Genomic DNA, 53754 nt, shown 5'->3' with positions numbered 1-53754 from the left:
CGCAACCTCAGGAATGGTGCGTTCCTGTCCAGCGAGATCAAGGCCCTGGAATCCCTCGCACCGGTGATCAGCGCCTTGCTGGAGTTGCACTGCCGGCTCCGGCACAGCGATTTCTACTCCAACACCGAGAGCACCGACGCACGCTCCGAGGACGCCTTCGTGCATATCCTCCAGGGCCAACTCACCGAGACCCAACGCTACATCGCCAAGCTGATCCTGCAAGGCCACAGCAGCACCTCCATCGCGGCGGTGCTGAATATTTCCGAAGGCACCGTGAAGGTGCACAAACACAACATCTACCAACGCCTCGACATCTCCACCAATGCCGAGCTATTCCGCTTGTTCATCGGTTACCTCACCGGGCCCTTGTAGGCGCGCATCGGCGCTGACGACTGTTGCGAGCCAGCTTGCGCCTGCAGGGTGGCTGCGGCCGCTTTGTCGTTTCCAATGCAACGATTGGCCCCCATGCCCCTCATATGTCTACGAACACCATTTCAAGACGACAGGGACTGGGCTTATGACGGCGGCTGAAAACAACCATGTGAGCTGGCTGGTGGAACAATCGATGCTGCACGCAGCACGCCAGCGCGCCAAGCTGTATTCGGGCCAGGGCCGGTTGTGGCAGCAGCCGTATGCCCAGACGCGGCCTCGGGATGCGACCGCGCTGTCGTCGGTGTGGTTTACCGCGTACCCGGCGTCCATCGTCACCCGTGACGGCGGCACGGTACTGGAGGCCTTGGGCGATGAAAGCCTGTGGCATGCGCTGTCGAAGATTGGCATCCAGGGCATTCACAACGGCCCGCTGAAAAAATCCGGCGGCCTCAGTGGCACGCGCCACACGCCGACCATCGATGGCAATTTCGACCGCATCAGCTTCGACATCGACCCCCAACTGGGCACCGAAGCCCAGTTGCAGGCCATGACGCGCATGGCGGCGGCGCACAACGCGGTGATCATTGACGACGTGATCCCGTCCCATACCGGCAAGGGCGCGGACTTTCGCCTGGCCGAGATGGCGTATGAGGATTACCCCGGCCTCTACCACATGGTGGAAATCCGCGAGGAAGACTGGCCGCTGCTGCCCGACGTCGCTGAAGGCCGCGATGCGCAGAACCTCAGCCCGGTCCAGGTGGATACGCTGCGGGACAAACACTACATCGTCGGGCAGTTGCAGCGCGTGATCTTTTTCGAACCCGGCGTCAAGGAAACCGACTGGAGCGCCACGCCCGTGGTGGTCGGGGTGGATGGCAAACCGCGCCGTTGGGTGTACCTGCATTATTTCAAGGAAGGCCAGCCGTCACTCAACTGGCTGGACCCGACGTTCGCCGCGCAGCAGATGATCATCGGCGATGCCCTGCATGCCATCGATGTGATGGGCGCGAAGATCCTGCGCCTGGACGCCAACGGTTTTCTTGGCGTCGAGCGCAAGCTCGAGGGCAATGCCTGGTCCGAAAGCCACCCGCTGTCGATCACCGGCAACCAGTTGATCGGCGGGGCGATCCGCAAGGCCGGCGGTTTCAGCTTCCAGGAGTTGAACCTTACGGTGGACGACATCGCTGCCATGTCCCACGGCGGCGCCGATCTGTCCTACGACTTCATCACCCGGCCGGCCTACCAGCATGCGTTGCTGATGGGCGATACCGAATTCCTGCGCCTGATGCTGCGCCAGATGCACAGCCTGGGCATCGACCCTGGTTCATTGATCCACGCCCTGCAGAACCACGATGAGCTGACCCTGGAACTGGTGCATTTCTGGACCCTGCACGCCCACGACACGTTCCTCTATCAGGGCCAGACGTTCCCCGGCAATATCCTGCGCGAGCATATTCGCGAGCAGATGTATGAGCGCCTGGCCGGCGAGCATGCGCCGTACAACCTCAAGTTCGTGACCAACGGGGTGTCGTGCACCACCGCCAGTATCATTACCGCGGCGCTGGGCATTCGTGACCTGGACGCGATCACCCCAGCGGATATCGAGCAGATTCGCCAGATCCACCTGCTGCTGGTGATGTACAACGCCATGCAGCCGGGAGTGTTTGCGTTGTCCGGATGGGACTTGGTGGGCGCCTTGCCGTTGGCGCCTGAAGCGGTCGAGCATTTGATGCAGGATGGCGATACGCGCTGGATTCACCGCGGCGCCTATGACCTGGTGGACCTGAACCCGCACGCTGAGTTGTCGGCGGGGCAGATGCCGCGGTCAAAAACGCTGTATGGCAGCCTCAACAGCCAGTTGCAGGATCCGGAGTCCTTCGCCTCGCAGTTGCAGAAAATCCTCGCCGTCCGCCGCGCCTACGATATCGCCGCGAGTCGCCAGATCCTGGTGCCGGACGTGCAGCACCCGGGGCTGCTGGTGATGGTGCATGAATTGCCGGCCGGCAAGGGCACGCAAATCACCGCGTTGAATTTTGGCGCTACGCCGATTACCGAAACCCTGCACCTGCCAGACATCGCGGCCGGTTTGGTGGTGGACATCATCAACGAGCGTGTGGAAGGGGATTTGACCGCCGAGGGCGAATTCACTATTACCCTGGATGCCTATGAAGGCTTGGCACTGCGTGTCATCAGCAGCACGCCACTGTCTTGAGCCACCCAGGTCAAGCGTGGGAGGGAGCAAGTCCCTCCCACCATCGCCCGCTGGGGCAGTGGACAAAGTGGATCAGTAGCGTTGCGGCACGATCAGTTCCGGCGGAGTGGGGTTGCGGGAATAGTCCTCTTGCCGCACGCGCTGTGGCAACTCGACCACCGGCAGTTCCACTTCCTCGTAAGGCATCTGCCCCAGCAAGTGGTGGATGCAGTTGAGCCGGGCCTTCTTTTTATCGTCCGCCTGCACCACCCACCAAGGGGCCTCGGCGATATGGGTGCGCTCCAGCATGATTTCCTTGGCCTTGGTATAGGCCTCCCAGCGACGGCGCGACTCCAGGTCCATGGGGCTGAGTTTCCACTGCTTGAGTGGGTCATGGATGCGGCTCAGGAAGCGCACGTGCTGTTCCTGGTCGGAGATGGAAAACCAGTACTTGATCACCTGAATACCGGAGCGGGCCAACATGCGCTCGAACTCCGGCACGGTGCGGAAGAACTCTTCGTACTGGTCGTCATTGCAGAACCCCATGACCTGCTCGACGCCTGCTCGGTTGTACCAGCTGCGGTCGAACAGCACGATTTCGCCAGCGGCCGGCAGGTGTGACACATAACGCTGGAAATACCACTGGGTCTGCTCACGGTCATTCGGCGCGGGCAGGGCGGCGACGCGGCAGACGCGTGGGTTCAGGCGCTGGGTGATGCGCTTGATCACGCCACCCTTGCCGGCCGCATCCCGGCCTTCGAACAGAATCACCACTTTGTGGCCCGTCTTGACCACCCAACTCTGCAGTTTCACCAGCTCGCCTTGCAGGCGGAACAACTCGCTGAAGTAAACCCGCCGCGCGTCTTTTTCGGTGCCTTCCTGCACATGGTCGTCAAACAGTGCATTAAGGTCGTGGCCGTCTTCGGCAAGCTCCAGCTCCAGCTCTTCGTCACTGTGGTCGAGCAATTCGCGGTGGATGCGCTGGATCAGGGTGTCATCGGTGAAAGACATGGGCGGCCCTCGCGTTGTAGGAAAGTCGCCCAGTGTTAGTTGCAATTTGTTACCGGCGGATTACACAAAACGTTGATTTTTCTCACGCCCAGTCAGGAAAACGGGCGTTTTGCCACTGCACGTTCACAAAACCGTAACAAGACTGCTGCACTCTGCCTCAGCCCGTAATCACAACGAGTTTCTTAGATGAAAAGTTTGATGAAGTCTGCTGCACTCGCCGTCACGGTTTCGCTGTGCGGTTCCTCCCTGTCTTTTGCAGCAGAAAGCGTGCGCCTGACAGGCTCTGGCGCCAGCTTCCCGGCTCCGATCTACCTCACCTGGTTCAAGGATTTCAGCAAGAAATCCGACGGTGTGACCGTTGACTACCAGTCCAAAGGTAGCGGCGCAGGCGTGCAGGACTTCTTGAACAAGACCGTCGACTTCGCCGCCAGCGACTCGGCCATGAAAGACGAAGACATCGCCAAGGTTGCCGAAGGCGCGCAACTGCTGCCAATGACCGCCGGTGAAATCGTATTGGCCTACAACCTGCCGGGTAACCCGAAGGGCCTGAAGCTGCCGCGTGATGTGTACTCCAACATCTTCCTGGGCAAGATCACCAAGTGGAACGACCCGCAAATCGTCGCCGCCAACCCAGGCATCAAGCTGACCGATTCGCCAATCACCGTGGTGGTCCGTGCCGACTCCAGCGGCACCACCGCTGTGTTCACCAAGCACCTGGCAACCATCAACCCTGAGTTCAAGACGGCATTGGGTGAAGGCAACACCGTCAACTGGCCAGCCACTGACAAATTCATCAAGTCGCCTAAAAACGACGGCGTGACCGCCACTGTACGCCAGACCCCAGGCTCGATCGGCTACATCGAATACGGCTTCGCCAAGCTGGCCAAGGTCGATTTCGCCGAGCTGCAGAACAAGGCTGGCAAATACGTCGTGCCTAACGCCGAAAGCGGTGCCGAAGCACTGGCCGCCGTGAAGATGCCGGACAGCCTGGTGGCTTGGCTGCCGGACCCGGATGGCGCCAAGTCCTACCCGATCACGTCCTACACCTGGATGATCTTCCGCAAGGACAACGGCAACCCGGCCAAGGCCAAGGCCATGCGTGACATGGTCGAGTACAGCCTGACCGAAGGTCAGAAAATCGCTGACTCGATGGGCTACATCCCGCTGCCGCCGTCGGTTGTCGACCAGGTTCGCAAAGCATCCGCCAACATCCAGTAAGACTCGCGAGGCCTCTTCCGGCACGGGCAGTACGCCTGGCCGGAAGAGTTTTCCCCTCTGCTCCGGAACTCGCCAATGAACACACCTTTCGTCGTACCGGGTAACCCGGATTCTGCTTGCCAGCCACCGTCCACCAAGGACTTTTTGGTTGACCGCACCTTCCGTGCGCTTGCACGCATCGGCGTCGTGCTGGTGCTGGCGGTGGTTTTTGCGCTGGTTTTCGAAGTAGGGCGCAAGGCATTGCCAGGCATGGAAAAGCATGGTTTTGACGTGCTGTTCGGCAGCGTCTGGGATGTGAACCAAGGCAAGTACGGCATTCTGCCGGCTATTTGGGGCACGCTGTACAGCGCTTTCATCGCTCTGCTGATCGCCGGGGTTTTCGGCGTGAGCATGGCGATCTTCCTTACCCAAGATTTCTTGCCGGCCAAGTTGGCCGCTGTCTTTCGCACCATCGTCGAGTTGCTCGCCGCCATCCCCAGTGTGGTGTATGGCCTGTGGGGCATCTACGTGGTGATCCCGGCGATTCGTCCCCTGACGACCTGGCTGAACAGCGAACTGGGCTGGATCCCGTTTTTCGGCACCTCCCTCAGCGGCCCAGGCCTGCTGCCGGCGGCGCTGGTCCTGGCGATCATGATTCTGCCGACCATTGCCGCCGTGTCCCAGGACGCACTCACCGCCGTGCCGATGAAAACCAAACAGGCTGCCTACGGCATGGGTACCACCCACTGGGAAGCGATTCTCAAGGTCATGGTGCCGTCCGCCGCCACCGGTATCTTCGGCTCCCTGGTGCTAGGCCTTGGCCGGGCGCTGGGTGAAACGATGGCCCTGGCCATGCTGGTGGGCAACGCCAACAACATTTCGCTGTCGCTGTTTGCCCCGGCCAACACCCTGGCGGCCTTGCTGGCGCTGAACTTCCCGGAAGCCGGCCCCACCGAGATCGAAGTGTTGATGTATGCCGCGCTGGTGCTGATGTTCATCACCCTGGTGGTGAACATCCTCGGCTCGATGATCATGCTCTACGCCCAGCGGGGTCAAAAACAATGACTAACCTTTCGTCTCCCATCGCCGCGCTGCCGAGCCTGCAACGCCGCTTCGAAGGCCGTGCCCTGCGCAGCCTGGTACTGACCACCCTGGTCTGGGCGGGTGCCCTGGTGGCCAGCGTGCCGCTGATTTCAGTGTTGTACATGCTGATCACCCGTGGCGGCGCACGCCTGAGCCTGGAAGTGTTCACCGAGCTGCCGCCCACCGGTTTCGAGACGGGCGGCGGTTTCGGCAACGCCATGGCGGGTACCTTTGTGATGGTTGGCATCGCGGCGGCCATCGCCGTGCCGGTCGGCATCATGGCGGCAATCTTCCTGGCCGAACTGGGCCCGGACAGCAAGCTGGCGAACGCTGCGCGGTTTGCCGCGAAGATGCTCACCGGCCTGCCGTCGATCCTGGCCGGTGTGTTCGCTTACGCCCTGGTGGTGATGACCACTGGCACCTACTCGGCGCCTGCCGGTGGCGTGGCCCTGGCGGTGCTGATGCTGCCGATCGTGGTACTCACCGCCGAAGAATCGATGCGCATGGTGCCCAAGATCATGAAAGACGCCGCCTACGGCATGGGCTGCACCCGCTCTCAAGTGATCTGGAAGATCGTCCTGCCAACCGGCATGCCGGCGATCCTTACCGGCGTCATGCTCGCCGTGGCACGTGCCGCCGGCGAAACCGCGCCGCTGCTGTTTACTGCGTTGTTCAGCAACTACTGGATCTACCACAACGGCGACCTGGCGGTGATGAACCCGACTGCGTCCCTGGCGGTGCTGATCTACAACTTCTCCGGCATGCCGTTCGACAACCAGCTGGAACTCGCCTGGGCGGCTTCGTTGGTGCTGGTCATGATCGTGCTGGTCGTCAATGTCGTGAGCCGTATTTTCGGCAAGCCCAAGTATTGAGAAAGGGAGCACCTTAATTTTGAACGCCTCTACTGCGCAAATCGCCGCTCCAATGATTACCCAGGCGCCTGTGGTCATGGACTGCAAGCTGGACAAGATTTTCTACGGCAACTTCCTGGCGGTGCGTGACAGCCACGTGCCGATCGAAAAGAACAAGATCACTGGTTTCATCGGCCCGTCCGGCTGCGGTAAATCCACCGTGCTGCGCAGCCTCAACCGCATGAATGACCTGGTCAAGGGCTTCCGCTTCGAAGGCCACGTGCACTTCCTTGGTCAGGACGTTTACGGCAAGGGCGTCGACCCGGTGGTGGTGCGCCGCTACATCGGCATGGTGTTCCAGCAGCCCAACCCGTTCTCGATGAGCATCTTCGACAACGTCGCGTTCGGCCTGCGCCTGAACCGCTACAAGGGCGACCTGGGCGACCGCGTCAAGCACGCCCTGCAAGGCGCGGCATTGTGGGATGAGGTCAAGGACAAGCTCAAGGTCAGCGGCCTGTCGCTGTCCGGCGGCCAGCAACAGCGTCTGTGCATCGCCCGCGCCATTGCCACCGAGCCGGAAGTGCTGCTGCTGGACGAACCCTGCTCGGCACTCGACCCCATCGCTACCCGCCGTGTCGAGGAGCTGATGGTCGAGCTGAAAAAGGACTACACCATTGCCCTGGTGACCCACAACATGCAGCAGGCGATCCGTGTGGCGGATACCACCGCGTTTTTCTCGGTGGATATTTCCCAGGGCACGCGTACCGGCTACCTGGTGGAAATGGGCCCGACCGCGCAGATCTTCGAAAACCCGCGCGAACAAATGACCTCGGACTACATCAGCGGCAAGTTCAGCTGACCGACTCATCCACTGTTTTTCCAGGATTGCCAATGTCTGCACCACGTCGTCTTGATTTGCACGCGATTGAACGCGCACTGCGTGAAGTGCAGGGCCGTTTCGCCGCACTCAGCCGGGATTTCACCGAGCCGCGCGACCCGTTGACGGACGAAGTGCTGCAGAACGTGCTGGATGGCTATGCCCTGGTTGACGACTATGTCGCCCGTGGTGTCGATCTGTTCGACCTGCAACAGGTCAACCTGATGCTGGAGATCAACGCCACTGTGTTGTGCGGCAAGGACCCGGTTCGTCGCTTGGAATACGCCCAGCACCTGACGGCCACCGAAGCGCATTTTTTCAACAATGTGGAAGGCGGCATCAAGGATTTGCACTGCTGGTACGCCAAGCACCACAACGAATCGCCGTGGAAGCGCGCGGCCGGCGTCTACGTGCGCATCCTGAGCAAGCCGCAATTGTTCATCGAAGGCAACCACCGCAGCGGTTCGCTGATCGTTAGCTACCTGCTGATGCGCGCCGGGTTGCCGCCGTTCGTGCTGACCCTGGACAACGCGGAAGGCTACTTCAACCCGTCCTCGGTCATCCGCAACTCAGCCAAACATGGTGTGAAAGCGTTGTACGAATTGCCCAAGATCAAGAAAAAATACGCCGCGTTCCTGGAAGATAACGCCCCGGACCCCAGGGAATTCTTCCTCGACGACACCCCGGTGTCCGCATCACAGGGTGGCCTCTGATGGGAAGTATTGCAGTGCTCGACAGCCTCAACGACGTGTTCAAGCGTCAACGCGTGCGTATTTCGTTCGATATCGATGACACCCTGGCCTGTCAGCTGGATCACAGCGCGGTCGAAGCCAGCAAGCTGCCGGCATGCCTGCACCGCTGGTTCGGCGAACCGCTGCGCCAGGGCACGCGCGAGCTGATCCGCGAGCTGCGTCGCCAGGATTGCAGTGTGTGGGTATACACCTCTTCAGGCCGCACGCCGGCCTACATCCGGCGCTGGCTGATGCTGTATGGCATTCACGTCGACGGCGTGGTCAACAGCGTGCGCCACGCCGAGGCCTTGAGTGAGCGCGGAATGGTGAACTCGCCGTCGAAACTGCCGAGCGCCTTTGACATCGACCTGCATGTGGACGATTCCGAGGGCGTGAAGACCGAAGGTCAGCACCACGGGTTCCGCGTGGCGGTGGTGCGCCCGGACGATGCGCAATGGACCCATCGCGTGCTGGAGGCCGTGGCTCAGGTGCAGACGCAACTGGCCTGGCAGCAGCAACCGCGCAGGGTGCCGGTTCAGGGTGGGGAAGTGTTTTCTTCCTGAGGTGTAAATCAGGTCTTACTGACACATCCCATCTACCTGTTTGTTGACCACGCAGCCGGTCAACCCGCGTCGCTTTCGCGCAATTCCTTGAGGTACTTGTAGACCGTTGCCCGGCCCATGTTCAGCACATTGGCCAGGTAATCGGCGGCGCTGCGCCCATCGAACGCGCCCTCGGCATAGAGGGCTTCGATCAACGCGCGTTTTTCTTTCATGCGCAGGGTATTGAGTGAGAGTTGGCGTTCGTTGAGCCAGGTGTGCAGGAAGGTGTTGATACGCTCCTGCCAATCATCGCGGAACAGTGCGTCGGGCTGCGGGATCAGGCGGCTGACCTGGAAGAACGCATTGAGCGCATCCTTGGCCTGCTCGAGGACCGAGAAATTGATGTTGATGCACAGCAGCACTTCTGCAACACCGTGGTCATTGCGCAGAACAGCGGTGATGGAGCGGACCTTCTGGCCGTTCCAGTTGAGCTTCTCGTAGGGACCCAGGGTGGAGACGCTGTCGAAATCGCCCGGCAATTCGTCCAGTGCCGAGTCATCTCCGAGTTTGCGCTTGGAGAAATTGTTGGCGATATGCACCACAGTCTGGCTGTGCACCTCGTGCAGGATCACTTCGGCGTGGGGGAAAAGCAGCGTGGCGATGCAATCGGCAATCACCTTGTAGTTTTCGAATTTTTTCATGTCTGACGACAACGTCCCTGGTTTCATGGCCGGCATCATATCAGCTGTACCGCCCTGCAAAGCGCCGGCTCTGGTAGAGCCGGCGCGGGTTTGCAACGTCATGCACTCACAGTTCGGCGAGGAACTCCGAGACTTTCTGCAAACCTGCCTTCATCACCTCGGGGTTGTTCGCATAGCCGATGCGCACGTAGCCTTCGATATCCAGTGCGCTGCCAGGCGTGAACATCACGCCTTTGCCTTCCAGCAGTTTCACGCAAAAGTCCCTGGACGACAGCACCGTGTCGATTTTCAGCAGGGCAGTGGTACCCGACTTGGGCTTGACGTAGGAGACCTTCGGTTCAGCCGCAATCCACTGGTCGAGCATCGCCAGGTTGGTACGGGTGATGTGCTGGTTGCGAGCCAGGATCTTGTCTTTGTTTTCCAGGGCGATGGAGGCGAAATGGTCATCCAGCATGCCGACGCTGATGGTGTTGTAGTCGCGGTGGATGGACACCGCGTGAATCACCTCCACGGGCGCGACGATCCAGCCCAGGCGCAGGCCCGCGAGGGAGAACGCCTTGGACATGCTGGCAGTGCTGATGCCTTTTTCATACAAGTCGGCAATCGCTACGGTGAAGCCGTCACCTTCCTGGTCGATGCCGCGGTACACCTCGTCACACAGCAGGTAGGCGCCAACCGAACGCGCAATCTCGACGATCTGTTCCAGCAGCGCACGGTCCATCAGCGAACCGGTAGGATTGTTCGGGTTGTTGATGGCGATCAGTTTCGTGCCCGGGCGAGCCATGGCGCGCAGTTCTTCCAGGTCTGGCAGGAAGGCGTTCTCTTCACGCAGTCGCAGGATCGAGACCTCAGCGCCATAGCTCTCGGGTATCGAGTAATGCTGCTGGTAGGTCGGTGAGACCGAGATCACGTGGTCACCGGGCTCCACCAGGGTTTCGTGGATCAGCGCATTCGCGCCGATGGCGCCGTGGGTGATGATCACATTCTCCCTGGCTTGATCGGTGTAGAGCTGCGCCACGTTGTCGCGCAGGCGATCCGATCCTTCGATGGCGCCGTAGGTCATTTTCATCGGCAGCAATTCGCTGAGGATGGTGTCTTTCTTGCCGGCAAAGTCCAGTAATTGCTCGATCGTGATCGATTCGACACAGGTCTCGGCCAAGTTGTACCGGCACTTGGTTTCATAGGCGTTCATCCAGATTTCAACGCCGAATTCTTTTATTTTCATGAGCAATCCTGATCAGTGGTTTTGAGGGTCAGCCGCGCAGCAGCTTGTGCAGTTCCAGCGCAATGGCAACGTCTTCCAGGCCTAGGCCAATGGAACGGAAGAACACGTGGCGGCTGTAATTCGGGAGGGCAGCGGTGCCCGATTCAAGTTCGGCAAGGTCGCCCAGGATCGCCTTTTCGTTCCACACGCCACTTTCGGTGGCCAACACCATTTCACCCGCCGATGCCGGCGTGGTTTTCAGGTAGTCACAGTACACATCCATTTTGGACAGCTCGTCCGGATGCACTTCGTGGGCGCGGAACGCATTGGTACTGATGGAGGTGATCAAGGTCGGCTTGCTCAAGGTATTGAGCGCCAGCACCGGTTTCGGGGATGAGGTGCACAACATCACCACATCGGCATTGGCGGTGGCCTTCGATTGCACCTCGCAGAGCACAATGCGCGGGTCCATCGCCTCGATGGCTGCGCGTTGTTCAGGTTCCATGGCGCCCATTTCCAGGGAGTACACCGAGATTTTTTCCCAGTCACGCAAATCCTGCACGAACTTCAAGTGCGCCAGCGCCACGGGGCCGCTGCCGACAATTGCCAGGCGGGTCGCCTGTCTGGGGGCCAGGTGATCCACTGCCAGCGCGGTGGTCGCGGCGGTGCGCAGGGCGGTCAGGTAGCCCGACTCGGCCAGCAGCAGCGGGCGGCCGGTGTGCATGGACATCAGCAGGGTCCAGGCGGTGACGATGGGGCGACCCGGGGTGGGGATGTAGGGCGAAGTCTTGATGCCGTAGACGTGTTCGTCATTCAACACGCCCAGGTAATTGATGAAGTCGCCGCCCTTGGCAAATTCGACCACCTGTTGCGGCGGTTGAACAGCGCTGCCTTGTGACAGTGCCTTGAACAACCGGCGCATCGCGTCACGCACGTCGATGTGCTGGAGCAGTTCCTTGATGTCGTCCTCGTGCAGGACCTGCGGGTGAGGGTGGTTATCGGCCATTGCTGCGTGCTCTTGTCAGGGGTGGGACGGCTTATTCGCCGTAGACGTCAAAGTCGAAGTACTTGGCATTGATCGCCTGATAACGGCCATCGCTGCGCAAGGCACTGATGGCTGCGTTGAAACGCTCGGCCAGCGAGCTGTCACCCTTGCGCACGGCAATGCCGATACCGTCGCCGAAGTACGCTGGATCGGTCAGCTTGGGGCCGACGAAGGCAAAGCCGGTGCCGGCGGGTTTCTTCAAGAACGTCTGGTCAAGGATCACATCGTCGGCGAGGGTGCCGTCCAGGCGACCGGATTGCAGGTCCAGATAGATTTCGTTCTGCGAGCTGTAGCGCACGATCTCGGCGCCCTTGGCCGCCATGACCTGTGACGCGAAACGGTCATGGATGCTTGAACGCTGTACGCCGATGCGCTTGCCGGCCAGCCCGGACAAGTCGCCGCTCACTGCCGTGCCGCTTTTCATCGCCAGGCGCGCGGCGCTTTTGTAGTAAGGGACGGTGAAATCCACGGATTTCTTGCGATCGGCGGTGATCGACAACGACGACAGCACGGCGTCCACCTTGCGCACTTTGAGCGAAGGGATCAGGCCGTCGTATTCCTGTTCGACCCATGTGCATTGCACCTGCATCTGTTTGCACAGCGCATTGCCGATGTCGTAGTCGAACCCGGCCAGCTCGCCGTTGGATTGCTTATAGGCAAACGGCGGGTAAGCGGCCTCGATGCCGATCTTTACTGCATCGGCGGCGTGGGCGCTGGAAAGTCCAAGCAAAAGGCTGGTGAGTAGCAGCGTGCGTTTCATCGTGATCTTTACCTGTCTGTAGTTGTTGTGAGCGAGCAAGGTGCTCGCCGGGCAAAGGCAGTAGAAAAAAGTGCAGCGGGTGTTTTTTATAGGCCCATCAGCTTCCCTGTTTGTCTCTCCGGCAAGGGCGTGGTGCCGGCAAGCATTCCAATCTTCTGCCCGGAGCGGGCGAGTTTGACGTGATGGCGGGCGATCAGTCGGCCGCTGACATTGCTCAACACCGCGTAGCGAGGGGCGCCGAGGACGCCGTCCACCGGCACGATCTGCGCTATTACTTCATCGACCTCGACGGCGTCACCAATCTGTTTCTTCCAGGCGACGATGCCTGTTGCCGGCGCCAGGAGGTGCGATACGCCTTCCAGCGGATACACGGTGACTGGCGAACGGCAGGGCGCCTCGACCGCGTCCGCGCCCGCTTCAACCAGGCCTTCACGCTGAAAGAAACGAATGATTCCGCGGGCGTCTTCGGCGGCGATGTCGTCGTCCACATCGGCCTGGCCGCGCAGTTCCAGGGTGGCGGAAAAGCCCAGGTGCGCGGTGTCTACCAGGTCGAGCTTGAGTACTTCTTTCCAGGCCTTGGCGTAGCACTCATCCAGCGGCAGACCGCCGGCTTCATCCTCCAGGAACACCGCGTCAACGCCGGTGGCGACGGCAAGGTCAAGGGCGCGCTGGCGCTGGTTCAGGTTGGCGTAGATATGCAGGATGCTCGATGTGTCGCAATGCAGGTCCAGCAGGATGTCGTGCTCCAGCGCTTGCTTGAGCAGCCAGTACTTGTTGGCGGCCACGGTTTCGTTCGGTGCGCTGGCAGTGAGTGCCTTGGCAAACAGCGCCTTGATGGCGGGCAGGTCATTTTTTGCGGGAGGGTTGTGCTTCAGTTCTGCAATCAGACGCTGGGTGATGTCGGGAAAATTGCGATTGAAGTTCTCGCCGTTTGCCAGGTTGTAGCGTCCCACCATCTGCCCGAAGACCTGCTGGCCCAGACCTACCGGGTTGGCAAACGGGACGATCACGATGTGACCGAGGATGCGCCCCTGTTGCTCCAAGACCTGAAGCTGGCCAATGACGTGTTGAAGCACGAGCAAACCGGGGTGTTCATCGGCGTGGGTGCCTGCTTGCAGGTAGGCACTGCGTGCTGCGTCAGCGCCGCCAAAGCTGTGCTTGAGCAGGGTATGGGTGGTTCCCGGCGTGTGGGAAGGAAGACTGGTTGTCTCGGTTGTTGCCATGATCCATGCCTGCAAATATGTACAATAAGTCCATACTGTACATATATTCCATGGAATACAAGTCCTGTTATGTGAGATTTGTGGAATAAAAGTCTATGAATGCGTCTTTCAGCTGCGCTGAAGCGCCAGTCCGCAAATCGAACTAAGTCATGGCTGCCTGTCCGTCCAGGCTCAATTCGCCGCTGCAATCGCCATGGCCAACTGCATGTCGGACATCAACGGTGCACCGTAGGTTGAACGGTAATAGCGCGACGCGCGTTCAAACTGCACCCCGCGGATTTCGCCTTCGGAACCAATGAACACAAGGGCATCGCTCTTGGACGACTTGAACGCGTCCGGGATCGCAGAGGTGAGTGCCGTGGCGCCGGAGACCAACACAAAGGGCGCGACTGACGTGAGCATCAGCGCCCCTTGGACCGGGTTATTGTTTTCGGCTGCGCAGGCTGGGTGACCGATCAAGGCCAGGTTGGTAAATACGGCAATCTTCCAGGGTTTCATGTGGGGACGCTTCCGTTGCGCAAGGAGGGCGCCACGATAGCAGAGTGGAGGGGGGGCTGAGAGACCCAGGCGGTTTTGCGCGACACGGTTTTCCGATCTCAACCCGGTATCACGGGCTTTTGTGTAGCCATCACCGTTCGTCTCATGGCCGGCACTCGTAGCGGCCTGCCACCTCTCATGATTAAGCGCGGATATCCCGAGCGTTAGAACGGAGTACCAGCATGGAAATCAATGAGAATGCCCCTGGCAACATTTCCCAGCAGGACGTCACCCGCGGTACGGACAACGAGACGGGGCACGATCCGCAACGTGACGAGGACAACATCCCGCTGCCGCCAGACGACGAAGCGCCGCTGGAAGAAGACATGTCGGATGTGGACGCCGCTGATTCAGTCGCGCCTGAGCATCCAGACAACTGACGTTTTTTCGCGTAACGAACCCGGCCGCTGTGCCGGGTTTTTTCGACGGGTCATACGGTCATCAAGCCGGCTGCAGAGCAGGGCCCTTTAATTCGACCTGGTTGTCATCAGGGTCGCTGAGGTAAATCGACAAGCCTGTTCCCTCCGCGCCATATCGCATCTCGGCCGCTTCAGCGGGCACACCGGCACTCGCCAGGTGGCGCAGAATGGCCTGTTCATCGAACGGCTCGACGCGAAGGCAGAAGTGATCGACGTTGTGTTCCTGCTTACCCGCCGGCTGCCCACCCTGACGACCGATTGGCCCGGTAACATCAACCAGGTCTATCAGGGAGGTACCGGCGCTCAGGTGAATCAGGCCAAGGTCGTCACGGCGTTTTCTCACTTCACATCCCAGTACAGACGTGTAGAACGCCAGGCTGCGCTCCATGTCCCGCACCCTGAGCACAACATGATCGATACGTTGAATGGAAAAGTTGCGCATTGCGATCGCTCCTTTCGGTTCTTTGAGTCGATTGTCCAAGCCATGAACGTCATTGCGTCCAGGCAGGAGATCAAGTGCTCTGTATCCGTTTACGTCGCTTCAAGTCTGCCACTTTGCGCAAACGTCGCGACAGTTGGTCAATGGAATAGGGCTTATGCAGCAGTTCAAAGTCGTAGGCACCATTGTGAGCCAGCATGTGGCTATACCCTGAGGTGAGCAGAACGGGGAGATCGTGATACTGCTCGCGTATTCTGCGGGCAAGATCGACGCCGTTCATTCCTGGCATGACCACGTCGGAAAAAACCACATCAAAGCGATCGGCATTGGCCTCCAGTGCCGCCAGGGCTTCATCTGCGTTGGCAGCCAGCACCGGTACGTAGCCCAGGTCGATCAGGGAATGCACGGCGAGGGTACCGACATCAATATTGTCTTCAACCACCAGTACACAGGTGCCGTGGCCTTCCAGCACACCTTCTTGCTCCTCCAGAATAGTCGGGGGGGCAGGCTTCTCGACCCTGGGCAGGTACAACGTGAACGTACTGCCACGCCCTATCTCGCTCTGAACCGTGACCTCTCCGCCAGACTGCTTTGCGAACCCGAAGACCTGAGAGAGGCCTAGACCGGTGCCGTGACCGATTCGCTTGGTGGTAAAGAAAGGTTCGAAAATTTCAGAGAACCGATCGTTGGCAATCCCGACACCCGCGTCGGTGATCGACACCGCTACAAATGATCCGCCAATGGCCGGCTGCTCCCTCAAGGCAGGAATCTGCTCGACCCGTTGAACGTTGATCGTCAGTTGGCCTTCACCGCCCATGGAATCTCTGCCGTTCAGCGCCATGTTGACCAGTGCCGTTTCGTATTGACTGATGTCAGCCTCTACAAACAATTGCTCGTCAGGTAGATCCGTCACGATCTTGATCAAGGAGCCCGTCAACGTTTCCATCATGCCGGAGAGGGATTTGACCCTGTCACAGGCTGCGAAAATCTCGGGCTTGAGTGCTTGTCGTCTGGCGAAGGAGAGCAGTTGTGAGGTCAGCTTGGCCGCCCGATCGACCGTTTCTGAAATGGCGCCGACGTAGCGTTGACGACGCGGGCCGGGCAAGTCCGGCTTTTTCAGCATGTCTGCGGAGGATTTGATAACCGTCAGGAGGTTATTGAAGTCGTGGGCGACGCCGCCGGTGAGCTGCCCGATGGCTTCCAGTTTCTGCGACTGACGCAATGCCTCCTCAGCGCGTTTCAACGCTTGCGCTTGCCCTTTCTCCGAGGTGACGTCACGCCCGGTAGCGTAAGTGACGTCGCCGGCAGGTGCAGCCACCCAGGAAAACCAGCGCAAAGATCCATCCTTATGCCGGTATCGGTTCACCACGCGGGGCGTCCCGCCGTTGGCCGCGAGGACATAAGCTTCGATGGTTTCGTCGTGATCATCTTCCACGACAAACTCGTTGACATGATGACCCACCAACTCGTCGGGTTGATAACCCAGCAAGGCCGTCCACGAGGGGTTGACCCGCAGGAATACCCCCTGGAAATCGATGACCAGAAGCAAATCAGGAGAGGTATGCCAAAGCTGGTTGAGTTCGAGATTACGTTGCTGGATCTGCTGTTCCAGTGTTTCGTTCAACGCCTGCAATTGCGCTTCGATTTGCAAGCGCTCTCGTTCTCGGCGAACGGTCTCCGTGATTTCCAGCCCCTGGTTGAAGAGCCCGACGATGGTGCCGTCTTCGCCACGAATGGGCGCCGCGCTGAAGCTCCAATAGGTGAGCTCCGGTTTTCCCCGCCGAACCATCGGCAATTCGACGTCGACTTGCGAGAAACCCTCGCCCGTCTGCAGGCAATGATAGAAAGGTGCGCAGACGTGTTCCCAGGCCGCCCCCCAGACTTCTGCAACGGGCCTGCCCAGGGCATCGGGGTGACGATCTGCCAACGAAGGGATGTAAGCATCGTTGTAGAGCATCAGCAGGTCTGGCCCCCACAGCACTGTACCCAGCACGGGGGAGTTCAAACAGGTGGAGACCATGGATCTCAGCGATTGTGGCCAAGTGTCCAGCGGCCCTAGAGGGCTGGCAGCCCAATCGTGGGTGCGCATGCGCTGCCCGATCTCACCGCCACCCGAGAGAAAGGCGTACTGCTTTGAAGAACCATCAATAGTACGCATTGCTTGGACGTGCTCCCGCTGAAGTGCTGATGACCTCAGCCCACTCGAACCGCCATCGATGGCCTTAAGACCAGGATGCGGTGTTTCTGTTGATATTTAGTGCATTGGCGGGGAGCAAAGGTTCAGCGGGTTGTGTCGCCGCCTGGCACGCTTTCGGTGAGCGCCTTCGCTCTGGATGATCAAGCTACCCAGTTGCCGCGTATTGAATGGGTTACCGTTTGAATTAACAAGCGAGATGTTGAGATTTAACGCCATCTTTCTGAGAGCAGGCATCGTCGGATGGTGGCAATTTGGTATTGATTGAGGTATTACCGGAGACCGGCATGGAGCCAATCAAGGATCGATAATGTTTGCGAAGATAGTTGTGGGGATAGTGATCGGTTTTGTCGCGGGGTTTATCGAGGCTAAAGCGCCATTTTGGCCAAGGAGAGCTGAGACGCTCTTTGAGGCACTGATTTTCCTTGTGGGGCTCGCGTTCGTGGCGTCGTCCTTCGTGTTCGGCGCAATGTTTGGGGTAATGGCAATCGTCGAAATCGGTGTCGGTTTCTGCGCATACGGCATGGTGTTCAGGGGAGAGAAGGCGCCGTCCTAGCGTCCATCCATCGTGGACAGCCCTGCGGCGGCGGATCAGATACAAGAAACCCGGCGTCAGGCCGGGTTTCGATGTAATAGCTTCACACACTAACGATGCTTGTTCTTGTGTTTATGTTTGCCGTTGCCTTTGTGCTTCTTGCCGTCCGATCGATGATTGCCTTCATCATCCGCCAGGTTGTTGCCCAGCGCGCCACCCGCAGCGCCGCCGAGACCAGCACCGATAGTGGAGCCCGTCGTGCCGCCGAGGCGATTACCGATCAGTGAGCCGCCAGCCGAGCCGATACCGCCGCCTAATGCAGCTTCCGCTCTGTTGCCTCTCTGAGCGCCGACAGCACTGCCGGCAGCCCCACCGACGCCTGCGCCTACCGCTGCGCCCGTTGAGCCGCCGAGCTGTTGACCGACGATATTGCCAAGTGCGCCACCAACCCCGCCTCCAAGAGCGGCAGTGCCATCTCCGGCAGCCATTGTTCCTTGCGAAATAAGGACACCCAACAATAGGGCGGGCAGTGTCATTTTCATGGTGTGAACCTCTGTGGGTCGTCAGCAGGCGCTTACGGTTTAAAGCACGCCTACCATAGGGACTGAAGTAACCGTTTGAAGTTCTCTACGGGCGGTGCTTGCGCGGGAATGGTTGTAACAATATATGCCGAATTTGCTTGCGCCCAGCGCAGGACGAACGCCGCTTTTGGTGATGCTGGCCTGCTTGCCCTCTCTGTCACCCTCCAGGGAGTGAAGACGGTTTGTGGGTGGTGAGCGCAAGTCTCGACGCTCTCTCGCGTCATCCAGTACGGCCAGCTTGCGATCTGCGACTGACTTAATGTCGGCCCAGCGCCGTGTCCTATCGGTGGTAAAAAGAGCTTCTGTGTCGGCGCATGGAACGCTTCGAATCTTTGGTTATGAACGCTGAACGTTATTCGTAAGGGCGAGTATGTGCCCTTCAACACTGTATTCAACCGATTGCTAAACCAGCTGGCGGACCCCCAACGACAAAATCAACCCACCGCATAGCCGGTCAATGGCTTTTTTCCTTCCTTGATAAGCGAAAGCAATCTTAGGCTGCGAAAGAGCGATTGCGACCATTCCATACCAAGCCATTGAAACCACCACTACAACTGCCAGCATCGACAAAAACGTGCCCGGCGAAACGTGGGCGGGAGCTGCGGCTGAAAAAACAGCCGCATAGAAGGCCATGGACTTGGGGTTACCGATGTTGGTAATCACCCCTTGAGTAAATGACTGTCGGCAACTACCGGCGATGGCATCATTCAGCGGGCCGATAGCGTTCCTTCCGGCGTTGATCAGCAATCGGAGCCCGAACCACATCAGGTAGGCTGCCCCCAGCACCTTTACAACAAGCGCAGCCCAAGGGAGCGCAGCGAATACAATCCCTAGGCCTGCAATCGCACAGGTTGACCAGAACAGGTTGACCACCACGATTCCCGCCACCAGGGCTAGCGCTTCAGACCGGGTAGCAGCCACCGCTTTATGGACGACTGCAACGAAATTCGGCCCAGGAATAACGACACCAGCCAGATAGACCAAAAACACTGTCAAAACAGCGGAACCGTCAATCATATGATCTCTCGCGATGTAGGAAGGCGGTGATCGTCACCAAAGCAAGAATTTTACACAGCACCTTCAGATTAGGGGATTTTTACGTATGCGTCCGGGCATCAATCCTTGCGTGATTGAAACGGTTGCATCGGCATGAATAACCTGAGGCTCGAACAACACGTCGCGCAGCGCATCGACCAGCGGCTGCAACTGAACCCAGTCACACCCACCCTTTGAGCCAGGGTTGAGCGTGGAGCGCTGTAGGGAAATTGCAGGGGAAGCGTAAAAATACGCCTGAGATTCCCATGAAGTTCCCATGGCGCATTGCAGGGCCCGAAAACAAAAAAAGACCTCCGAAGAGATCTCTTTAAGTACCTGGTTTACAGGGTTTAATTGGTGCCCGAACCCGGAATCGAACCGGGACGCCCTTACGAGCGGGGGATTTTAAGTCCCATGCGTCTACCAGTTTCGCCATTCGGGCGGCAGCGCGTGTTGCAGGGTTGGGAATATATAGATCCCATCGCGATGGTGCAAGGTCGAATGGCGCTTAGTTGCGTTGCCTTGGGCAGGAAAAATCCCGATAGATCAGTGATCTACGCGCATCCTCAATAAGCGCCCGCCACCGCACCCGCGCCGCTGACGATCGCACTTCCGGAGCTGCTGCCGAGCCGGGTGGCGCCGGCGTTGATCATTGCTTGGGCGATCACCGGCATCAGCGGCCTGAGGGCTTACGACCTGGCGAGTTGCATCGTGCGTTCGCTGGAATTGCCCATCATATAAGCACTGGCACGCCTCTACACAAACGGCTGACCGCTGAAACCGCGTGGCACGCGCTGCAACCCTGGCATGTCGGCCAGGCGGTGGGTCCAGGCGCTGCGCCAATCCACGGCGGCATGCACCTTGGCCTTGCGGTTGGCACGGCGGGCGGCGTTGCGTTGAGTGCGGCGGGCTTCCTTGTACGCGTCGGTGTTGCGGCAGGTACGGCACTTGACCCGGTTCAGCTCGGTGCTGGAGGGCAGGGTGGTGCCGTGGCGACCACAGGCCAAATGGCCTGCAACCTTGAAGTGAATGACCATGTAAGCGTCTCCTTCATAGGGGGGAGCGCGCATCGGTGGAGCGCAATGCGCACGGGGAGGGCGGGATGCAATAAAAACCCCGGCACCTGATAGTACGACCCCATCCCGGTGATGACGTTCGCGTCTCAGTCGATCAGTGCCAGGAGGTCGGTATCGCCGACCTTTTCGATCCGGTTTACATGGGTTTTTCCCCGAGGGTGCTGTCGCGCCATCAACGGCGGTGGCCGCCCGGCGGTCATGGTGTTCCGGCAGGCGCGGGCTATGGTTGTTAAACGCCAACACTGCGCCCTGGGAGGGTGACACCATGAACACCAGCGATCTACTCGAACAACTCTTGCGCGCCGGACAGCAAGGCGGCGCCTCTTCGGGCGCAGGCCTGGGCGGGGTGCTGGGCGGACTGCTTAAAGGCAGCCGAGGTGGCGGTGCCGCTGGCGGCGGCGGTCTAGGGGATCTGTTGGGTGGCCTGGGCGGCATGCTGGGGGGCGCGACGACACGCCCGGCCCAAGGGCGCGCGGGTGGGATGAACTATGCGGCGCTGGCGTCCCTGGGCATGATGGCGTTCCAGGCATATCAGGCGTGGCAGCGTCAGCAGGCGACTGCCCCGCAGGCGGCGTTCCAGACGGCTGACCAACTCGACGGCCCCGCAGTCGAAGCCCATAGCCACGCGGTATTGCGCGCGCTGATCGCCGCAGCCAAGGCCGATGGGCGCATTGACGAACAAGAACAGCAGATGATTTCCAACGAGCTGCGTCAGCACACCGACGACCCGCAATTGCAGCAGTGGCTCGACGCCGAAGTCGCCAAGCCCCTGGATGCCGCAGATTTCGCCGAATTTGCCAGTGACCCGGCAGTGGCGGCCGAAGTGTACCTGGCGAGCGTGATGCTGGTGGACGATCAGCAGGATGCGGAGCGTAATTACCTCGACGACCTGGCAGGGCAGCTGCAGATCGCCCCGCAATTGCAAGTGCACCTGGAGCAGCAAGCGCAGAACCCTGGGTGAAGGTCTCTCTGCAGGCGTCGACCAACCGGCGCCTGCAGCGGTTCAGATCCCTTGCGCAGCCAGCACCGCCAGGTAAATCAACACCACACCGCACGTGCCATAGCTGATGCGCTGCCACATCGGCGATGCGTTCTGGCGCAGCAGGTTGACCAGTGCAGCGATCAAAAAGCACGACAGCACGGACGCCAGCATGAAGCCGGCAAAGAACATCAGCGTTTGCCCATGGCTGGGTGTCGCGCCGACGATGCCGGACAACGCACTGCCCAACGCGCCCCAGTAGACGATGTTCTTCGGGTTGGCCAGGGAGATCGCTGCGCCCACCGCCAACGCGTTCTGACGGGTGCTCGCCGGTGCATCGTCCGGTTCGGGCAAGTGCCACGCGTCGATGAGGCTGCGGACACCCAGCCAGGCCAGGTACAGCGCGCAGACGATGGTCAGTGGCACGCGCACGGTGTCATGCTGGATCAACAACGCGATGCCGGTGAGGCCGATCACCGCCCACACGGCGTCACCCACCAAGGAACCGAATTGCACCAGCAGCGCGGGCGTGAACCCATGCAGCAGGCCTCGGCGCAACGTCTCTGCCAGCACGGCGCCGGGGGAGAGGCAAAACACGAAACCGAATACCAGCGCGTAAAAAAAGATCGTCAGCATGCCCGGGTCCTTTCAGGAAAGTGCGCGAGCATACGCTGGGGATCTCAACTACAGCAATCCAATACGGTCCAGTTCGGCCTTCAATTCAATCGCGCCGAGGTCGGCGAAGGGTAGGGCGAAAAACGCCCGGCAGCAGGTCTCGATGGCTTCCAGTGTGGCGTTGAAGGCGGCGTTGATTCGCATCTCGTCACCTTGCACGTCCGACGGGTCTTCCAATCCCCAATGCGCTTTCAGCGCCGGGCCAAAATACACCGGGCAGGCTTCACCGGCCGCTTTGTCGCACACGGTGATGACCAGGTCCGGCGGGCTTCCTTCAAAGGCATCGTTGCCCTTGCTGTACAAGCCTTCGGTGCGGATGCCCGCCGCCTGCAACGTCGTGAGGCTGCGCGGCAGGACCTGGCCTTTGGGGAAACTGCCGGAACTGACGGCCTCGAAACCTTCCGGGGCCAAGTGGTTGAACAGCGCTTCAGACAAGATGCTGCGGCAGCTATTGGCAGTACACATGAACAGCACTTTCATCGTCAGATACTCAGGCGCAAGGCGAGGGCGGCAAGGGTGACCAGCAACACCGGCAAGGTCAGCACGATGCCGACCTTGAAGTAGTAGCCCCAGGTAATGGTGATGCCTTTGCGCGCGAGGATATGCAGCCACAGCAAGGTCGCGAGGCTGCCAATCGGGGTGATTTTCGGGCCAAGGTCACTGCCGATCACATTGGCATAGATCATGGCGTCCTTGACCACGCCCACGGCATGGCTGGATTCAATCGACAGCGCGCCAATCAGCACGGTCGGCAGGTTGTTCATGGCCGATGACAACAGCGCTGTCAGCACACCGGTGCCCATCGCCGCGCCCCACACGCCGTAGTGGGCGAAGGTGTCGAGCCAGGTGGCCAGGTAGGTGGTGAGGCCGGCGTTGCGCAGACCGTAGACCACCAGGTACATGCCCAGCGAGAAAATCACGATCTGCCACGGTGCTTCTTTCAATACTTTACGCGTGGAGATCGTGTGGCCCCTGGCGGCGATCACCAGCAGCAATACCGCGCACACCGCCGAAATCGCGCTGATGGGAATGCCCAGCGGTTCAAGAGCGAAACAGCCGATCAGCAGAATGCCCAGCACGCACCAGCCGGCCCGGAACGTGGCGCGGTCGTGGATGGCGCTGGCGGGGTCGGCCAGGTCATCCGGGTTGTAGGCCTGCGGGATGTCACGGCGGAAAAACCACAGCAACACCATCAGGGTCGCGGCGACGCTGACGAGGTTCACGGGCACCATCACCGCGGCATATTCATTGAAGCCAATCTTGAAGTAGTCGGCCGAGACGATATTCACCAGGTTCGATACCACCAGCGGCAAGCTCGCGGTGTCGGCGATAAAGCCCGCGCCCACCACGAAGGCCAGGGTTGCCGCGGGTGAAAAGCGCAGGGCCAGCAGCATCGACATGACGATGGGCGTCAGGATCAGCGCCGCGCCATCGTTGGCAAACAGCGCCGACACCAATGCGCCCAGTAGCACCATGTAGGCAAACAGGCGCCGGCCACGCCCCCGTCCCCAGCGCGCCACATGCAGCGCCGCCCAGGCGAAGAACCCGGCCTCATCGAGCAGCAGGCTGATGATGATCAGCGCGACGAAGGTACCGGTGGCGTTCCAGATGATGTGCCACACCACGGGAATGTCCGCCAGGCTGATCACCCCGCAGGCCAGCGCGAGAATCGCGCCCATGGTCGCGCTCCAGCCGACGCCGAGGCCCTTGGGTTGCCAGATGACCAGCACAATGGTGAAGATGAAAATGCCAATGGCAACAAGCATGGATAAACGCTCCGATGGCTCAGCAGCAAGTGCTGGCCCGTTGTGGTCTGTCGCCCATCGCCGCCAGGCGCAGCGCATCGGCGTGCACCCAGGGCTGGTTGGCGTGCAGGGTGGTGTGCAACACGTCGGTCACCCATTCAGGCAGTGCCGGGTTGACGCGGTAATAGATCCATTGGCCTTGCCGACGATCCAACAGCAGCCCGCTGCTGCGCAGGTGCGCCAGGTGACGGGAGATCTTTGGCTGGCTGTCATCCAAGGCATGGATCAGTTCGCACACGCAAAGTTCGCCTTCGCGCAGGATCAACAGGGTCAAGCGCGCTCGGGTGGCATCGGCGAGGGATTTGAACAGTTCGGGAGGAGAAAGGGCTGACATGGTCAGGGCCTTTTAATATATGGAAATTCGAATATACGTATTTCCATATGTATCGGTCAAATACGGTTTCGATTGATATGGATCAAATCCATCGAAATCTGCCACAAGTGATTGAAATTAAAATGAAACACGAATGTCCTAAAGTGCCTGCCCATTGCTGATGAAGGAAGACCCCGCGTGACCCGTGCCACTCGCAACCTGCGCAAGACCCTGGATTCCGTCGCGGAAAATAACGAAACCGCGGCGTTCGATTTGATGCGCGCGGTTGAAAAACTCGGCGACGAAGTGTTGCGCCAGCGCTTGCTCAACACCATCCACCGCCTCAATCAGGACGCCCACGAGTTGCGCGAAGCGCGGGATTCGGTAGAGCAGGTGTCGGTGCGGCTCGCCTGAGCAAGATCGTTCAAGACAGCGCGCCGTTGCGCTGGCATGCTTGCCGACTGCCTGTCGATGAGCCATTTCCATGTCCACTGCCTTACCTCATTACGCATTCGCGCGCGGCGCCGTCGCCGTCATCCCCCTGTCCCTGGCGTGTGCGCCCTGGGGCCTGCTGGCCGGGTCCATGGCCATCGACGCCCAATTCACGCCCCTGCAGGCCCAGGGTTTGTCGGCCATCGTGTTTGCCGGTGCGGCGCAGTTGGTCGCCATTGGCATGGTCAAGAGCGGCGCCAGCCTGATATCCATCGTGCTGACCACCTTGCTGCTGACCTCGCAGCATTTGCTCTACGGCATGCACCTGCGGCCGATCCTTTCACCCCTCAAGCGTCGCTGGCGGATGAGCCTGGGTTTTCTGCTCACCGACGAATTCTTCGCCCTGGTCAGCCATTATGACCGCCAGACGTTCAATCGCTGGTACGCGCTTGGCGTGGGGTTGACCTTCTATATCGCCTGGAACCTGTTTACCCTGGCCGGCATCGTGCTGGGCAAGAGCATTCCGGGGCTCGATCAACTGGGGCTGGAGTTTTCCATTGCTGCGACCTTCATCGCCCTGATCACCCCGGTGGTGCGCGATGTACCGACCGTGGTGTGTGTGGCCGTGTCGCTGCTGTTTTCGGTGTGGTTGAGCTTCCTGCACTGGGAGTCGGCGGTGGTGGTGTCCGGGGTCTTGGGCATGAGCGCAGGGTATGCCTGCAAACGACTGGGAGTGGGGCAGCCATGCTGATCTGGATCATGATTGTGGCAATGGGGCTGGTGGTTTTTTTCAACCGCTACTTGTTCATCGAACCGCGCCTGCCTGTAAGGCTCAACCGTGGCGCGCGGGAGTTTCTGGGGTTTGCCGTCCCGGGCATGCTGACGGCGATCTGCGGCCCGATCATTTTCCTGGCCGACCATAACCTCAACCTGAGCCCGGCCAACCCTTATCTGCTGGCGGGTATTGGCGCGGTAGGGCTGATGTTCTGGACACGCAACGTGTTGTTGACCGTGCTGCTGAGCATGGCGCTGTTCTATCTGTTTCGCTGGTGGTTTTGAACCACCAGGCAAAAAAAAGCCCGCGGGAGGGCGGGCAGAAGGGAGACTTCTAAAAATGAGCCTGGCCACTATAGAGGGCGCGGTCTCCCTTCACCGTGAAACTAAATTTATCCAGCCATCAGGCCTTTGCGTTGAGCTTGCGCAGCTCTTCGTAAGTGGCCGACTGGACGAACCAGAAACCGGAAATAATGCACCACGTCAACGTGCCGCCGACCAGGATCCCCAGGCCCGCCAGGAAACTGGTGCTGAACATCGACACCAGGCCAATCAGCCAGACAAAGGCCAGGGCAATATAGAGAACGGTGTTGTTGACGCTGATGACGAAATCTTTCATGACGCTTCCTTGTAGAAAATATCGGTTGAACTCCTCAGTGAGCTCAACGGTGGCATCATAATGCCATGTGCGCTGAGGCGCTACCGTTCGTCCCTCGCACGCCCGCTAATGATAGAGTCGCGGTTTTTCCAACGGAGCAATGGCATGCACAAGGTGGTTATTGGCGCACTGGTACTGGCTGCACTGGCCGGTTGCGCAGGTTTGAAGATGAAGGAAGCGCGCGCAGGCAGCCCCTACAAGAGCCTGGCTTCGGACAAGGCGACCCTGGTGGTAGCCGAGTGCATCCAGTTTGGCTGGCAGGATGAAAGCGTGTTCGGCGTGGATGCCGGCGGCTTCAAGGAGCCTACCGCAGCCGGCGGTTTTACCGTGTACACCACCGGGGGCGACTATTTTGTCGACGTACACCCTGTCGGTGCCGGGTCGACAGTCAAGTACTACGCAGCCGAAGACAACATGCCGGCCAAACGCCGCTTGGCGGCACTGGCGACTTGTCTGTAATCCGTTGCCTTAGTGATTTTAGGAAACGCCCGGCAGGACAGGCGTCGGGCATTCGCTTATCATTCCTCCCGCTCGTTCGGCGTGATGGCTCTTTACCAGTACACGGACGTCGAGGCTTTAGCGTCGGACGGGCATCCTTTTTCTCGCCGCGCGGCCTGTCACCCGTTTGCAGCGCCAGCCCGTTGACCTCTCACACCTGCGCATTGTGCCGGCCATGACCTCAGGCAGGCACAGCCTGACTCGCCTTGGCTTTTTTCGGCAAGTCGGCTGCCAATCGCTCGAGAAACATCGCCAAGGCCACTTCTTCGGCCTTGAGCCCCTGGCGTATCCTCGGTTTGGGTAGTTTGGAGAGTTCCCCCAGGCTGAAGTGCTCCAGCACGGCAGGGTGGATGTAGCACTTGCGGCATACCGCCGGGGTGTTGCCCAACTGCTTGGCAACGTCCTTGACCATCGTCACCACATGCCTTTTTGCGTCGGATTCCGGCTGCCATTCCAATTCCCGCAACACCGAGAGCGCCAGCGCCGTGCCCGCCCAGGTCCGGTAATCCTTGGCGGTGAAGTCGGCACCCGTGAGGCTGTGCAGGTACTCATTGACGTCATGGGAACTGACCGTATGCCGCTCGCCGCCTTCATCCAGGTACTGGAACAGATTCTGTCCCGGCAATTCCATGCACCGCTTGACCACCGTCGCCAGTCGGCGGTCCTTGACGCTGATCTGGTGCTCCACGCCGCTCTTGCCGCGAAACTGGAACTGGATCTCACTGCCCTTGATGTCCACGTGGCGGTTGCGCAGGGTGGTCAGTCCGTAGGACTTGTTGTCCCGCGCATATTGGGTGTTGCCCACGCGGATCAGTGTGGCATCCAGCAGCATCACCACCGTGGCGAGGACTTTTTCACGGGTAAAACCGGGCTCGGCGATTTGCGCTTCCAGTTGCTTGCGCAACTTTGGCAGGGCTTTGCCGAACGCTTCCAGGCGCGAGTACTTGTCATCGTCGCGTACTTCGCGCCAGCGCGCGTGGTAGCGGTACTGCTTGCGCCCGCGTGCATCTCGGCCGGTGGCTTGCAGATGGCCACGCGGGTCGGCACAGATCCACACATCGGTGTACGCAGGCGGTACCGCGAGGGCATTGAGGCGCTGGATTTCGTCGGCATCGCGAATGCGTTCGCCCTTGGGGTCGAAATACTGGAATTTGCCCCGCAGCAACTTGCGGCGGATGCCGGGCTGGGTGTCGTCAACGTAGTGCAGGTCACGGGGTAGCGCAGAGTCGGACATGGCGTGGGTTCCTGGGCAACAAATCAGGCCGGTATGGCTGATTGACCGCAACCGTGTGCGGTCGTGCCAAAAGCTTTGCTACGCCAGCACCGCAACCGCCTTGATCTGCGCCCAGAGCGTCTGGCCCGGTTGCAGCTGCAACTGGTCGCGGGAAAACCGGGTAATGCGCGCCAGCAGCGGGGTTCCCCCGGCGTCGAGACGCACCAGGACGTGGGCATTGTTGTCTGCGCTGATCGTCTCGGTGACCGTGACCGGCAACCGGTTGAGAATGCTGCTGTGTTCTTCGGCCTGCAGGCTGAGGCTCACATCCCGCGCCTGCACCTTGACCCGCAACGCCTTGCCCACCGTCAGCGGTGCATGGGCTACGCGCATGTGCAGCAGGCTGCCGGGCAATTGCAGGGTCAGCAGTTGATAGTGCTCGTCGTAGGCGCTGACGGTGCCATTGATCACCACGCCGGCGTCATCGCCCGAGGCCATGGGCAAATCCAGCCGCGCCAGGGTTTCGCCGATGGGACCGCTGGCCAGCGCCTTGCCATCGTTGAGCACCACCAAGTGATCGGCCAGGCGGGCGACCTCATCCTGAGCGTGGCTGACATACACCACCGGGATGTCCAGCTCATCGTGCAGGCGTTCCAGGTACGGCAGGATTTCACCCTTGCGTTTGCTGTCGAGGGCGGCCAAGGGCTCGTCCATCAGTAGCAGTTGCGGGCTGGTGAGCAGGGCGCGAGCGATGCCAACCCGCTGACGCTCGCCGCCTGAGAGGCTATGGGGGTGGCGGTCGAGCAAATGGCCGATGCCGAGCAGTGCAGTGGCATGGGCCATGTCCACGCGGCGTTGAGGGCGTGGGATGCGTTTGAGACCAAATTCCAGGTTGGCCTGTACCGACAAATGCGCAAACAGGCTCGCTTCCTGAAACACATAACCCAGCGCACGCTTGTGCGGTGGCACAAACACGCCGTTGCGGCTGTCCTGCCAGACCTCATCGTTGATCTGGATAAACCCCTCGTCGGCGCGTTCCAGGCCGGCAATACAGCGCAGGCAGGTGGTCTTGCCGGAACCGGAGTGGCCATACAACGCCGTCACGCCGCGACCGGGCAAGTGCAGGTCGACATCCAGCGCAAAGCCTGAAAATTGCATTTGCAAGCGCACATCAATCATCGGTATCAGCCCCAGCCCATGTTCGTTTTACGGCTGGAGTAGAGCGCCAGCAATACCAGAAATGCGAACACCACCATCGAACCTGACAGCCAGTGGGCCTGGGCATATTCCATGGCTTCGACATGATCGTAGATCTGCACCGAGACCACCCGGGTCTTGTCGGGGATATTGCCGCCGATCATCAGCACCACGCCGAATTCCCCGACCGTGTGGGCAAAGCCCAGTATCGACGCGGTGATAAACCCCGGGCGTGCCAGGGGCAAAATCACTGTGAAAAACGTATCCCACGGGTTGGCGCGCAGCGTGGCGGCGACTTCCAGTGGGCGTGTACCGATGGCGGAGAAGGCGTTCTGCAGCGGCTGCACCACGAAGGGCATGGAATAGATCACCGAGCCAATCACCAGCCCGGCGAAGCTGAAGGTGAGGGTGCCGAGGCCCAGCCATTGGGTGAACTGGCCGAAGTAGCCATTGGGGCCCATGGCCAACAGCAGATAGAAGCCGATCACCGTTGGCGGCAGCACCAACGGCAAGGCGACGATTGCGCCAATGGGGCCGCGCCACCAGGAGCGGGTGCGCGACAGCCACAGGGCGATCGGAGTGCCGATGACCAGCAGGATTGCCGTGGTCAGTGACGCCAGTTTCAGGGTCAACCAGATTGCGGAAAAGTCGGCACTCGATAGGGGCATTTAGAGCTCGTAACCGTAGGACTTGATCACTGCAGCGGCTTTGGGCCCCTTGAGGTAGTCCACCAGTGCCTTGGCTGCGACGCTGTCTTTGCCCTTGTTGAGGATCACCGCGTCCTGCTTGATCGGGTCATGCATGGAGGCCGGGACAATCCACGCCGAGCCGCTGGTGACTTTGCCGTCTTTGTAGATCTGCGACAAGGCCACGAAGCCCAGTTCGGCATTGCCGGTGGAAACGAACTGATAGGCCTGGGTGATGTTCTGTCCTTCGACGAGCTTGTCCTTGACCTGCTCGGTCAAGCCTTCCCGGGCCAACACCTGGGTGGCGGCCAGGCCATACGGCGCTGCCTTGGGGTTGGCAATGGACAGGTGCTTGAAGGCGTTCTTCTTCAAGACCTCACCCTTGGCGTCCACATAACCTTCCTTGGCCGACCACAGTGCCAGCGTGCCCACGGCGTAGGTAAAGCGCGAGCCCTTGACGCTCTCGCCTTCGGTTTCGAGTTTTTGCGGGGTGGTGTCGTCGGCGCTCAGGAACACTTGGAAGGGCGCACCGTTCTTGATCTGGGTATAGAACTGGCCGGTGGCGCCGTAGGAAGCGACCAGTGTGTGACCGGTGTCTTTTTCGAAATCGGCGGCGATCGCCTGGATCGGCGCAGTGAAGTTGGCGGCCACGGCGACCTGGACTTCATCGGCATGGGCCGAACCGAAGGCGAGGGCGGCGACCAGCATGGCCAGGCGTGAGGCGTGAATCTGCATGAAGCTGCTCCTTGGGGGCTGTCCGGCGTGTTGCGGGCAGTGGGCTGCACCGCTATCTACGAGAATATATAGCGGTTAGCCATCGCCGGTACAGTGCAACGTTGCCCCCAGTGTCAGTTTTGCTTGAGCTTGGCCAATGCCTGCTCGGCCAGTTGTCGGGTCAAGTCATAAGTCGACGCGTCTGTGCACAGGCGTAAGCCCTGGCCTGACCACAAGTTGCTGAAACCGGCTTCATCCCGAGCCTTGAGTGGCATCAGCGCGCCGCCGGACCTTGGAAACGCGGGTGCTGCGGGATTGATCGCGCCCAATTCACGCATCACCCGGTTGACGATGCCCCGCGCCGGGCGACCCGTAAACAGGTTGGTCAATGCGGTTTCGCTGGCCTGGGCGTGCCGCAACGCAGAGTGATGGGAGGCACTGATGCTGGCTTCTGGGGTAAACAGGTAGGCGGTGCCGACCTGCACCGCCGAGGCGCCCAGGGCAAGTGCGGCAACTATGCCCCGCGCATCACCGATCCCGCCGGCGGCGATGACCGGCACACTGACCGCATCGACGATTTGCGGCAGCAGGGCGAACAGGCCGATCTGGGTATTAAGGTCGTCGCTCAAAAACATCCCGCGATGCCCACCCGCTTCACTGCCCATGGCGATGATTGCATCGCACCCACGCTGCTGCAGCCACAGGGCTTCCTCCACCGTAGTGGCAGACGACAGCACCTTGGCACCGGTCGCCTTCACGCGGTCGAGCAGAGAGTGTTCCGGCAGGCCGAAGTGAAAACTCACCACCTCCGGGCGGAACTCTTCCACGACCCGGCAGGCGGCGTCATTGAACGGTGCGCGGTCGGACACTGGGGTCGGGGCGTCAAAATCCGCACCCAGTTCGCGGTAGTAGGGTTCCAGCAGGGCTTTCCAGCGCTGGTCGCGTGCAGCGTCGGGCGCAGGTGGCTGGTGGCAGAAGAAGTTGACGTTGATCGGCTGGGTGCTGGCTGCGCGAACAGTGGTCAAGGCTTCGCGCAGCTGCTCAATGCTCACCGTCGCCGCGGGCAATGAACCCAGTGCTCCGGCGCGATTGGCGGCGATCACCATGGCCGGCGTGGTCGCTCCCGCCATGGGCGCCTGGATGATGGGGTGTTGAATGCCCAGCAAGTCGATAAGGCGGGTGTCCGGCCAAGTGCTCATGGGGTGCGTCTCCAGCGTTAGTCAGGCTTTTCGCTGTTTTAGCAGGGCCTTGGGGGCTCGGCCAGTCTGTTTTATTCACTGGACGACGCGGCTATTTCGTGACTCACCCTCAGCCCTGGCTTTCTCGCTCCAGCAACTGCTGCTTGCGTTCGACGCCCCAGCGGTAACCCGACAGCTCCCCATTGCTGCGCACCACGCGGTGGCAAGGGATCGCAACGGCCAAGCGGTTGGCGCCACAGGCCTGGGCCACCGCGCGGAACGACTTGGGCGCGCCGATCCGCTCGGCAATCTCTGCATAGCTGGCCGTACTGCCCGCCGGAATATCGCGCAAGGCTTGCCATACGCGCTGCTGAAACGCGGTGCCGCGCACATCCAGCGGCAGGCCCAGGCCCAGGGCCGGCGCCTCGATAAACCCTACCACCTGCGCAACCAGTTGTTCGAAATGGCCATCGGCGCCCACCAGCTCGGCACGCGGGAACTGGTCCTGCAGGTCGCGCACCAACGGCTCCGGCTCATCACCCAGCAGAATCGCGCATACCCCGCGAGCGCTTTGCGCCACGAGGATGGCGCCCAGCGAGCATTGGCCGACCGCGAACAGTATCCTGTTATGGCTGCCGCCTGCCTTGTAGTCACGGGGTGCCATGCCGAGTACCTGGCTGGCCGATTCGTAAAAGCGGCTACTGGAGTTGAAGCCTGCGCCATACAGTGCATCGGTCACCGAATGCGCGTCCTTGAGACCTTCGCGCACCTTGCGCGCGCGGTGTGCGCTGGCGTAACCCTTGGGCGTCAGGCCGGTGACGGCCTTGAACACGCGGTGAAAATGGAAGGGGCTCATTCCTGCCTGGTCGGCGAGGGTGTTGAGGCTGGGCGAAATCTCGGCGTGTTCGATCTGTCGACACGCGCTGGACACCACCTGCGCATGGTGCGCAGCCTTTTGCGTCTGGTCCCCGCTAGCGCGTTTGCTGACCCGGTAGCCTGCCGCTTCGGCTTGGGCCGGGGTGTCGAAGAACTCGATATTTTCCGGGCGCGGCAAGCGCGAGGCGCTGCTTGGGCGGCAGTACACGCCCGTGGTCTTCACGCCATAGACGAACAGCCCATCAGCTGTCGGGTCCCGGGCCAGGATCGCGGCCCAGCGGGGGTCTTGTTCGATGATCATGCGGCGGCACTCGTTTCAGGTCCCGCCCAGCATAGCGGTGCTGACCCACGCAGGCACTCCGAACCTTGCGGTCAAATCAGCCGGCAGTGCGGAAGGTCAGGTTGATCCGTTGCGGGCCCATGATCCCGTGCACGCCGTCCTTGATCGGCATGACCCCATGAAAACGCAGGCGATCCACGCCGCCCCAGACCGCTACATCGCCATGGAACAGCGAAATTTTCCGGGTTTTGTCACTGCGTTGATGGCCGCCGAACAGGAAAATCGCCGGTAACCCCAGGGATACGGAGACCACCGGAGCGGTGTAGCGGCGCTCATTCTTGTCCTGATGCAACGACATTTTTGCGCCGGGCACGTAGCGGTTGATCAGGCAGGCGTCAGGGGCGAAGTCGATAAAACCGGCTTCTTCGGCGGCGAGTATGGCCAATTGGCGCAATGCCTCGGGCATGTCGGGCCAGGGTTGTTGAGTGCGCGGGTCGAGCGGTTCGTAACGGTAACCGGTGGGGGCGGAAGTCCAGCCGAGGGCGCCGCAACTGCTGAGTGCCGCCGACATGCTGAGCCCGCTGGGGGTGACTTGATGGCGAAAAGGCGATTGCGCCAGGACTCGACGCAATTCGGGTAACAGCCGCTCGATCCAGGGTAGGGCGTAGCCCCTTAACACGTAGGACTGTTCGCCAATTTGCTCACGCCCTGCGGGTTGTTGCAGGGCGTCATCGCCGAACAGGTCGGCGGTGGGGCCAGACATGGTTTAGAGCGCCTTGCTCACGTTGATGTCAGTGATTTCGTCGCTGGCATCATGGATTTTAGCCAGCGCTTGTTTGGCTTCTTCCACACTGTTGCTGGTCAGTTGTGCGAACTCGAAGCGGCGCTCGCCGTTGAGCTTGTACTTGATGACGTATTTGGTGGTGGCGGTCACGGTGATTTCCTGTGAGGGGTGCGAATCAGCTCAGTTTGGAACTGGTGCGGCGCACGATACGAATCTTGTGGGACAGCGCAGGCTTGCGGGTCACGCTGATGGCGCGGCGGGTGACCACGTCCAGGGTGATGTTCCAGAACCCGGTGCTCGGTGCAGTGATCTTGGCAGGGAACTTGTCGAACGCGCCGCCGTGATAAGTGTGACGGCCGCCGTTCTTGAAGCTGCGGAAATTGGCGTCGCTCATCAGGCGAATATTGCATGTCTGCGAGCATTCGATGACGACAATGTCCCCCTCGTTAAGGTGCTCGCGCTGGTGGATGAATTTCATGAGGGTGTCTCCAGAAGGGCTTTTTCTGAAAAATCAGAACGATACGTAGGTTAAGATAGAGTTTATCAGCCCCAGCGCGATTTTTACCGGGCCGTCATCGACGGTTTCCACAATTTAAAACAGTTTTTTCCCGAGTTATCAGGGATTAATCCTACTTGGGCGGGAGAAATTTACCACTCTCGCTGTCGTAGGGTCTTTATCGGAGGTTTTTGTATGAAGTGGCGTGTGTTGGTTCTGGCCTTGGCGCTGGGTGGGTGTGCTTCGGTTGCCGATATCAAGCAGACCCCGCCAACGTTGTCGGTGATTTCCGGGAAGAAACCGCAGGAATACGCCGCGTGCGTGGTGCAAAAACTCTCCAGTACGCGCCGCCCGCCGCAGATCGAGCCCCATAAGGAAGGGGTGCGTGTGATTGTGCCGCAGAAATTTTCCGCCGACCCTTCAGCGATTTTCGAAATTGAAGAGCGCTCCAGCGGCAGCAGTATCAAGCTCTACGAGAGCATGTCCAATGTGCCGATCCGCCCAGCCGACGTGAAGAAGGCCGGGGAAGAATGCATTTCCGGCTGATGCCGTTGCGGACAAGCAGCCATGAAGCGTGAACATGTCATTGCCCGGCACGCCGAGGGGCAAATCTCGGCGACCCATGTCATCCAGAACCCCGCCGACCTTGGCGAGTGGATTGTCTTTTTCAAGAAGAGCGGCGGGCGCAGTTTTTTCCTGGTTGACGACCAGGATGAAGTTGAATCCTTCGCCAGCCTGGATGACTTGACCGAAACCCTGCGCGGGCTGGGGATCAAGTTCGCCGAGATCCACCTGTAGCCATTCAGCTACTTGCAGACCACCACTACGCTGCGGCTTTTGTAATTACCCACGTCCTGGCCCAGGGTCTTGTCACTTTCCTTGAGCGCCGGCGTGCCCTCGGTACCCACGATGTTGTAGCCGGTGCCCGCGCAGGACGCATCGGCTTTTTCGTAGCAACTCGCCCAGTCGTTGGCTTCGCCCGAGCAATCGATGGTCAGGCCTTGTTCGCCGTTCTTGAGGACAATGTCAGAAGTGGTGGTGCAGCCGGCCAGTGCCAGTAGCGCAGTCAGTGCCAGAATCTTGTTCATGGTGTTGTCGTCATCGAAGGGAGTTGAGAAGGGTGCTGACGCGGAATATAGCGCATTGCCATCTGTTTGTAGGTGTCGAGTTGCGGGCGATGTCTACAGCCAGATCGCTATCGTGCGCGCGCAGACGCCTGCAGGCACAAAAAAGCCCCGTCCTGCGGGGCTCTTTGCGCTGTGACCCAGGGCTTATTTGCCCTTTGGCCGCTTGCTAGACGCGTGACCTGCTTCGTCCACAAACACTTCTGCAACCGCAATCGCCTGGCTTTCGGTCGGGAAAACCCCAGCAACGCTGTCGCCATGGAAGTTGATCAAGTGCCAGCCGTCCGCTCGCTTGGTGATCAGGTAGCCGTTCACGCCTTTTGGTTCTGACATCTACTGAAAATCTCTGGGTGTGGATCAAGACGTTCATGATAGCGCCAAATGCCGGGTTGCCGGGCAAGTTATTCCGCGAGAACGCCCGAGGCTGATAAACCGGCTATAAAGGTTACACACCCTGTAAACAATGGGATTTGACCCAAACGGTGAGTTCGTCGATAGCGGTGTTTGTAAGATAAGTGGAACTTACGCCGACATTTTTTCTCTATGTTGCTATCGCAACGCCAGCAGGACCCATTGTAAGGTGACTGCGGCCTGATTAGACTGCGCCGAATTCCGTACGCACAGCCCTTTGTAAGGACTTATATGATCAAGAAATGCTTGTTCCCAGCAGCCGGTTACGGCACTCGCTTCCTGCCAGCGACTAAAGCCATGCCTAAAGAGATGCTGCCGGTGGTGAACAAGCCACTGATTCAGTACGGCGTCGAAGAAGCCCTGGATGCGGGCCTCAACGAAATCTCCATCGTGACCGGCCGTGGCAAGCGCGCGCTGGAAGACCATTTCGACATCAGTTACGAGCTGGAAAACCAGATCAAGGGCACCGACAAGGAAAAATACCTTGTGGGTATCCGCAAGCTGCTGGACGAGTGCTCGTTCTCGTATACCCGTCAAACCCAGATGAAAGGCCTTGGCCACGCGATCCTGACCGGTCGCCCGCTGATCGGTGACGAACCGTTTGCCGTGGTGCTGGCGGATGACCTGTGCGTCAACCTGGATGGCGACGGCGTGCTGACCCAAATGGTCAAGCTGTATCAGAAATACCGTTGTACCATCGTTGCCGTGATGGAAGTGGACCCTTCCCAGACCAACAAGTACGGCGTCATCGCTGGTGACGACATTGGTGATGGCCTGATTCGCGTCCGCGACATGGTTGAAAAGCCTGCGCCAGAAGACGCGCCTTCGAACCTGGCGATCATCGGTCGTTACATCCTGACCCCGGATATCTTCAAGCTGATCGAAGAAACCGAGCCAGGCAAAGGCGGCGAGATCCAGATCACCGACGCCTTGATGAAGCAGGCCAAAGATGGCTGCGTAATCGCCTACAAATTCAAGGGCCAGCGCTTTGACTGCGGCGGCGCTGAAGGTTACATCGAAGCGACCAACTTCTGCTTCGAGCACTTCTACAAGACCGGCAAGGCTTACTGAGTCACGGTAAGTCCCCTGTTTTGAGAGAAAGCCACCTTCGGGTGGCTTTTTCGTTTTTCAGCCCCATCTAAGTCGGTATGCTGATTGCCTGCCGAGGAGAGTGAAATGGCCTACGATTTTGACCTGTATGTAATTGGCGCCGGTTCTGGCGGTGTTCGCGCGGCACGCTTTGCCGCGGGTTTTGGTGCCAAGGTGGCCGTAGCGGAAAGCCGCTACCTGGGCGGCACGTGTGTGAATGTTGGCTGCGTGCCGAAAAAGCTGCTGGTCTACGGCGCGCACTTTGCCGAAGACTTCGAGCAAGCCAGCGGATTTGGCTGGTCGCTCGGCGAAGCCAACTTCGACTGGCCAACCCTGATTGCCAACAAGGACCGCGAGATCAATCGTCTCAACGGTATCTACCGCAACCTGCTGGTGAACAGTGGCGTGACCTTGCACGAAGGGCATGCGCGACTGACCGGGCCCCATGAGGTCGAGATCAACGGCGAACGCTTCACGGCCAAGCACATCATGATTGCAACGGGCGGCTGGCCACAGATTCCCGAGATTCCTGGGCGCGAGCACGCGATTGGCTCCAACGAGGCGTTCTTCCTCAAGGACCTGCCCAAGCGCGTGCTGGTGGTCGGCGGCGGTTACATTGCGGTCGAGTTTGCGGGGATTTTCCATGGCTTGGGCGCGCAGACGTCGCTGCTGTATCGCGGTGATCTGTTCCTGCGCGGTTTCGATGGGTCGGTACGTACCCACCTGAAGGAAGAGCTGACCAAGCGCGGCCTCGACCTGCAATTCAATGCCGATATCGAGCGCATCGACAAACAGGCCGATGGCAGCCTCAAGGCCACCCTGAAAGACGGTCGCGTGCTGGAGGCCGACTGCGTGTTCTACGCCACGGGTCGCCGGCCGATGCTGGACAACCTGGGCCTGGAAAATACGGGCGTGAAGCTCGACAAGCGCGGTTTCGTCGAGGTCGATGACCAGTACCAGACTGCCGAACCTTCGATCCTGGCCATCGGTGATGTAATCGGTCGCGTCCAGCTGACGCCTGTCGCGCTGGCCGAAGGCATGGCCGTGGCGCGTCGCTTGTTCAAGCCCGAGCAATACCGTCCAGTGGATTACGCGATGATTCCGACGGCGGTATTCAGCCTGCCGAACATCGGCACCGTGGGCCTCACGGAAGAAGAAGCGAGAGAGAAGGGCCACAAGGTGCAGCTGTTCGAAAGCCGCTTCCGCCCGATGAAGCTGACTTTGACCGAGTGCCAGGAAAAAACCTTGATGAAGCTGGTGGTCGATGCCGACACCGACAAGGTGCTGGGCTGCCACATGGTCGGCCCGGATGCCGGTGAAATCGTCCAGGGCCTGGCGATCGCGCTTAAAGCGGGCGCGACCAAACGGCATTTCGATGAAACCATCGGCGTGCACCCTACGGCGGCGGAAGAGTTCGTCACCATGCGCACGCCAGTAGCCGACTGATCAGTCTTGGGGTGTTGCCTCTGGCGCCGTCGCAACGACGGAGGCCAGGCGCAACGCCTCGATGCTGGCCTGAGCCTTGATCAGGTCCAGTTCCAGTGCCTTGTTTGTCCGCTGATGTTCGACCAGCGCCGCTTGGCATGACTGACTTTCCAGCACAGCGACGCGCAAGCGCTCCTGAGCCAAGGTGCGTTCGCTGTCGATCTGTTTCACCTGCTCAGCCAGGCTGGTTTGTTGAGCTTGCTCTTTACGGGACTGCTCCTGCAGGGCGGCCAGTTCCTTCGCTGTGACCCGATGTTCAATCAACAGCCGCTCATTGTCGCGGTGCAACTGGGTGATTTCATCCTGGCGCACCATTGCGCTCTGCTGTGCCTGACGCAACTCCGCCTGTACCTGTTGCAGTTGCCCTTCGTGGCGACGCTGCTCCTGCTCGCGCTGCTCCTTGATTGCATTGCGGTAATGCTCAAGCGCATCCCGCGCATGCAGATGCTTTTCCTCCAGCGACCGAATTTGTTCGTCCTTGTCGTTGATGCGCAGCTCGTAATCACTGCACGCCTGGCTGAGCCCGGCATTACGGGTTTGCTCGGTCTGCAGGCTGGTGCTGGCGGTTTGCAGGGCTGCGCTTTCTTCAGCCAGCGCGGCGGACTGGATATCGAACTGCTGCTTGAGTTGCCCATGGGCTTCTTCCAGAGCCTGAACCTGGGTGAGCAGGGCGGCTTTTTGCTGCTCGAACTGCGCCTGCGCCAGGTCGATCGGCTCCTGGGCTTTCTCTTTCAGGCGCTGTGCCAACCTGGAAACCAGCTCGCCCAGCTCATCATCGAGAGGCGCCTCAGTGATGGTGGCGCGGCTCTCACTGTCGTCCAACTCCTTCAAATAGCGGTGAATCGTGGTCTTCGAGCCGGTATTGCCCATTTCGATGCGTACTGCGTCGATGCTGGGATTTTCGCCGCGAGCGAGGATCGCCAGGCGTGCCGTTTGAACTACTGCTTTATTGATGCCGCCGCGAGCCATGGGGTCTCCGTCGATTTAGTACTGTGGTACGTGGTATGTATTTACATACTATATCATGGTTGAACTCTACAGAATATTCAGGATTCAACAGGCGGGATATTGGCGTATTATCCCGTGTCATAGCTGTTTTAACCGCCGTTACACCCGCCAGCAGTACGAATGGGGCGCTCATGAGCGATCTGGACCGTTATCTCAACGCCGCGACCCGCGACAACACCCGTCGCAGTTACCGTGCGGCCATCGAACACTTCGAAGTGAGCTGGGGAGGTTTCCTGCCCGCCACCAGCGACAGCGTGGCCCGTTATCTGGTGGCCCATGCGGGCGTGCTGGCCGTCAACACCTTGAAGCTGCGGCTCTCGGCCTTGGCACAGTGGCATACCAGCCAGGGTTTCCCTGACCCGACCAAGGCGCCGGTGGTGCGTAAAGTGCTCAAGGGGATCCGGGCCGTGCACCCCGCGCAAGAGAAGCAGGCCGAGCCGTTGCAGCTCCAGCATCTGGAACACGTAGTGGCAGCGCTTGAAACCGAAGCCGTCGAAGCGGCGCGAGACCAGGATTCACCGCGCCTGTTGCGCGCCAAGCGCGACACGGCGCTGATCCTGCTGGGGTTCTGGCGTGGCTTTCGCAGCGATGAACTGTGCCGCCTGCAGATCGAGCACGTCCAGGCCACGCCGGGTGCCGGCATCAGCCTGTACTTGCCGCGCAGCAAAAGCGACCGCGACAACCTCGGCAAAACGTACCAGACGCCCGCACTGTTGCGTTTATGTCCGGTGCAGGCCTACCACGAATGGCTCAGCGCTTCAGCGCTGGTGCGCGGCCCGGTGTTTCGCGGGATTGACCGCTGGGGCAACCTGGGGGAGCAGGGCCTGCATCCCAACAGTGTGATTCCATTGTTGCGACAGGCCCTGGAACGCGCCGGCATCCCCGCCGAGCAATACACCAGTCACTCCCTGCGTCGGGGTTTTGCCACGTGGGCCCATCGCAGTGGCTGGGATTTGAAGTCGCTGATGAGTTACGTCGGCTGGAGCGACATGAAATCAGCCATGCGCTATGTTGAAGCGACACCGTTTCTCGGCATGACGTTGGCCACCCAGCCGCTGCTTTAAGATTTCTTCTATTAATACTGCTGTCTGATAGGGAAAACCAATCGCGAGCATCAGGTTTGCCAATGAGCCATCGACCAAGAGAGTGGGTAGGATTCACTTCATCAACTTACTAAGCCTTTCTACAAACCTGACGGAGAGTCATCGATGCCTATCATCAACAGCCAAGTAAAACCGTTCAAAGCCACCGCATTCAAAAACGGCAGCTTCGTAGATGTGTCTGACGCTGACCTGAAAGGCAAGTGGTCTGTCGTGTTCTTCTACCCAGCCGACTTCACCTTCGTTTGCCCAACCGAGCTGGAAGACTTGGCTGACAACTACGCCGAATTCCAGAAACTGGGCGTCGAAATCTACAGCGTTTCCACCGACACCCACTTCGCCCACGCTGCCTGGCACAACACGTCGCCAGCCATCGGCAAGATCCAGTACACCATGATCGGCGACCCGACGCTGACCATCTCCCGCAACTTCGACGTGCTGATCGAAGAAGCTGGCCTGGCTGACCGCGGTACTTTCGTGATCAACCCAGAAGGTCAGATCAAGATCGTTGAACTGAACGACGGCGGTGTTGGCCGTGACGCTTCCGAGCTGCTGCGCAAAATCAAGGCTGCCCAGTATGTCGCTGCCCACCCAGGCGAAGTGTGCCCGGCCAAGTGGAAAGAAGGCGAGGCCACCCTGGCTCCGTCCCTGGACCTGGTCGGCAAGATCTAAGTCTGTGAAGTCTCCAGGGCGGGTATCCGCACCTTAAGTAAGCTGCAACCGCCCTCAAAAACGCCCGGGCGAGGTTCGCTCGGGCGTTTTTTTGTCTGCAATAAACCGAATTCAAAGGAAATCGCCCGTATGTTGGACGCCAATCTTAAAGCTCAGTTGAAGTCATACCTGGAGCGGGTCACTCAGCCGATCGAGATCGTCGCCTCCCTCGATGACGGCGCGAAATCCCAGGAAATGCTGGCTCTTTTGCAGGACGTAACCAGCCTCACCACGCTGATTACGCTGAAAACCGATGGCAATGATGCGCGCAAGCCGTCGTTCTCCATCAATCGCCCGGGTGCCGAGATCAGCCTGCGTTTCGCCGGCATCCCTATGGGCCATGAATTCACTTCGCTGGTGCTGGCCCTGCTGCAAGTCGGTGGCCACCCGTCGAAGGCCAGTGTCGAAGTGATTGAACAGATCCGCGCCCTCAAAGGCGAGTTCAGCTTCGAGACGTACTTTTCGCTGTCGTGCCAGAACTGCCCGGACGTGGTCCAGGCGCTGAACCTGATGGCGGTGCTTAACCCGAACATCCGTCACGTTGCCATCGACGGCGCACTGTTCCAGGCTGAAGTGGACGAGCGTCAGGTCATGGCGGTGCCGAGTGTGTACCTCAATGGCGTGAACTTCGGCCAAGGCCGCATGGGTCTGGAAGAGATCCTCGCCAAGCTGGACACCAGCGGCCTCGAAAAAGCCGCCGAGAAGATCAGTGCCAAGGACGCCTTCGATGTGCTGGTGGTCGGCGGTGGTCCGGCCGGTTCCTCGGCCGCTATCTATGCAGCGCGTAAAGGCATTCGTACCGGTGTGGCGGCTGAACGTTTTGGCGGCCAGGTGCTGGACACCATGTCCATCGAGAACTTCATTTCGGTACAGGAAACCGAAGGGCCAAAACTGGCCAGCGCGCTTGAAGCCCACGTGCGTCAATACGATGTGGACATCATGAACCTGCAGCGCGCCAGCAGCCTGGTCCCGGCGAAAAACGCCGGCGGGTTGCACGAGATTCGCTTCGAAAGCGGTGCGACCCTCAAGTCCAAGACCGTGATCCTGGCCACCGGTGCCCGCTGGCGCGAAATGGGTGTACCGGGCGAGCAGGAATATAAGGCCAAGGGCGTGTGCTTCTGCCCGCACTGCGACGGTCCGTTGTTCAAGGGCAAGCGCGTCGCGGTGATCGGCGGCGGCAACTCCGGTGTTGAGGCGGCCATTGACCTGGCCGGTATCGTCAGCCATGTGACCTTGCTCGAGTTCGACAGCAAGTTGCGCGCCGATGCCGTGTTGCAGCGCAAGTTGTACAGCCTGCCGAATGTTGACGTGATCACTAGCGCGCTGACCAGCGAAGTCAAGGGTGATGGCCAGAAGGTCACCGGCTTGGCGTACAAGGATCGCGACAGCGGTGAGTTCAAGACCGTCGAGCTGGAAGGCATATTCGTACAGATTGGTTTGTTGCCGAACACCGACTGGCTCAAAGGCACCGTTGAGCTTTCCCCGCGTGGCGAAATCATTGTCGATGCCCGTGGCGAAACGTCACTGCCCGGCGTGTTTGCTGCCGGTGACGTCACAACCGTGCCCTATAAACAGATCGTGATTGCGGTAGGCGAGGGCGCCAAGGCGTCGCTGAGTGCTTTTGATCACCTGATCCGTACATCCGCCCCGGCATAATGTCGCGAGCGGCAATAAAAAACCCCATGAGTGATCATGGGGTTTTTTTCGTTACAGCGGCGCGGGCTGGATGATCTCGACCCAGTAAGCATCCGGGTCCTTGATGAACGCCAGGCTCTTCATGCGGCCATCGCTCAGGCGCTTCTGGAAGTCGCAGCCCAGGGCTTCGAAACGTTCGCACGCAGCAACGATATCCGGCACCGAGATGCAGATGTGGCCAAAGCCACGCGGGTCAGTGTTGCCGTTGTGATAGGCGAAGTCGGCATCGTTTTCGGTGCCGTGGTTGTGGGTCAGTTCCAGGATCCCCGGAATCGACTTCATCCACTGAGTGCGCTCGGCGGCATCGGCCGGGATCTGGTTTTTGTCTACCAGGGCCAGGAAGTACAGGCTGAACTCAGCTTCCGGGAAATCACGTTTCTCCACCAGGGAGAAGCCCAGGACGCGGGTGTAGAAGTCCAGCGACTGGGTGATGTCCTTGACGCGCAGCATGGTGTGGTTGAACACGAAGTTCGAGGTGGCGGCGTCAGGTTGGGCGGTAACACCCGGGAAAGTGTTCAATTCGTGCAGGCTCATGGGCCCTCCAGAAAAAATGGGGCAAGTGTGGGCGGTCCCTTGGCTTGCAGTACGCGTCCGTGCAGGGAAGGCATGATACGCAAGGCCTGTCTGCCACGCCAAATGAAAAAGCCCACGCCGCCCTTGCGAACCCTGGCTGTCGGGGCTCAGACTTTGCCGTTGGAGCCTTGGGTGATTTCGCAATGATTGAATGTCGTAACGCGTTGTTAAGTGCTGGGTGGTTGCTGCTGGTCAGTCCTGTCGTGCTGGCGGCCGAGCCGCAGGTCGTCTGGCCGAACGGCTGGCAAGTCGAAGCGGTCGTTCCCGAGGGTCAGGCTCCGGCCACCGCCCAGGCCGTGTCTCGTCAGCGTGCCATCAAGCAGGATGAAACCGGTAACACCCTGATGGTCATGGAGTTGACGGGCACGCCAATTGACACCGGCCACAAGGTTAATCTTCAAGGCGTATTACTGGAGATGCGCAAGTCGATCCAGAAAGATTTTGCCCAAGGGGGTTATCAAAGTGTGTGCAGCAAAATGCGCGCTACAACATTGAGCCACCTTGAAGCACTGGAAACTACTTGCGTGATAACCGAAAACGGCCGGCATGTGCTTTCGCAAACATTGGTCGGCGCGGTGGATGCCGATAATGCGTATGTTTTTTCATACGCGGGGCAGGCCGAGGTGTACGAATCGAGCAAGGCTGAAGTCAGCGCGGTGCGTGACAGTCTGAAACTTTAAGTGCATTGCACCGCGCGCATGAAATGTTATTTAAGTTGGTTGCAGAACCTGTGAATGAAAAAGCCCCGCTTAGGCGGGGCTCTTAGTTAGTGCGGTGTGATCAACCGCGAAGCCAGGAGTCTACAGTGGCTGCGCCGTGTTGTTGTTTCCAGGCCTTGAGGCCACGATGGTTACCACCTTTGGTTTCAATCAGTTCACCGGTGTGCGGGTTCTGATACACCTTGACCACGCGTGCGCGGCGCTGTTTTGGTGCGGCGGCGACCGCTGCGCCGGCCTTGCCCGGGTTCGGATCAAGGATCGAAATGATGTCACGCAGGCCCTTGCCATAAGTTTTCATCAGGGCTTGAAGCTTTTCTTCGAATTCGATTTCTTTCTTCAGGCCAGCATCGTTCTTCAACGATTCCAGCTGGGCGAGCTGCTCTTGAAGGGCTTTTTCTGCTGCGCGAAATTCGGCGAGTCTGGACAAAATCTGTACTCCAATAGTGTAGTTGGCTGATATCTACTGCAGACAACGCTATAAGCCAAGCGCTTTAAGACGACCCTGGAAAGAAGCCGCCCTGCCAATTCTGCACAGGCAGGAAAAATTGTAGTAGTTAATCTGCCATGAGTAAATCATGTCTTGAGTCTCAATAACATTATCTCTGCGCGCCAAGTCTGTGACTATTGAGTGATTGAATGAACTCACCACAGGGTAATGGCTTGCCGAACAGGTAGCCTTGCAAGAAGTCCACCCCTTGCTTGGCCAGGTATTCGCACTGCTGTGCAGTTTCCACACCCTCCGCGACGATGCCCAGGTCCAGTTTGGTCGACAGTTCAATGATGCTGTCCAGAATATGCCGTGACAGTGCATCGGCGCCGATCATGGCGACAAAACTCTGGTCGATCTTCAAGTAATCCACATTGAAGTGACGCAAGTAACCCAGGCTCGAGTGTCCGGTGCCGAAGTCATCAATCGCGATCATCACGCCCAACCCGTGCAAAGCGTCGAACAGTTGGTGGGTGATCTCGGTGGGGGTGATCAGCTCACGCTCGGTCAACTCCAGTACCAGGGTAACCTGACCCGGTGCGAAGGCAGCCAGGAACTCACGGCAGTCGTCCACCAGCGCCAGGTCCTGACAATGCCGGGCCGTGATGTTCACGCCGATGTGGAACCCCGGGCTGAACAGTGCGGCGTGAGGCGCCAGTTGCGCGGCGGTCTGGCGCAGCAGGGCACGGGTCATCGGTACGATCAGGCCCGAATGCTCGGCCAGCGGAATGAACAGGTCAGGGCATACCAGGCCTTCCTTGGGGTGCTGCCAGCGCATCAGCACTTCGCAGCCGGCCCATTCGCGGGTATCGCCGCGCACGACAGGCTGGTAATAGGCGATGAATTCGTCGGCACCCAACGCACGACGCAATTCATGGGTGGGGGCCGATGAGCGCTTTTGCAGCCAATGGGCGAGGATGCCCGCCATCACGCCGAAAAACACCAGCAAGCTGAATAAGGCGGGATAGCGGGCCTGCATGTACCGCCACACCTCGCCGGCAGGCATGCCGGCGGCGACACTGTAGGGATAACGCGCGGAGGCCAGTTGGTGATGGGCAACCGCAAAGACCGGCACTGCCGTGTGCTGCACCTGGCCGGCACCACTCAGCCAGTTGGGGCCGACTTGCAGCACCAGGTCGGCATAACGGCTGATCAAGCGCAGCACATTGGTCAGGTGGTAACCGTCAATTGAAGCAAAGGCCGCCTTGTCGCCATCTACCAGCCGAAACACCAGCAGGGCAGTGTCCGGCGTCACCGGGTTGCCATTCATCAGCCACAAACGGCCATCCACATAATCGTCGGGGTTGACCGGTGACTCATAGTCGCTGCCAAACAGCGAGCTGCAGTAGATGTTCCTCTGCCAGGACAAGGTGGTTGCCCGCACGAATGGCCGGCGTGTGACCTGGTCACGCAGGGCCCACTGCGCGGCGTTATCACAGGGTTTTCCCGCGAGCGGCATCAAGGCTTGAGCGGCGAGGGTGGTGTTGTCGAGCATCAGGTCGAACTGGCGCACGGCCTCCTGGGCGGTCTGCGCGGTGCTTTGCTGCAAGGTACGCTCGGCCTGCCAGTACAGGATGACGACCCCCAGTGCGACCGGCAGCAGCGCACTCAGCGTGGTGATCAGATAGCGTGTGGCGCGTTTTCGCGGGCCGTTGACGGTCAGGGGCATGGGGGGAACGGCCTGTCGCAGGAATCGGAGTGAGTCTGATGATAGATGGGGCGGCCACAATAAGCTCGCCGTACCTAGCCGTTCGGTCAGTAGGCACCTGGGTGGGAGTTACCTAAGATCGAGCTGTCAGTTTTGCTTCACGGACGGGTTGGTCATGAAAAGCAAATGTTTGGCAATTGCAATGGTAATGAGCCTGGCAGTCGGCGGCGGCGCGAGTACGGCCAATGCGGCGGATGGGCAAATCTCGATTACCGGCCAGATTGAAGGCACCACCTGTGCCATCAGCGGGGGTACGGGGCCTTCACCGGGAGGCACGAATAACTTCCAGGTGGCGCTCAGCAAGGTGCAGGTCTCTGCATTGAAAGAAGCCGGGGCCACGGCGGGCAGCAGGCCGTTCTACATCTACGTGGGCGGAGGCGGTTCACCCTGTACCACCGGCGCGGTTGCCGTGCACTTTGAAAGCTCCAGTCCCGGGATCAGTTCGCTGACCGGCAACCTGCTCAATACGGCTGCGTCGGGCGCCGGCAATGTTCAGGTGCAGATCATTGACGGCACCGTGAACGCGCCGATTGATTTGCGCCTGGGGAGCAACTCGACGTCGGTCACGCTGGACGCCACCAGTGGGATTGCGACTTTGCCCTTTTTTGCCCAATACATCGCGACCGATGCGGCAACCGAAGGTCCCGTCAAGGCGGACGTGCAGTACTCCATCACGTTCCCGTGAACCGGTACCGGGCAGGAGGACATCATGGCATCGTCATCACGCAGATCCTGTCGACACCTGGCGCTGGCCCTTTTCCTCCTGCCCCTCATCGCGGCCCCCATCGCGGCTGCCGGAGTGATCATCACCGGCACCCGCCATATCTACCCCGAGCGCCAGCGTGAAATCACCATCCAGATCACCAACGAGGACACCCAGGCACCGCGCCTGGTCCAGGCCTGGGTTGAGCACGCCGGGCACCTGGACGGGCCTGACGCCAGCGACGTGCCGTTCAGCCTGTCACCGCCGGTGTTCCGCGTGGACGGTGGCAAAGGCCAGGCGATCCGGTTGGTGTACACCGGCGAGGCCTTGCCGGCCGATCGTGAATCGCTGTTCTGGCTGAATGTGCTGGAAGTCCCGCCCAAGGTGAATCCAAACGATAGCGCCTACGACATCCCCGAACTGAACTACCTGCGCTTTGCCTTTCGCATACGCACCAAGGTGTTTTTCCGCCCAGCACGGCTCAAGGGCTCGCCCGATGACGCCATGGGCCAGTTACGCTGGAACCTGCATCAGGGCGCGGGGCGCTTGCAACTGGTGGTCAGCAACCCTTCGCCCTATCACGTCACCTTCAATGATGTGGCGTTGGCATTGGGCTCCCGCGCCGATGCCCAGTTGCTGCAGGGCGAAAGTGGCATGGTGGCGCCCGGCGCCACCCTGACCCTGTCGCTGCGCGCCCGCCAGGCGTTGGCGGTGCCGTCGGACGCTCAAGTGCATTTTCGCACCATCAATGACTACGGCGCCTTCTCGCCGCCCCAGCGTGCGGCGCTGCGGTTTTGAACCATGAACGGGGCCAGGGTCTATGCAGGGCTGTTCGGCGCGCTTCTGGCATTGGAAGACGTGCAATCCCTGACGTTCGACCTGCAGGCCTTCAGCAGCCAGGTGACGCCGATGGTCGATATCAAACGCTTCGATACGGCCAACGTGCTGATTCCCGGTCGCTACCCCATGGATATCGTGGTCAACGGCGTGCGCCTGGGCCGTCAGCCTGTCGACATCAAGGCAAATGAAGTGGGCGGGCGGGTGCAGCCCTGTGTCGACGCACAGGTCTTGGGCTGGCTGGGCGTCGAACCGCGCACGCTGGCCCCAGCGCCGCGCTATCCGGCGTGCACACCCTTGGAACATTGGTTGCCCTTGGCGTCCGACGCAGTAGACCCCAGTACCCTGCTATGGTCGGTGAGCATTCCCCAGGTCTACCTCAAACGCGCTGCCAGGGGGGCTGTCGACCCCGTCTATTGGGACGATGGCATCGACGCCGCACTGCTCAACTACACGTTCAGTGCCTCGAGCCGGTTGACGGGACGGGGCGAGGACCGACGCTATCTCGGGATCGCCAGCGGCGTGAATATCGGCGCCTGGCGACTGCGACACCAAGGGGCCCAGGCCTGGAACTCGCGCAGCGGCCTGCAGCGTTATCGAAATACCGCCACCTCCTTGCAGCGTGGTCTTGCGCCCTGGCAGGCCCAGCTCACACTGGGGGACAGTTTTGGCGGCGGACGGCTGCTCGAAGGGGTTCGCCTGCGCGGCATCGGCCTGGTATCGGACGAACGCATGCCGGCACAATCCCGGCAAGGCTATGCACCCCAGGTCCACGGCGTGGCCGACAGCAATGCCACCGTGACCGTGCGCCAGAACGGCTACATCCTCTACGAGACCACGGTGGCGCCCGGGCCGTTCGTGATTGACGACCTGTACCCCACAGGGTACGGCGGCGACCTGACGGTCAGCGTCACCGAAGTCGACGGGCGGCGAAACACTTTCATCGTGCCCTGGTCCGTCGCGCCGTTGTTGTTGCGCAGCGGCACTCGCCAGTACAGCCTCAACCTGGGCCATGCACGGCCATATGGTCGCTCCGCAGAAACACCGCTGGTGTTTCAGGGCACCTTGGCCCAGGGCTTGAGCAACGCACTGACCCTGTATGGTGGCGCGTCGCTGACCGAGGCGCACACGCTGGGCAAGTTGGGGTTTGCCGTGGGTACGCCACTGGGGGCGTTTTCGCTTGACCGCAGCGAGTCGCGCACCCGCGTGCCTGACCAGGGCGGCGTCACCGGGCACAGCCTTGGGCTGGGCTACAACAAAAACCTGCCCGTAACAGGGACGCACGTGGTGCTGGGCGCGTACCGGTTTTCATCCGTGGGTTACCGGGGTGTCCATGAGGCCGTGAGTCGCCACGGCCTGGCAGGTATGCCCCGGCAGAAAAACCGGCTCGACTTTACCCTCAACCAACGCCTGGGCGCTGGCACCTTGAGCCTGTTCGGCAGTTCGGTCGACTACTGGCAGCGCCAATACGGGCGCCAGACGTCCTATACCCTCAGTTATGGTGCGCAGTGGAACAAGGTTTCCTGGAACCTGTCGGCCCAGCGCTCACGCATTGAAGACACCCTTCGAACGCCAGCGGATCGCGAACGCAGCGACGAGGTGTTTTTCAGGCGAGCAGGGCTGCCAGGCCGCCTCGACAACCGGCTGGTATTGACGTTGAGCATGCCGTTGGGCACATCGCTGCGCTCACCCAGCCTGTATACCTCGCTCGCTCGCGATCGCGGGGACAGTCGCGGCAGCCAGCAGCAGCTTGGCCTCAGTGGTCTGCTGGGCGAGCAGGGCGCGGTCAACTACGGTATTTCCGGTAGCCGCAGCCGTGCGCCCAGGGGCGCCAGCAACACAGTGAATGCCTATGCGGGAATGCGCACCGGTGTGGCGGATTTGCGCGCCGGCTACGGCCGCGCGCGGGACAGCGCCCAACTGTCCTTCAGTGCCGACGGCGGCGTGGTCCTGCACGAGGGCGGCCTGACCCTGTCGCAGCACTTGGGCGAGGCGTCCGCCTTGGTGCAGGCGCGGGATGCGCAAGGCGCACACCTGGGCAACGGCGTGCGTATCGACCGCAGGGGCTATGCGGTGGTGTCTTCCCTGCGTGCGTTCCAGAACAACGTGCTGACCCTGGATCCACAGGGCATGGCCATGGATGTTGAGCTGCGTGAGTCGTCGCGCAGCGTTACGCCGACACTGGGCGCCATCGCCCGTGTCGACTTCACCACCGTCAGTGGGCGTGCCGTGGTGCTCAAGGCCCTGCGCGACAATGGCCAGCCATTGCCATTCGCTGCCCAGGTGTTCGATGAGCGAGGCCAAGAGGTGGGTGTGGTCGGGCAAGCCAGCAAGGCTTTTGTCCGCGGCATCGCCGAGCAGGGACGGTTGACCGTGCAGTGGAGCGAAGCCCATGACGGCCGCTGCGTTATCGACTATCGGCTGCCACCGCCGCCAGCAGGCGAACGCCAGGCCAGTCCCGACGTGTTGCAGGGCCAGTGTGTGGCAGTCCCGGCGCCGGAGGTCAGCACATGAGGCATCCCAAGATTGCAGGCTGGGTATTGACCCTGGCGATGGCGCTGGGGCCAGCCACGGTACAGGGCAATGCCAATTGCGTCCCGGAGCCGCCAACGGTGGTGGCCATCCCGATGCTCGACGTGCCCGCCAACCCGATCCCCGGACAAATATTGGGTGACCCGAACGGCTACGCATTCGGTCTGCCACACGCCTTGCGCTGTACCTACAGCGGCTTGGTGATCGGTTACTACACCGAGATCAGCCTGGCGCGCGAGACCGTTTCCGCCAACCGAAGGGTCAGCCACTTTGGCTTGAACATCCCGGTGTTTCGAACCGGCGTAGCGGGCGTCGGTTTTGGTGTGGTGGCTCAGGATGAGGGTGATTGGCAGACTGTCGGCACAGGCACCTCGATCATGCGTGGGCCGATCTACCCGCCTCATCCCTCATGGGGGGTGAGGGGGCGCGTGTTTTTCTTTGTCACGGGACCGATCACGGGCGGCGTACTGCTGCCGCGCAACCTGGCCAGTCTCAAGCTCTACACCGACAACAATCGGCACCTGATCAACCTGGGCGCCTCGCTGATTGGGCCGCCGCGCCCACCCACCTGCACGGTCTCCACCCCGAGCCTGAACATGGACCTGGGCATCGTGCCGAATCGCGAGTTCACTGGCGTGGGCAGCAGTGCCGGTTCGGCGAGCGCAACGATTGAGCTTCAATGCGCCGATGGCACCGGCGCCCAGGCCGAGGTCCTGGTCACACTGACCGACCAGACCGAACCGGGTAACCGCAGCAATCAGTTGTCGCTCCTCCCGACGTCGACCGCGCGTGGTGTTGCCCTGCAACTGTTGCACAACGGTACTGCCGTCGCCTACGGCGCCGATTCCAATGCCCTCGGCAACCTCAACCAGTGGCGCGCGGGCAGCACCGACAACGGCACGTTCCAGATCCAACTCACGGCACGCTACCTGCAGACGGCACCCGTCATCGCGCCCGGTACCGCGATGGGTGTCGCGACGTTCACGCTGAGTTACCGATGAAGCGCTGGTGCGCACTGCTGCTGGCCTATTTCGCCGCAGGGGCGTGGGCGGAGGTGGTGATTGATCGCACGCGGCTCATCTACCCCGCCACACAACGCGAGGTAACGGTACATCTCACCAATCAGGCAACGGGGCCACGCCTGGTGCAAGTGTGGATGGACAGCGGTGATGCACAGGTCCGCCCCGAGTTTGTCGACGTCCCCTTCAGCGTGACGCCGCCGATACTGCGCATGGAGGCGGCACAACGGGCATCGTTGCGGGTGTTTTTGCAGGCGGTTGATGGGCAGCGCGAAGCGTCCGACCGTGAAGCGGTGTACTGGCTCAATGTACTGGGCATTGCCCCAAGCCCCGTCGAGGGCGGGCAGGCGAGCGTGCGGCTGGCCATTCGCAGCCGGATCAAAGTGTTCCTGCGGCCCAAGGGCCTGGCCGGCGACGCGGCCTCAGCACCTCAGGCACTGCGATGGCGGTTGTTGGACACGTCATCCGGCGAACTCGAAGTGCATAACCCGACCGGGTTCTACCTGAGCCTGTCGCGTGTGGCGCTGACACGCGCCGGCATCCGCCGCCACAGCCAGGATCCACCCATGCTGGCACCGTTGACCACCACACGCCTGGCGCTGAGCGAGACGCTGCCGGCAAGGGCGGGCCCGGCATCCATCAGTTTCACCACGCTGGATGACTACGGCATACCCAGGCATCACACCCAGCCCTTGCCGTGATAGCACGCAATAAACCGCTTGCACGGGGGAGGACATGGGGATTTGATAAGAGTACGGACAAATGCGGTTACGCTGTGTAGAATCGATTTACGCATACAAGAATATGGACTTGCGCTCACGCAAGCCTCAGCCGTCAGAGACTGATGCAACCATGAAGCTATTGGGTTCTCCCCTCATCTTTGGTGACTTCCTCGCCCGCAGCGTGCGAGGCCTTTCCTGCGCTCCACCCGCCGTCCTCATCCTTGCTCGCCAATAACGCCGTTTATATGACAAGAATGATGAGGTGCCACCATGGCAGACCAATACGAAAACCCAATGGGCCTGATGGGCTTTGAATTCATCGAGTTCGCGTCGCCGACGCCGGGCACCCTGGAGCCGATCTTCGAGATCATGGGCTTCACCAAAGTCGCGACCCACCGCTCCAAGAACGTCCACCTGTATCGCCAGGGCGAGATCAACCTGATCCTCAACAACGAGCCCCACAGCATCGCCTCGTATTTCGCTGCCGAGCATGGCCCGTCGGTGTGCGGCATGGCATTCCGCGTCAAGGATTCGCAAAAGGCCTACAACCGTGCTCTGGAACTGGGGGCCCAGCCGATCCATATCGAAACCGGCCCGATGGAACTGAACCTGCCCGCCATCAAGGGTATCGGCGGTGCGCCGCTGTACCTGATCGACCGTTTCGGTGAGGGCAGCTCGATCTACGACATCGACTTCGTGTTCATCGAAGGCGTGGACCGCAACCCTCAAGGTGCAGGCCTCAAGGTCATCGACCACCTGACCCACAACGTGTATCGCGGGCGCATGGCCTACTGGGCCAACTTCTACGAGAAGCTGTTCAACTTTCGTGAGGCGCGCTACTTCGACATCAAGGGCGAATACACCGGCCTGACGTCCAAGGCGATGAGCGCTCCGGACGGCATGATCCGCATCCCGCTGAACGAAGAGTCATCCAAGGGTGCCGGCCAGATCGAAGAGTTCCTGATGCAGTTCAACGGCGAGGGCATCCAGCACGTGGCGTTCCTCACCGACGACCTGGTGAAAACCTGGGACGCACTGAAGAGTATCGGCATGCGCTTCATGACCGCGCCGCCGGACACCTACTACGAAATGCTGGAAGGCCGCCTGCCCAACCACGGCGAACCAGTCGATCAACTGCAAGCACGCGGCATTCTGCTGGACGGTTCCTCCATCGCTGGCGACAAGCGCCTGTTGCTGCAGATTTTCTCGGAAACCCTGATGGGGCCGGTGTTCTTCGAGTTCATTCAGCGCAAGGGCGATGATGGATTTGGCGAGGGTAATTTCAAGGCCTTGTTCGAGTCCATCGAACGTGACCAGGTGCGTCGCGGTGTGCTGACCACCGAGTAACCCTGAGCGCGACATCAACGCCCGGTTGAGAGGTTTTCAACCGGGCTTTTTATTGCGTCCGAATTGGTAACAAGTGCTTCCTACGATCTCTGGAACGGTTCCTGGCGCACCTATCACACAGGGAGAGTGGCGGAATGTGAATACTCCTTCGCCACTTAGACATCTTGTCAAACACCCTCATAGGAAGCGTTACATGAAAAAACAAACACTGGCGTTTGCGTTGCTGGCCATTTGTGGATTGGGCGCCAGTTCGGCTTTCGCCGCCGACGGCACCATCAGCATCTCCGGTTCGATCACCGGCAGCACCTGCACCATCAGCGGT

Annotated in this window: 62 protein-coding genes, 1 tRNA gene and 2 pseudogenes (2 of these 65 only partly in view); 30 read left to right on the top strand and 35 right to left on the bottom strand. The window is 60.3% G+C overall.

Annotated features, from left to right (window positions below; translation table 11 throughout):
- Positions 1 to 372 carry the 3' portion of a LuxR family transcriptional regulator gene (locus CQ041_RS06920; protein ID WP_105521714.1) on the top strand. The gene continues 432 nt to the left of window position 1, outside the view, so 372 of the gene's 804 nt are visible here — the last part of the coding sequence; its start codon lies off the left edge, out of view; the stop codon is at positions 370 to 372.
- 145 nt (positions 373 to 517) lie between these two features.
- A complete protein-coding gene (gene treS, locus CQ041_RS06915) occupies positions 518 to 2584 on the top strand; it encodes a maltose alpha-D-glucosyltransferase (protein WP_105521713.1) in 2067 nt (688 codons plus the stop codon).
- A 72-nt stretch (positions 2585 to 2656) separates the two neighbouring features.
- Here the strand turns inward: treS and ppk2 are convergent, their stop codons facing one another.
- Positions 2657 to 3574 carry a polyphosphate kinase 2 gene (gene ppk2 / locus CQ041_RS06910; protein ID WP_105521712.1) on the bottom strand — a complete coding sequence of 306 codons (918 nt, stop codon included), beginning with the start codon at positions 3572 to 3574 and terminating at the stop codon, positions 2657 to 2659.
- Between the two features lie 186 nt (positions 3575 to 3760).
- Here ppk2 and pstS point away from each other — a divergent pair, with 186 nt between their 5' ends.
- From pstS to CQ041_RS06880, 6 genes are all read left to right on the top strand, one after another.
- Positions 3761 to 4792, top strand: a complete 1032-nt coding sequence (pstS, locus tag CQ041_RS06905) for a phosphate ABC transporter substrate-binding protein PstS (RefSeq protein WP_105521711.1) — start codon at positions 3761 to 3763, stop codon at positions 4790 to 4792.
- A 75-nt stretch (positions 4793 to 4867) separates the two neighbouring features.
- Positions 4868 to 5836, top strand: coding sequence for a phosphate ABC transporter permease subunit PstC (pstC, locus tag CQ041_RS06900; protein WP_105521710.1), 969 nt, complete (start codon positions 4868 to 4870; stop codon positions 5834 to 5836).
- Positions 5833 to 6726: a phosphate ABC transporter permease PstA gene (gene pstA, locus CQ041_RS06895; protein WP_105521709.1), complete on the top strand. Its 894-nt coding sequence runs from the start codon at positions 5833 to 5835 to the stop codon at positions 6724 to 6726. The genes pstC and pstA overlap by 4 nt, the downstream gene beginning before the upstream one ends.
- A 76-nt stretch (positions 6727 to 6802) precedes the next feature.
- The gene (gene pstB / locus CQ041_RS06890) at positions 6803 to 7564 is read left to right on the top strand and encodes a phosphate ABC transporter ATP-binding protein PstB (protein ID WP_371923004.1); all 762 of its coding nucleotides are present in this window, start codon (positions 6803 to 6805) and stop codon (positions 7562 to 7564) included.
- Positions 7565 to 7596: 32 nt separating this feature from the next.
- Positions 7597 to 8295, top strand: coding sequence for a hypothetical protein (locus tag CQ041_RS06885; protein WP_105521707.1), 699 nt, complete (start codon positions 7597 to 7599; stop codon positions 8293 to 8295).
- Positions 8295 to 8876 (top strand): hypothetical protein, encoded by a 582-nt coding sequence (locus tag CQ041_RS06880; protein ID WP_105521706.1) that lies wholly within the window; start codon positions 8295 to 8297, stop codon positions 8874 to 8876. The genes CQ041_RS06885 and CQ041_RS06880 overlap by 1 nt, the downstream gene beginning before the upstream one ends.
- A 59-nt stretch (positions 8877 to 8935) precedes the next feature.
- On the opposite strand, the gene CQ041_RS06875 is transcribed toward CQ041_RS06880, so the two are convergent.
- From CQ041_RS06875 to CQ041_RS06850, 6 genes are all read right to left on the bottom strand, one after another.
- On the bottom strand, positions 8936 to 9556 hold the full coding sequence (locus CQ041_RS06875; RefSeq protein ID WP_105521705.1) for a transcriptional regulator: 621 nt from the start codon (positions 9554 to 9556) through the stop codon (positions 8936 to 8938).
- 106 nt (positions 9557 to 9662) lie between these two features.
- The gene (locus CQ041_RS06870) at positions 9663 to 10781 is read right to left on the bottom strand and encodes an aminotransferase (RefSeq protein WP_105521704.1); all 1119 of its coding nucleotides are present in this window, start codon (positions 10779 to 10781) and stop codon (positions 9663 to 9665) included.
- A gap of 28 nt (positions 10782 to 10809) precedes the next feature.
- Positions 10810 to 11766: an ornithine cyclodeaminase family protein gene (locus CQ041_RS06865; protein WP_105521703.1), complete on the bottom strand. Its 957-nt coding sequence runs from the start codon at positions 11764 to 11766 to the stop codon at positions 10810 to 10812.
- 31 nt (positions 11767 to 11797) lie between these two features.
- Positions 11798 to 12565 (bottom strand): ABC transporter substrate-binding protein, encoded by a 768-nt coding sequence (locus CQ041_RS06860; RefSeq protein ID WP_105521702.1) that lies wholly within the window; start codon positions 12563 to 12565, stop codon positions 11798 to 11800.
- Between the two features lie 86 nt (positions 12566 to 12651).
- Positions 12652 to 13788 (bottom strand): succinylglutamate desuccinylase/aspartoacylase family protein, encoded by a 1137-nt coding sequence (locus CQ041_RS06855; RefSeq protein WP_105521701.1) that lies wholly within the window; start codon positions 13786 to 13788, stop codon positions 12652 to 12654.
- Between the two features lie 171 nt (positions 13789 to 13959).
- Positions 13960 to 14286, bottom strand: coding sequence for a DUF2388 domain-containing protein (locus CQ041_RS06850; RefSeq protein ID WP_105521700.1), 327 nt, complete (start codon positions 14284 to 14286; stop codon positions 13960 to 13962).
- A gap of 221 nt (positions 14287 to 14507) precedes the next feature.
- On the opposite strand from CQ041_RS06850, the gene CQ041_RS06845 reads away from it, so the two are divergent.
- A complete protein-coding gene (locus CQ041_RS06845) occupies positions 14508 to 14705 on the top strand; it encodes a hypothetical protein (RefSeq protein WP_105521699.1) in 198 nt (65 codons plus the stop codon).
- A 61-nt stretch (positions 14706 to 14766) separates the two neighbouring features.
- Here CQ041_RS06845 and CQ041_RS06840 read toward each other — a convergent pair whose 3' ends face one another.
- Positions 14767 to 15186, bottom strand: a complete 420-nt coding sequence (locus CQ041_RS06840) for a VOC family protein (RefSeq protein ID WP_105521698.1) — start codon at positions 15184 to 15186, stop codon at positions 14767 to 14769.
- Positions 15187 to 15256: 70 nt separating this feature from the next.
- The gene (locus tag CQ041_RS06835) at positions 15257 to 17341 is read right to left on the bottom strand and encodes a PAS domain-containing sensor histidine kinase (protein WP_241090105.1); all 2085 of its coding nucleotides are present in this window, start codon (positions 17339 to 17341) and stop codon (positions 15257 to 15259) included.
- Positions 17342 to 17687: 346 nt separating this feature from the next.
- On the opposite strand from CQ041_RS06835, the gene CQ041_RS06830 reads away from it, so the two are divergent.
- Positions 17688 to 17933, top strand: a complete 246-nt coding sequence (locus CQ041_RS06830; protein WP_105521697.1) for a hypothetical protein — start codon at positions 17688 to 17690, stop codon at positions 17931 to 17933.
- Positions 17934 to 18022: 89 nt separating this feature from the next.
- Here the strand turns inward: CQ041_RS06830 and CQ041_RS06825 are convergent, their stop codons facing one another.
- The 6 genes and pseudogenes from CQ041_RS06825 to CQ041_RS06800 all read right to left on the bottom strand — a co-directional run bounded on the left by CQ041_RS06825 (position 18023) and on the right by CQ041_RS06800 (position 20565).
- Positions 18023 to 18454, bottom strand: a complete 432-nt coding sequence (locus CQ041_RS06825) for a hypothetical protein (RefSeq protein ID WP_105521696.1) — start codon at positions 18452 to 18454, stop codon at positions 18023 to 18025.
- Between the two features lie 441 nt (positions 18455 to 18895).
- On the bottom strand, positions 18896 to 19510 hold the full coding sequence (locus tag CQ041_RS06815; RefSeq protein ID WP_105521695.1) for a LysE family translocator: 615 nt from the start codon (positions 19508 to 19510) through the stop codon (positions 18896 to 18898).
- 90 nt (positions 19511 to 19600) lie between these two features.
- Positions 19601 to 19743: pseudogene (locus CQ041_RS26155) on the bottom strand (transposase); the annotation flags it as partial.
- A 140-nt stretch (positions 19744 to 19883) separates the two neighbouring features.
- Positions 19884 to 19970, bottom strand: a tRNA-Leu gene (locus CQ041_RS06810).
- A gap of 124 nt (positions 19971 to 20094) precedes the next feature.
- A pseudogene (locus tag CQ041_RS26745) lies at positions 20095 to 20190 on the bottom strand (2-deoxyribose-5-phosphate aldolase); the annotation flags it as partial.
- 93 nt (positions 20191 to 20283) lie between these two features.
- The gene (locus CQ041_RS06800) at positions 20284 to 20565 is read right to left on the bottom strand and encodes a hypothetical protein (protein ID WP_105521694.1); all 282 of its coding nucleotides are present in this window, start codon (positions 20563 to 20565) and stop codon (positions 20284 to 20286) included.
- A gap of 304 nt (positions 20566 to 20869) precedes the next feature.
- Here CQ041_RS06800 and CQ041_RS06795 point away from each other — a divergent pair, with 304 nt between their 5' ends.
- A complete protein-coding gene (locus CQ041_RS06795; protein WP_105521693.1) occupies positions 20870 to 21565 on the top strand; it encodes a tellurite resistance TerB family protein in 696 nt (231 codons plus the stop codon).
- 42 nt (positions 21566 to 21607) lie between these two features.
- On the opposite strand, the gene CQ041_RS06790 is transcribed toward CQ041_RS06795, so the two are convergent.
- The 4 genes from CQ041_RS06790 to CQ041_RS06775 are packed head-to-tail and all read right to left on the bottom strand — an operon-like array spanning position 21608 to position 24397.
- Positions 21608 to 22219 (bottom strand): LysE family transporter, encoded by a 612-nt coding sequence (locus tag CQ041_RS06790; RefSeq protein WP_105521692.1) that lies wholly within the window; start codon positions 22217 to 22219, stop codon positions 21608 to 21610.
- A gap of 48 nt (positions 22220 to 22267) precedes the next feature.
- Positions 22268 to 22738 (bottom strand): arsenate reductase ArsC, encoded by a 471-nt coding sequence (locus tag CQ041_RS06785; protein ID WP_105521691.1) that lies wholly within the window; start codon positions 22736 to 22738, stop codon positions 22268 to 22270.
- Positions 22739 to 22740: 2 nt separating this feature from the next.
- Positions 22741 to 24024 (bottom strand): arsenic transporter, encoded by a 1284-nt coding sequence (locus CQ041_RS06780; protein WP_105521690.1) that lies wholly within the window; start codon positions 24022 to 24024, stop codon positions 22741 to 22743.
- A 19-nt stretch (positions 24025 to 24043) separates the two neighbouring features.
- Positions 24044 to 24397 (bottom strand): metalloregulator ArsR/SmtB family transcription factor, encoded by a 354-nt coding sequence (locus CQ041_RS06775; protein ID WP_105521689.1) that lies wholly within the window; start codon positions 24395 to 24397, stop codon positions 24044 to 24046.
- Positions 24398 to 24574: 177 nt separating this feature from the next.
- On the opposite strand from CQ041_RS06775, the gene CQ041_RS06770 reads away from it, so the two are divergent.
- The 3 genes from CQ041_RS06770 to CQ041_RS06760 all read left to right on the top strand — a co-directional run bounded on the left by CQ041_RS06770 (position 24575) and on the right by CQ041_RS06760 (position 25867).
- The gene (locus tag CQ041_RS06770) at positions 24575 to 24790 is read left to right on the top strand and encodes a hypothetical protein (protein ID WP_025856028.1); all 216 of its coding nucleotides are present in this window, start codon (positions 24575 to 24577) and stop codon (positions 24788 to 24790) included.
- Between the two features lie 70 nt (positions 24791 to 24860).
- Entirely contained in the window at positions 24861 to 25559 is a 699-nt protein-coding gene (locus CQ041_RS06765) for an AzlC family ABC transporter permease (protein ID WP_105521688.1), read from the top strand.
- Positions 25556 to 25867: an AzlD domain-containing protein gene (locus tag CQ041_RS06760; protein WP_105521873.1), complete on the top strand. Its 312-nt coding sequence runs from the start codon at positions 25556 to 25558 to the stop codon at positions 25865 to 25867. Before CQ041_RS06765 ends, CQ041_RS06760 begins: the two co-directional genes overlap by 4 nt.
- 118 nt (positions 25868 to 25985) lie before the next feature.
- Here CQ041_RS06760 and CQ041_RS06755 read toward each other — a convergent pair whose 3' ends face one another.
- Positions 25986 to 26201, bottom strand: a complete 216-nt coding sequence (locus CQ041_RS06755; RefSeq protein ID WP_105521687.1) for a hypothetical protein — start codon at positions 26199 to 26201, stop codon at positions 25986 to 25988.
- 144 nt (positions 26202 to 26345) lie between these two features.
- On the opposite strand from CQ041_RS06755, the gene CQ041_RS06750 reads away from it, so the two are divergent.
- On the top strand, positions 26346 to 26699 hold the full coding sequence (locus CQ041_RS06750; RefSeq protein WP_105521686.1) for a hypothetical protein: 354 nt from the start codon (positions 26346 to 26348) through the stop codon (positions 26697 to 26699).
- A gap of 220 nt (positions 26700 to 26919) precedes the next feature.
- On the opposite strand, the gene CQ041_RS06745 is transcribed toward CQ041_RS06750, so the two are convergent.
- The 9 genes from CQ041_RS06745 to CQ041_RS06710 form a co-directional block, all read right to left on the bottom strand.
- Entirely contained in the window at positions 26920 to 27972 is a 1053-nt protein-coding gene (locus CQ041_RS06745; protein ID WP_105521685.1) for a DNA topoisomerase IB, read from the bottom strand.
- A 78-nt stretch (positions 27973 to 28050) separates the two neighbouring features.
- On the bottom strand, positions 28051 to 29130 hold the full coding sequence (gene modC, locus CQ041_RS06740) for a molybdenum ABC transporter ATP-binding protein (RefSeq protein ID WP_105521684.1): 1080 nt from the start codon (positions 29128 to 29130) through the stop codon (positions 28051 to 28053).
- Positions 29131 to 29135: 5 nt separating this feature from the next.
- Positions 29136 to 29816, bottom strand: coding sequence for a molybdate ABC transporter permease subunit (gene modB, locus CQ041_RS06735; RefSeq protein ID WP_105521683.1), 681 nt, complete (start codon positions 29814 to 29816; stop codon positions 29136 to 29138).
- Positions 29817 to 30569 carry a molybdate ABC transporter substrate-binding protein gene (gene modA, locus CQ041_RS06730; RefSeq protein WP_105521682.1) on the bottom strand — a complete coding sequence of 251 codons (753 nt, stop codon included), beginning with the start codon at positions 30567 to 30569 and terminating at the stop codon, positions 29817 to 29819. It lies immediately after the preceding gene.
- A 113-nt stretch (positions 30570 to 30682) separates the two neighbouring features.
- Positions 30683 to 31747: a nitronate monooxygenase family protein gene (locus CQ041_RS06725; RefSeq protein ID WP_105521681.1), complete on the bottom strand. Its 1065-nt coding sequence runs from the start codon at positions 31745 to 31747 to the stop codon at positions 30683 to 30685.
- A 109-nt stretch (positions 31748 to 31856) separates the two neighbouring features.
- Entirely contained in the window at positions 31857 to 32903 is a 1047-nt protein-coding gene (gene ada / locus CQ041_RS06720; protein WP_105521680.1) for a bifunctional DNA-binding transcriptional regulator/O6-methylguanine-DNA methyltransferase Ada, read from the bottom strand.
- 76 nt (positions 32904 to 32979) lie between these two features.
- Complete coding sequence (gene alkB / locus CQ041_RS06715) at positions 32980 to 33645, bottom strand: DNA oxidative demethylase AlkB (protein WP_105521679.1); 666 nt, start codon at positions 33643 to 33645, stop codon at positions 32980 to 32982.
- 3 nt (positions 33646 to 33648) lie between these two features.
- On the bottom strand, positions 33649 to 33816 hold the full coding sequence (locus CQ041_RS26365) for a hypothetical protein (protein WP_163001886.1): 168 nt from the start codon (positions 33814 to 33816) through the stop codon (positions 33649 to 33651).
- A 25-nt stretch (positions 33817 to 33841) separates the two neighbouring features.
- On the bottom strand, positions 33842 to 34144 hold the full coding sequence (locus CQ041_RS06710) for a DUF1883 domain-containing protein (protein WP_003191319.1): 303 nt from the start codon (positions 34142 to 34144) through the stop codon (positions 33842 to 33844).
- Between the two features lie 213 nt (positions 34145 to 34357).
- Here CQ041_RS06710 and CQ041_RS06705 point away from each other — a divergent pair, with 213 nt between their 5' ends.
- Together CQ041_RS06705 and CQ041_RS06700 are read left to right on the top strand one after the other, a co-directional pair.
- Positions 34358 to 34708, top strand: a complete 351-nt coding sequence (locus CQ041_RS06705; RefSeq protein WP_105521678.1) for a hypothetical protein — start codon at positions 34358 to 34360, stop codon at positions 34706 to 34708.
- A gap of 21 nt (positions 34709 to 34729) precedes the next feature.
- Positions 34730 to 34960, top strand: coding sequence for a hypothetical protein (locus CQ041_RS06700; protein ID WP_105521677.1), 231 nt, complete (start codon positions 34730 to 34732; stop codon positions 34958 to 34960).
- Between the two features lie 8 nt (positions 34961 to 34968).
- Here CQ041_RS06700 and CQ041_RS06695 read toward each other — a convergent pair whose 3' ends face one another.
- Positions 34969 to 35250: a hypothetical protein gene (locus CQ041_RS06695; RefSeq protein ID WP_105521676.1), complete on the bottom strand. Its 282-nt coding sequence runs from the start codon at positions 35248 to 35250 to the stop codon at positions 34969 to 34971.
- A 183-nt stretch (positions 35251 to 35433) separates the two neighbouring features.
- On the bottom strand, positions 35434 to 35619 hold the full coding sequence (locus tag CQ041_RS06690) for a hypothetical protein (RefSeq protein ID WP_105521675.1): 186 nt from the start codon (positions 35617 to 35619) through the stop codon (positions 35434 to 35436).
- Between the two features lie 309 nt (positions 35620 to 35928).
- On the opposite strand from CQ041_RS06690, the gene galU reads away from it, so the two are divergent.
- Complete coding sequence (gene galU, locus CQ041_RS06685; RefSeq protein WP_046068218.1) at positions 35929 to 36768, top strand: UTP--glucose-1-phosphate uridylyltransferase GalU; 840 nt, start codon at positions 35929 to 35931, stop codon at positions 36766 to 36768.
- Between the two features lie 105 nt (positions 36769 to 36873).
- Positions 36874 to 38232, top strand: coding sequence for a glutathione-disulfide reductase (gene gorA / locus CQ041_RS06680; RefSeq protein ID WP_105521674.1), 1359 nt, complete (start codon positions 36874 to 36876; stop codon positions 38230 to 38232).
- Here gorA and CQ041_RS06675 read toward each other — a convergent pair whose 3' ends face one another.
- A complete protein-coding gene (locus CQ041_RS06675; RefSeq protein ID WP_105521673.1) occupies positions 38233 to 39240 on the bottom strand; it encodes a DNA-binding protein in 1008 nt (335 codons plus the stop codon).
- Between the two features lie 170 nt (positions 39241 to 39410).
- Between CQ041_RS06675 and CQ041_RS06670 the strand changes: the two genes are divergently transcribed.
- From CQ041_RS06670 to ahpF, 3 genes are all read left to right on the top strand, one after another.
- Positions 39411 to 40343, top strand: a complete 933-nt coding sequence (locus CQ041_RS06670) for a site-specific integrase (protein ID WP_105521672.1) — start codon at positions 39411 to 39413, stop codon at positions 40341 to 40343.
- A 144-nt stretch (positions 40344 to 40487) separates the two neighbouring features.
- On the top strand, positions 40488 to 41051 hold the full coding sequence (gene ahpC, locus CQ041_RS06665) for an alkyl hydroperoxide reductase subunit C (protein WP_034119642.1): 564 nt from the start codon (positions 40488 to 40490) through the stop codon (positions 41049 to 41051).
- A 129-nt stretch (positions 41052 to 41180) separates the two neighbouring features.
- Positions 41181 to 42746 (top strand): alkyl hydroperoxide reductase subunit F, encoded by a 1566-nt coding sequence (gene ahpF / locus CQ041_RS06660; RefSeq protein ID WP_105521671.1) that lies wholly within the window; start codon positions 41181 to 41183, stop codon positions 42744 to 42746.
- A gap of 51 nt (positions 42747 to 42797) precedes the next feature.
- Here ahpF and gloA read toward each other — a convergent pair whose 3' ends face one another.
- Positions 42798 to 43319 (bottom strand): lactoylglutathione lyase, encoded by a 522-nt coding sequence (gene gloA / locus CQ041_RS06655; RefSeq protein WP_105521670.1) that lies wholly within the window; start codon positions 43317 to 43319, stop codon positions 42798 to 42800.
- Between the two features lie 182 nt (positions 43320 to 43501).
- On the opposite strand from gloA, the gene CQ041_RS06650 reads away from it, so the two are divergent.
- Positions 43502 to 44038, top strand: coding sequence for a DUF4946 domain-containing protein (locus tag CQ041_RS06650; RefSeq protein WP_105521669.1), 537 nt, complete (start codon positions 43502 to 43504; stop codon positions 44036 to 44038).
- 100 nt (positions 44039 to 44138) lie between these two features.
- On the opposite strand, the gene CQ041_RS06645 is transcribed toward CQ041_RS06650, so the two are convergent.
- Entirely contained in the window at positions 44139 to 44504 is a 366-nt protein-coding gene (locus tag CQ041_RS06645) for a histone-like nucleoid-structuring protein, MvaT/MvaU family (protein ID WP_105521668.1), read from the bottom strand.
- A gap of 169 nt (positions 44505 to 44673) precedes the next feature.
- Positions 44674 to 46233, bottom strand: coding sequence for an EAL domain-containing protein (locus tag CQ041_RS06640; RefSeq protein WP_105521667.1), 1560 nt, complete (start codon positions 46231 to 46233; stop codon positions 44674 to 44676).
- Between the two features lie 154 nt (positions 46234 to 46387).
- Here CQ041_RS06640 and CQ041_RS06635 point away from each other — a divergent pair, with 154 nt between their 5' ends.
- From CQ041_RS06635 to CQ041_RS06600, 7 genes are all read left to right on the top strand, one after another.
- Positions 46388 to 46957 carry a fimbrial protein gene (locus CQ041_RS06635; protein ID WP_105521666.1) on the top strand — a complete coding sequence of 190 codons (570 nt, stop codon included), beginning with the start codon at positions 46388 to 46390 and terminating at the stop codon, positions 46955 to 46957.
- A 24-nt stretch (positions 46958 to 46981) separates the two neighbouring features.
- On the top strand, positions 46982 to 47773 hold the full coding sequence (locus CQ041_RS06630; RefSeq protein ID WP_105521665.1) for a molecular chaperone: 792 nt from the start codon (positions 46982 to 46984) through the stop codon (positions 47771 to 47773).
- A 3-nt stretch (positions 47774 to 47776) separates the two neighbouring features.
- Entirely contained in the window at positions 47777 to 50326 is a 2550-nt protein-coding gene (locus CQ041_RS06625) for a fimbria/pilus outer membrane usher protein (RefSeq protein WP_105521664.1), read from the top strand.
- Complete coding sequence (locus CQ041_RS06620) at positions 50323 to 51345, top strand: fimbrial protein (RefSeq protein WP_105521663.1); 1023 nt, start codon at positions 50323 to 50325, stop codon at positions 51343 to 51345. The genes CQ041_RS06625 and CQ041_RS06620 overlap by 4 nt, the downstream gene beginning before the upstream one ends.
- Positions 51342 to 52064, top strand: coding sequence for a molecular chaperone (locus CQ041_RS06615; protein ID WP_105521662.1), 723 nt, complete (start codon positions 51342 to 51344; stop codon positions 52062 to 52064). Before CQ041_RS06620 ends, CQ041_RS06615 begins: the two co-directional genes overlap by 4 nt.
- A 291-nt stretch (positions 52065 to 52355) precedes the next feature.
- Positions 52356 to 53432, top strand: coding sequence for a 4-hydroxyphenylpyruvate dioxygenase (hppD, locus tag CQ041_RS06605; protein ID WP_105521660.1), 1077 nt, complete (start codon positions 52356 to 52358; stop codon positions 53430 to 53432).
- Between the two features lie 193 nt (positions 53433 to 53625).
- On the top strand, positions 53626 to 53754 hold the 5' portion of the coding sequence (locus CQ041_RS06600; RefSeq protein WP_105521659.1) for a fimbrial protein. It continues 432 nt past the right edge of the window; the window shows 129 of its 561 coding nt (coding positions 1-129); its start codon is at positions 53626 to 53628; its stop codon lies beyond the right edge, outside the window.

This window comes from Pseudomonas sp. MYb60, assembly GCF_002979555.1.
Taxonomy (GTDB): Bacteria; Pseudomonadota; Gammaproteobacteria; order Pseudomonadales; family Pseudomonadaceae; genus Aquipseudomonas.
The sequence above is the reverse complement of the archived record's forward strand: the minus strand, read 5'-3'. Positions and strand labels throughout refer to the sequence as shown.

Bases quoted from the DNA above. Each gene is read 5' to 3' on its own strand.
- alkB (WP_105521679.1), bottom strand. From the start codon at position 33,645: ATGTCTGGCCCCACCGCCGACCTGTTCGGCGATGACGCCCTGCAACAA.
- galU (WP_046068218.1), top strand. From the start codon at position 35,929: ATGATCAAGAAATGCTTGTTCCCAGCAGCCGGTTACGGCACTCGCTTC.
- CQ041_RS06850 (WP_105521700.1), bottom strand. From the start codon at position 14,286: ATGAAACCCTGGAAGATTGCCGTATTTACCAACCTGGCCTTGATCGGT.
- modC (WP_105521684.1), bottom strand. From the start codon at position 29,130: ATGATTGATGTGCGCTTGCAAATGCAATTTTCAGGCTTTGCGCTGGAT.
- CQ041_RS06775 (WP_105521689.1), bottom strand. From the start codon at position 24,397: ATGTCAGCCCTTTCTCCTCCCGAACTGTTCAAATCCCTCGCCGATGCC.
- CQ041_RS06705 (WP_105521678.1), top strand. From the start codon at position 34,358: ATGAAGTGGCGTGTGTTGGTTCTGGCCTTGGCGCTGGGTGGGTGTGCT.
- CQ041_RS06650 (WP_105521669.1), top strand. From the start codon at position 43,502: ATGATTGAATGTCGTAACGCGTTGTTAAGTGCTGGGTGGTTGCTGCTG.
- CQ041_RS06845 (WP_105521699.1), top strand. From the start codon at position 14,508: ATGGAAATCAATGAGAATGCCCCTGGCAACATTTCCCAGCAGGACGTC.
- CQ041_RS06785 (WP_105521691.1), bottom strand. From the start codon at position 22,738: ATGAAAGTGCTGTTCATGTGTACTGCCAATAGCTGCCGCAGCATCTTG.
- CQ041_RS06700 (WP_105521677.1), top strand. From the start codon at position 34,730: ATGAAGCGTGAACATGTCATTGCCCGGCACGCCGAGGGGCAAATCTCG.
- CQ041_RS06670 (WP_105521672.1), top strand. From the start codon at position 39,411: ATGAGCGATCTGGACCGTTATCTCAACGCCGCGACCCGCGACAACACC.
- CQ041_RS06625 (WP_105521664.1), top strand. From the start codon at position 47,777: ATGAACGGGGCCAGGGTCTATGCAGGGCTGTTCGGCGCGCTTCTGGCA.
- CQ041_RS06690 (WP_105521675.1), bottom strand. From the start codon at position 35,619: ATGTCAGAACCAAAAGGCGTGAACGGCTACCTGATCACCAAGCGAGCG.
- ahpC (WP_034119642.1), top strand. From the start codon at position 40,488: ATGCCTATCATCAACAGCCAAGTAAAACCGTTCAAAGCCACCGCATTC.
- gloA (WP_105521670.1), bottom strand. From the start codon at position 43,319: ATGAGCCTGCACGAATTGAACACTTTCCCGGGTGTTACCGCCCAACCT.
- pstS (WP_105521711.1), top strand. From the start codon at position 3,761: ATGAAAAGTTTGATGAAGTCTGCTGCACTCGCCGTCACGGTTTCGCTG.
- CQ041_RS06835 (WP_241090105.1), bottom strand. From the start codon at position 17,341: ATGCGTACTATTGATGGTTCTTCAAAGCAGTACGCCTTTCTCTCGGGT.
- CQ041_RS06695 (WP_105521676.1), bottom strand. From the start codon at position 35,250: ATGAACAAGATTCTGGCACTGACTGCGCTACTGGCACTGGCCGGCTGC.
- CQ041_RS06800 (WP_105521694.1), bottom strand. From the start codon at position 20,565: ATGGTCATTCACTTCAAGGTTGCAGGCCATTTGGCCTGTGGTCGCCAC.
- modB (WP_105521683.1), bottom strand. From the start codon at position 29,816: ATGCCCCTATCGAGTGCCGACTTTTCCGCAATCTGGTTGACCCTGAAA.
- CQ041_RS06675 (WP_105521673.1), bottom strand. From the start codon at position 39,240: ATGGCTCGCGGCGGCATCAATAAAGCAGTAGTTCAAACGGCACGCCTG.
- CQ041_RS06620 (WP_105521663.1), top strand. From the start codon at position 50,323: ATGAGGCATCCCAAGATTGCAGGCTGGGTATTGACCCTGGCGATGGCG.
- CQ041_RS06815 (WP_105521695.1), bottom strand. From the start codon at position 19,510: ATGATTGACGGTTCCGCTGTTTTGACAGTGTTTTTGGTCTATCTGGCT.
- CQ041_RS06875 (WP_105521705.1), bottom strand. From the start codon at position 9,556: ATGAAAAAATTCGAAAACTACAAGGTGATTGCCGATTGCATCGCCACG.
- CQ041_RS06755 (WP_105521687.1), bottom strand. From the start codon at position 26,201: ATGAAAGATTTCGTCATCAGCGTCAACAACACCGTTCTCTATATTGCC.
- ahpF (WP_105521671.1), top strand. From the start codon at position 41,181: ATGTTGGACGCCAATCTTAAAGCTCAGTTGAAGTCATACCTGGAGCGG.
- CQ041_RS06780 (WP_105521690.1), bottom strand. From the start codon at position 24,024: ATGCTTGTTGCCATTGGCATTTTCATCTTCACCATTGTGCTGGTCATC.
- CQ041_RS06745 (WP_105521685.1), bottom strand. From the start codon at position 27,972: ATGTCCGACTCTGCGCTACCCCGTGACCTGCACTACGTTGACGACACC.
- hppD (WP_105521660.1), top strand. From the start codon at position 52,356: ATGGCAGACCAATACGAAAACCCAATGGGCCTGATGGGCTTTGAATTC.
- CQ041_RS06615 (WP_105521662.1), top strand. From the start codon at position 51,342: ATGAAGCGCTGGTGCGCACTGCTGCTGGCCTATTTCGCCGCAGGGGCG.
- CQ041_RS06795 (WP_105521693.1), top strand. From the start codon at position 20,870: ATGAACACCAGCGATCTACTCGAACAACTCTTGCGCGCCGGACAGCAA.
- pstC (WP_105521710.1), top strand. From the start codon at position 4,868: ATGAACACACCTTTCGTCGTACCGGGTAACCCGGATTCTGCTTGCCAG.
- treS (WP_105521713.1), top strand. From the start codon at position 518: ATGACGGCGGCTGAAAACAACCATGTGAGCTGGCTGGTGGAACAATCG.
- CQ041_RS06840 (WP_105521698.1), bottom strand. From the start codon at position 15,186: ATGCGCAACTTTTCCATTCAACGTATCGATCATGTTGTGCTCAGGGTG.
- CQ041_RS06860 (WP_105521702.1), bottom strand. From the start codon at position 12,565: ATGAAACGCACGCTGCTACTCACCAGCCTTTTGCTTGGACTTTCCAGC.
- ppk2 (WP_105521712.1), bottom strand. From the start codon at position 3,574: ATGTCTTTCACCGATGACACCCTGATCCAGCGCATCCACCGCGAATTG.
- CQ041_RS06750 (WP_105521686.1), top strand. From the start codon at position 26,346: ATGCACAAGGTGGTTATTGGCGCACTGGTACTGGCTGCACTGGCCGGT.
- CQ041_RS06765 (WP_105521688.1), top strand. From the start codon at position 24,861: ATGTCCACTGCCTTACCTCATTACGCATTCGCGCGCGGCGCCGTCGCC.
- gorA (WP_105521674.1), top strand. From the start codon at position 36,874: ATGGCCTACGATTTTGACCTGTATGTAATTGGCGCCGGTTCTGGCGGT.
- CQ041_RS06640 (WP_105521667.1), bottom strand. From the start codon at position 46,233: ATGCCCCTGACCGTCAACGGCCCGCGAAAACGCGCCACACGCTATCTG.
- CQ041_RS06635 (WP_105521666.1), top strand. From the start codon at position 46,388: ATGAAAAGCAAATGTTTGGCAATTGCAATGGTAATGAGCCTGGCAGTC.
- CQ041_RS06865 (WP_105521703.1), bottom strand. From the start codon at position 11,766: ATGGCCGATAACCACCCTCACCCGCAGGTCCTGCACGAGGACGACATC.
- CQ041_RS06870 (WP_105521704.1), bottom strand. From the start codon at position 10,781: ATGAAAATAAAAGAATTCGGCGTTGAAATCTGGATGAACGCCTATGAA.
- CQ041_RS06725 (WP_105521681.1), bottom strand. From the start codon at position 31,747: ATGAGCACTTGGCCGGACACCCGCCTTATCGACTTGCTGGGCATTCAA.
- CQ041_RS06830 (WP_105521697.1), top strand. From the start codon at position 17,688: ATGTTTGCGAAGATAGTTGTGGGGATAGTGATCGGTTTTGTCGCGGGG.
- CQ041_RS06630 (WP_105521665.1), top strand. From the start codon at position 46,982: ATGGCATCGTCATCACGCAGATCCTGTCGACACCTGGCGCTGGCCCTT.
- CQ041_RS06880 (WP_105521706.1), top strand. From the start codon at position 8,295: ATGGGAAGTATTGCAGTGCTCGACAGCCTCAACGACGTGTTCAAGCGT.
- CQ041_RS06825 (WP_105521696.1), bottom strand. From the start codon at position 18,454: ATGAAAATGACACTGCCCGCCCTATTGTTGGGTGTCCTTATTTCGCAA.
- pstA (WP_105521709.1), top strand. From the start codon at position 5,833: ATGACTAACCTTTCGTCTCCCATCGCCGCGCTGCCGAGCCTGCAACGC.
- CQ041_RS06790 (WP_105521692.1), bottom strand. From the start codon at position 22,219: ATGCTGACGATCTTTTTTTACGCGCTGGTATTCGGTTTCGTGTTTTGC.
- CQ041_RS06710 (WP_003191319.1), bottom strand. From the start codon at position 34,144: ATGAAATTCATCCACCAGCGCGAGCACCTTAACGAGGGGGACATTGTC.
- CQ041_RS06885 (WP_105521707.1), top strand. From the start codon at position 7,597: ATGTCTGCACCACGTCGTCTTGATTTGCACGCGATTGAACGCGCACTG.
- pstB (WP_371923004.1), top strand. From the start codon at position 6,803: ATGGACTGCAAGCTGGACAAGATTTTCTACGGCAACTTCCTGGCGGTG.
- ada (WP_105521680.1), bottom strand. From the start codon at position 32,903: ATGATCATCGAACAAGACCCCCGCTGGGCCGCGATCCTGGCCCGGGAC.
- modA (WP_105521682.1), bottom strand. From the start codon at position 30,569: ATGCAGATTCACGCCTCACGCCTGGCCATGCTGGTCGCCGCCCTCGCC.
- CQ041_RS06855 (WP_105521701.1), bottom strand. From the start codon at position 13,788: ATGGCAACAACCGAGACAACCAGTCTTCCTTCCCACACGCCGGGAACC.